59 protein-coding genes and 1 pseudogene (1 of these 60 cut by a window edge) are annotated in these 54,633 nt (G+C 70.7%); 24 read left to right on the top strand and 36 right to left on the bottom strand.

All coding sequences use genetic code 11. The features are described 5' to 3' along the window. On the bottom strand, positions 1-260 hold the 5' portion of the coding sequence (locus OV079_RS36590) for a hypothetical protein (RefSeq protein ID WP_267774173.1). The gene continues 160 nt to the left of window position 1, outside the view; 260 of the gene's 420 nt are visible here — the first part of the coding sequence; the start codon lies at positions 258-260; its stop codon lies off the left edge, out of view. A gap of 131 nt (positions 261-391) precedes the next feature. On the opposite strand from OV079_RS36590, the gene OV079_RS36585 reads away from it, so the two are divergent. Next, the gene (locus OV079_RS36585) at positions 392-1,234 is read left to right on the top strand and encodes a 2,3,4,5-tetrahydropyridine-2,6-dicarboxylate N-succinyltransferase (protein ID WP_267774172.1); all 843 of its coding nucleotides are present in this window, start codon (positions 392-394) and stop codon (positions 1,232-1,234) included. A gap of 68 nt (positions 1,235-1,302) precedes the next feature. Here OV079_RS36585 and OV079_RS36580 read toward each other — a convergent pair whose 3' ends face one another. Both OV079_RS36580 and OV079_RS36575 read right to left on the bottom strand, forming a co-directional pair. Further along, positions 1,303-2,010: a roadblock/LC7 domain-containing protein gene (locus OV079_RS36580; RefSeq protein ID WP_267774170.1), complete on the bottom strand. Its 708-nt coding sequence runs from the start codon at positions 2,008-2,010 to the stop codon at positions 1,303-1,305. Next, a complete protein-coding gene (locus OV079_RS36575; protein ID WP_267774168.1) occupies positions 2,007-3,797 on the bottom strand; it encodes a response regulator in 1,791 nt (596 codons plus the stop codon). Before OV079_RS36575 ends, OV079_RS36580 begins: the two co-directional genes overlap by 4 nt. A 375-nt stretch (positions 3,798-4,172) precedes the next feature. Between OV079_RS36575 and OV079_RS36570 the strand changes: the two genes are divergently transcribed. After that, positions 4,173-4,391, top strand: coding sequence for a helix-turn-helix domain-containing protein (locus OV079_RS36570; protein WP_267706689.1), 219 nt, complete (start codon positions 4,173-4,175; stop codon positions 4,389-4,391). Positions 4,392-4,950: 559 nt separating this feature from the next. Here OV079_RS36570 and OV079_RS36565 read toward each other — a convergent pair. Then, positions 4,951-5,175: a hypothetical protein gene (locus tag OV079_RS36565; RefSeq protein ID WP_267706691.1), complete on the bottom strand. Its 225-nt coding sequence runs from the start codon at positions 5,173-5,175 to the stop codon at positions 4,951-4,953. A 111-nt stretch (positions 5,176-5,286) separates the two neighbouring features. On the opposite strand from OV079_RS36565, the gene epsC reads away from it, so the two are divergent. Beyond that, positions 5,287-6,291: a serine O-acetyltransferase EpsC gene (gene epsC, locus OV079_RS56530; RefSeq protein ID WP_267774167.1), complete on the top strand. Its 1,005-nt coding sequence runs from the start codon at positions 5,287-5,289 to the stop codon at positions 6,289-6,291. A 212-nt stretch (positions 6,292-6,503) separates the two neighbouring features. Here epsC and OV079_RS36555 read toward each other — a convergent pair whose 3' ends face one another. The 7 genes and pseudogenes from OV079_RS36555 to OV079_RS36525 all read right to left on the bottom strand — a co-directional run bounded on the left by OV079_RS36555 (position 6,504) and on the right by OV079_RS36525 (position 11,901). Then, the gene (locus OV079_RS36555) at positions 6,504-7,349 is read right to left on the bottom strand and encodes a 3'-5' exonuclease (protein ID WP_267774165.1); all 846 of its coding nucleotides are present in this window, start codon (positions 7,347-7,349) and stop codon (positions 6,504-6,506) included. Between the two features lie 113 nt (positions 7,350-7,462). Continuing rightward, a complete protein-coding gene (locus OV079_RS59205) occupies positions 7,463-7,609 on the bottom strand; it encodes a zinc-binding dehydrogenase (RefSeq protein WP_267778738.1) in 147 nt (48 codons plus the stop codon). Positions 7,610-7,701: 92 nt separating this feature from the next. Continuing rightward, a pseudogene (locus tag OV079_RS59200) lies at positions 7,702-8,478 on the bottom strand (alcohol dehydrogenase catalytic domain-containing protein); the annotation flags it as partial. Continuing rightward, on the bottom strand, positions 8,475-9,503 hold the full coding sequence (locus OV079_RS36540; RefSeq protein ID WP_267774164.1) for a HEAT repeat domain-containing protein: 1,029 nt from the start codon (positions 9,501-9,503) through the stop codon (positions 8,475-8,477). The pseudogene OV079_RS59200 and the gene OV079_RS36540, both read right to left, overlap by 4 nt. Positions 9,504-10,253: 750 nt before the next feature. After that, positions 10,254-11,264, bottom strand: a complete 1,011-nt coding sequence (locus OV079_RS36535) for a threonine aldolase family protein (protein ID WP_267774163.1) — start codon at positions 11,262-11,264, stop codon at positions 10,254-10,256. A gap of 8 nt (positions 11,265-11,272) precedes the next feature. Further along, positions 11,273-11,497 carry a hypothetical protein gene (locus OV079_RS36530; protein WP_267774162.1) on the bottom strand — a complete coding sequence of 75 codons (225 nt, stop codon included), beginning with the start codon at positions 11,495-11,497 and terminating at the stop codon, positions 11,273-11,275. After that, positions 11,494-11,901 carry a hypothetical protein gene (locus tag OV079_RS36525; RefSeq protein WP_267774160.1) on the bottom strand — a complete coding sequence of 136 codons (408 nt, stop codon included), beginning with the start codon at positions 11,899-11,901 and terminating at the stop codon, positions 11,494-11,496. The genes OV079_RS36530 and OV079_RS36525 overlap by 4 nt, the downstream gene beginning before the upstream one ends. Before the next feature lie 86 nt (positions 11,902-11,987). Between OV079_RS36525 and OV079_RS36520 the strand changes: the two genes are divergently transcribed. Continuing rightward, positions 11,988-12,335, top strand: a complete 348-nt coding sequence (locus tag OV079_RS36520) for a hypothetical protein (protein WP_267774159.1) — start codon at positions 11,988-11,990, stop codon at positions 12,333-12,335. A gap of 325 nt (positions 12,336-12,660) precedes the next feature. Here the strand turns inward: OV079_RS36520 and OV079_RS36515 are convergent, their stop codons facing one another. Both OV079_RS36515 and OV079_RS36510 read right to left on the bottom strand, forming a co-directional pair. Then, on the bottom strand, positions 12,661-13,233 hold the full coding sequence (locus OV079_RS36515; protein WP_267774158.1) for a HEAT repeat domain-containing protein: 573 nt from the start codon (positions 13,231-13,233) through the stop codon (positions 12,661-12,663). A gap of 16 nt (positions 13,234-13,249) precedes the next feature. Further along, positions 13,250-14,260 carry a hypothetical protein gene (locus OV079_RS36510; RefSeq protein WP_267774156.1) on the bottom strand — a complete coding sequence of 337 codons (1,011 nt, stop codon included), beginning with the start codon at positions 14,258-14,260 and terminating at the stop codon, positions 13,250-13,252. 558 nt (positions 14,261-14,818) lie between these two features. Here OV079_RS36510 and OV079_RS36505 point away from each other — a divergent pair. Beyond that, positions 14,819-15,253, top strand: a complete 435-nt coding sequence (locus tag OV079_RS36505) for a hypothetical protein (RefSeq protein WP_267774154.1) — start codon at positions 14,819-14,821, stop codon at positions 15,251-15,253. A 289-nt stretch (positions 15,254-15,542) separates the two neighbouring features. Here OV079_RS36505 and OV079_RS36500 read toward each other — a convergent pair whose 3' ends face one another. From OV079_RS36500 to OV079_RS60665, 3 genes are all read right to left on the bottom strand, one after another. Next, positions 15,543-16,214: an alpha/beta hydrolase gene (locus OV079_RS36500; protein ID WP_267774152.1), complete on the bottom strand. Its 672-nt coding sequence runs from the start codon at positions 16,212-16,214 to the stop codon at positions 15,543-15,545. A 12-nt stretch (positions 16,215-16,226) separates the two neighbouring features. Then, entirely contained in the window at positions 16,227-17,288 is a 1,062-nt protein-coding gene (locus OV079_RS36495) for a hypothetical protein (protein WP_267774150.1), read from the bottom strand. 394 nt (positions 17,289-17,682) lie between these two features. Beyond that, the gene (locus OV079_RS60665; protein ID WP_267774148.1) at positions 17,683-18,156 is read right to left on the bottom strand and encodes a hypothetical protein; all 474 of its coding nucleotides are present in this window, start codon (positions 18,154-18,156) and stop codon (positions 17,683-17,685) included. Positions 18,157-18,651: 495 nt separating this feature from the next. Between OV079_RS60665 and OV079_RS36485 the strand changes: the two genes are divergently transcribed. Then, on the top strand, positions 18,652-18,837 hold the full coding sequence (locus tag OV079_RS36485) for a hypothetical protein (RefSeq protein WP_267774146.1): 186 nt from the start codon (positions 18,652-18,654) through the stop codon (positions 18,835-18,837). A 178-nt stretch (positions 18,838-19,015) separates the two neighbouring features. Here the strand turns inward: OV079_RS36485 and OV079_RS36480 are convergent, their stop codons facing one another. Together OV079_RS36480 and OV079_RS36475 are read right to left on the bottom strand one after the other, a co-directional pair. After that, entirely contained in the window at positions 19,016-19,516 is a 501-nt protein-coding gene (locus tag OV079_RS36480; protein WP_267774144.1) for a hypothetical protein, read from the bottom strand. A 449-nt stretch (positions 19,517-19,965) separates the two neighbouring features. Next, positions 19,966-20,130, bottom strand: coding sequence for a hypothetical protein (locus tag OV079_RS36475; RefSeq protein WP_267774143.1), 165 nt, complete (start codon positions 20,128-20,130; stop codon positions 19,966-19,968). A 68-nt stretch (positions 20,131-20,198) separates the two neighbouring features. Here OV079_RS36475 and OV079_RS36470 point away from each other — a divergent pair, with 68 nt between their 5' ends. Then, entirely contained in the window at positions 20,199-20,573 is a 375-nt protein-coding gene (locus OV079_RS36470) for a hypothetical protein (RefSeq protein ID WP_267774141.1), read from the top strand. Positions 20,574-20,628: 55 nt separating this feature from the next. Here OV079_RS36470 and OV079_RS36465 read toward each other — a convergent pair whose 3' ends face one another. Then, a complete protein-coding gene (locus OV079_RS36465) occupies positions 20,629-22,365 on the bottom strand; it encodes a collagen-like domain-containing protein (protein ID WP_267774139.1) in 1,737 nt (578 codons plus the stop codon). Continuing rightward, positions 22,362-22,862: a hypothetical protein gene (locus OV079_RS36460; RefSeq protein WP_267774138.1), complete on the bottom strand. Its 501-nt coding sequence runs from the start codon at positions 22,860-22,862 to the stop codon at positions 22,362-22,364. The genes OV079_RS36465 and OV079_RS36460 overlap by 4 nt, the downstream gene beginning before the upstream one ends. A gap of 434 nt (positions 22,863-23,296) precedes the next feature. Here OV079_RS36460 and OV079_RS36455 point away from each other — a divergent pair, with 434 nt between their 5' ends. After that, positions 23,297-23,893, top strand: a complete 597-nt coding sequence (locus tag OV079_RS36455; RefSeq protein ID WP_267774137.1) for a tetratricopeptide repeat protein — start codon at positions 23,297-23,299, stop codon at positions 23,891-23,893. A gap of 608 nt (positions 23,894-24,501) precedes the next feature. Here OV079_RS36455 and OV079_RS56525 read toward each other — a convergent pair. Beyond that, complete coding sequence (locus OV079_RS56525) at positions 24,502-25,830, bottom strand: RsmB/NOP family class I SAM-dependent RNA methyltransferase (RefSeq protein ID WP_267774136.1); 1,329 nt, start codon at positions 25,828-25,830, stop codon at positions 24,502-24,504. A 43-nt stretch (positions 25,831-25,873) separates the two neighbouring features. On the opposite strand from OV079_RS56525, the gene OV079_RS36445 reads away from it, so the two are divergent. The 4 genes from OV079_RS36445 to OV079_RS36430 all read left to right on the top strand — a co-directional run bounded on the left by OV079_RS36445 (position 25,874) and on the right by OV079_RS36430 (position 28,889). Continuing rightward, positions 25,874-26,374 carry a hypothetical protein gene (locus OV079_RS36445; RefSeq protein ID WP_267774134.1) on the top strand — a complete coding sequence of 167 codons (501 nt, stop codon included), beginning with the start codon at positions 25,874-25,876 and terminating at the stop codon, positions 26,372-26,374. Positions 26,375-26,567: 193 nt separating this feature from the next. Beyond that, positions 26,568-26,813, top strand: coding sequence for a hypothetical protein (locus OV079_RS36440; protein WP_267774133.1), 246 nt, complete (start codon positions 26,568-26,570; stop codon positions 26,811-26,813). Between the two features lie 484 nt (positions 26,814-27,297). Next, positions 27,298-28,731 (top strand): hypothetical protein, encoded by a 1,434-nt coding sequence (locus tag OV079_RS36435; protein ID WP_267774131.1) that lies wholly within the window; start codon positions 27,298-27,300, stop codon positions 28,729-28,731. Further along, positions 28,683-28,889, top strand: a complete 207-nt coding sequence (locus tag OV079_RS36430; RefSeq protein WP_267774129.1) for a hypothetical protein — start codon at positions 28,683-28,685, stop codon at positions 28,887-28,889. The genes OV079_RS36435 and OV079_RS36430 overlap by 49 nt, the downstream gene beginning before the upstream one ends. A 75-nt stretch (positions 28,890-28,964) precedes the next feature. Here OV079_RS36430 and ettA read toward each other — a convergent pair whose 3' ends face one another. Continuing rightward, positions 28,965-30,644 (bottom strand): energy-dependent translational throttle protein EttA, encoded by a 1,680-nt coding sequence (gene ettA, locus OV079_RS36425; protein WP_267774127.1) that lies wholly within the window; start codon positions 30,642-30,644, stop codon positions 28,965-28,967. 472 nt (positions 30,645-31,116) lie between these two features. Beyond that, complete coding sequence (locus tag OV079_RS36420; RefSeq protein ID WP_267774125.1) at positions 31,117-32,487, bottom strand: ATP-binding protein; 1,371 nt, start codon at positions 32,485-32,487, stop codon at positions 31,117-31,119. A gap of 141 nt (positions 32,488-32,628) precedes the next feature. Here OV079_RS36420 and speA point away from each other — a divergent pair, with 141 nt between their 5' ends. Next, positions 32,629-34,635, top strand: coding sequence for a biosynthetic arginine decarboxylase (gene speA, locus OV079_RS36415; RefSeq protein ID WP_267774123.1), 2,007 nt, complete (start codon positions 32,629-32,631; stop codon positions 34,633-34,635). 294 nt (positions 34,636-34,929) lie between these two features. Next, entirely contained in the window at positions 34,930-35,247 is a 318-nt protein-coding gene (locus tag OV079_RS36410; RefSeq protein ID WP_267774122.1) for a hypothetical protein, read from the top strand. Positions 35,248-35,303: 56 nt separating this feature from the next. On the opposite strand, the gene OV079_RS36405 is transcribed toward OV079_RS36410, so the two are convergent. Both OV079_RS36405 and OV079_RS36400 read right to left on the bottom strand, forming a co-directional pair. Further along, positions 35,304-35,942: a hypothetical protein gene (locus OV079_RS36405; protein ID WP_267774120.1), complete on the bottom strand. Its 639-nt coding sequence runs from the start codon at positions 35,940-35,942 to the stop codon at positions 35,304-35,306. A gap of 38 nt (positions 35,943-35,980) precedes the next feature. Further along, positions 35,981-36,316, bottom strand: a complete 336-nt coding sequence (locus OV079_RS36400; RefSeq protein WP_267774118.1) for a M35 family metalloendopeptidase — start codon at positions 36,314-36,316, stop codon at positions 35,981-35,983. On the opposite strand from OV079_RS36400, the gene OV079_RS36395 reads away from it, so the two are divergent. From OV079_RS36395 to OV079_RS36385, 3 genes are read left to right on the top strand one after another with little or no spacing between them, the layout of a single operon-like run. Continuing rightward, complete coding sequence (locus tag OV079_RS36395) at positions 36,315-36,785, top strand: YceI family protein (protein ID WP_267774117.1); 471 nt, start codon at positions 36,315-36,317, stop codon at positions 36,783-36,785. The two genes, OV079_RS36400 and OV079_RS36395, sit on opposite strands and share 2 nt — an antisense overlap. 52 nt (positions 36,786-36,837) lie before the next feature. After that, positions 36,838-37,188 carry an OsmC family protein gene (locus OV079_RS36390; RefSeq protein ID WP_267774115.1) on the top strand — a complete coding sequence of 117 codons (351 nt, stop codon included), beginning with the start codon at positions 36,838-36,840 and terminating at the stop codon, positions 37,186-37,188. Positions 37,189-37,244: 56 nt separating this feature from the next. Further along, positions 37,245-38,153: a pirin family protein gene (locus tag OV079_RS36385; protein WP_267774113.1), complete on the top strand. Its 909-nt coding sequence runs from the start codon at positions 37,245-37,247 to the stop codon at positions 38,151-38,153. A 236-nt stretch (positions 38,154-38,389) separates the two neighbouring features. On the opposite strand, the gene OV079_RS36380 is transcribed toward OV079_RS36385, so the two are convergent. The 4 genes from OV079_RS36380 to OV079_RS36365 form a co-directional block, all read right to left on the bottom strand. Continuing rightward, complete coding sequence (locus tag OV079_RS36380) at positions 38,390-39,142, bottom strand: hypothetical protein (protein ID WP_267774112.1); 753 nt, start codon at positions 39,140-39,142, stop codon at positions 38,390-38,392. 896 nt (positions 39,143-40,038) lie between these two features. Then, positions 40,039-40,419 (bottom strand): RidA family protein, encoded by a 381-nt coding sequence (locus OV079_RS36375; protein WP_267774111.1) that lies wholly within the window; start codon positions 40,417-40,419, stop codon positions 40,039-40,041. A 38-nt stretch (positions 40,420-40,457) separates the two neighbouring features. Next, positions 40,458-41,843: an amidohydrolase family protein gene (locus OV079_RS36370; protein WP_267774109.1), complete on the bottom strand. Its 1,386-nt coding sequence runs from the start codon at positions 41,841-41,843 to the stop codon at positions 40,458-40,460. A gap of 17 nt (positions 41,844-41,860) precedes the next feature. Next, positions 41,861-43,375: an amidohydrolase gene (locus OV079_RS36365; protein WP_267774108.1), complete on the bottom strand. Its 1,515-nt coding sequence runs from the start codon at positions 43,373-43,375 to the stop codon at positions 41,861-41,863. 123 nt (positions 43,376-43,498) lie between these two features. On the opposite strand from OV079_RS36365, the gene OV079_RS36360 reads away from it, so the two are divergent. Genes OV079_RS36360 through OV079_RS36350 form a run of 3 tightly spaced genes read left to right on the top strand, consistent with a single transcriptional unit; the run spans position 43,499 to position 46,272 of the window. Further along, positions 43,499-44,662: a thioredoxin domain-containing protein gene (locus OV079_RS36360; RefSeq protein ID WP_267774107.1), complete on the top strand. Its 1,164-nt coding sequence runs from the start codon at positions 43,499-43,501 to the stop codon at positions 44,660-44,662. 3 nt (positions 44,663-44,665) lie between these two features. Further along, positions 44,666-45,619, top strand: a complete 954-nt coding sequence (locus OV079_RS36355; RefSeq protein ID WP_267774106.1) for a prenyltransferase — start codon at positions 44,666-44,668, stop codon at positions 45,617-45,619. Next, positions 45,616-46,272, top strand: a complete 657-nt coding sequence (locus OV079_RS36350; protein ID WP_267774104.1) for a ferrochelatase — start codon at positions 45,616-45,618, stop codon at positions 46,270-46,272. The genes OV079_RS36355 and OV079_RS36350 overlap by 4 nt, the downstream gene beginning before the upstream one ends. A 90-nt stretch (positions 46,273-46,362) precedes the next feature. On the opposite strand, the gene OV079_RS36345 is transcribed toward OV079_RS36350, so the two are convergent. Further along, complete coding sequence (locus tag OV079_RS36345; RefSeq protein WP_267774102.1) at positions 46,363-46,986, bottom strand: hypothetical protein; 624 nt, start codon at positions 46,984-46,986, stop codon at positions 46,363-46,365. A 26-nt stretch (positions 46,987-47,012) separates the two neighbouring features. Between OV079_RS36345 and OV079_RS36340 the strand changes: the two genes are divergently transcribed. The 3 genes from OV079_RS36340 to OV079_RS36330 are packed head-to-tail and all read left to right on the top strand — an operon-like array spanning position 47,013 to position 47,989. Beyond that, complete coding sequence (locus tag OV079_RS36340; RefSeq protein ID WP_267774101.1) at positions 47,013-47,693, top strand: pseudouridine synthase; 681 nt, start codon at positions 47,013-47,015, stop codon at positions 47,691-47,693. Positions 47,694-47,700: 7 nt separating this feature from the next. Then, complete coding sequence (locus OV079_RS36335; RefSeq protein WP_267774100.1) at positions 47,701-47,823, top strand: hypothetical protein; 123 nt, start codon at positions 47,701-47,703, stop codon at positions 47,821-47,823. Between the two features lie 4 nt (positions 47,824-47,827). After that, positions 47,828-47,989 (top strand): hypothetical protein, encoded by a 162-nt coding sequence (locus OV079_RS36330; protein WP_267774099.1) that lies wholly within the window; start codon positions 47,828-47,830, stop codon positions 47,987-47,989. Between the two features lie 409 nt (positions 47,990-48,398). Here OV079_RS36330 and OV079_RS36325 read toward each other — a convergent pair whose 3' ends face one another. From OV079_RS36325 to OV079_RS36310, 4 genes are all read right to left on the bottom strand, one after another. Further along, on the bottom strand, positions 48,399-48,836 hold the full coding sequence (locus OV079_RS36325; RefSeq protein WP_267774098.1) for a hypothetical protein: 438 nt from the start codon (positions 48,834-48,836) through the stop codon (positions 48,399-48,401). 141 nt (positions 48,837-48,977) lie between these two features. Further along, positions 48,978-49,955, bottom strand: coding sequence for a hypothetical protein (locus OV079_RS36320; RefSeq protein WP_267774097.1), 978 nt, complete (start codon positions 49,953-49,955; stop codon positions 48,978-48,980). A gap of 1,400 nt (positions 49,956-51,355) precedes the next feature. Beyond that, entirely contained in the window at positions 51,356-51,946 is a 591-nt protein-coding gene (locus tag OV079_RS36315; protein ID WP_267774095.1) for a hypothetical protein, read from the bottom strand. A gap of 143 nt (positions 51,947-52,089) precedes the next feature. Next, positions 52,090-52,413: a hypothetical protein gene (locus tag OV079_RS36310; RefSeq protein WP_267774093.1), complete on the bottom strand. Its 324-nt coding sequence runs from the start codon at positions 52,411-52,413 to the stop codon at positions 52,090-52,092. On the opposite strand from OV079_RS36310, the gene OV079_RS36305 reads away from it, so the two are divergent. Next, positions 52,394-53,080, top strand: a complete 687-nt coding sequence (locus OV079_RS36305; protein WP_267774092.1) for a hypothetical protein — start codon at positions 52,394-52,396, stop codon at positions 53,078-53,080. The genes OV079_RS36310 and OV079_RS36305 overlap by 20 nt on opposite strands. A gap of 105 nt (positions 53,081-53,185) precedes the next feature. Here OV079_RS36305 and OV079_RS36300 read toward each other — a convergent pair whose 3' ends face one another. Next, positions 53,186-53,689, bottom strand: coding sequence for a hypothetical protein (locus OV079_RS36300; protein ID WP_267774091.1), 504 nt, complete (start codon positions 53,687-53,689; stop codon positions 53,186-53,188). Between the two features lie 221 nt (positions 53,690-53,910). Beyond that, positions 53,911-54,462, bottom strand: a complete 552-nt coding sequence (locus OV079_RS36295) for a hypothetical protein (RefSeq protein WP_267774090.1) — start codon at positions 54,460-54,462, stop codon at positions 53,911-53,913. Positions 54,463-54,633 lie beyond the last annotated feature (171 nt).

Genomic DNA, 54,633 nt, shown 5'->3' with positions numbered 1-54,633 from the left:
AGGTAGCGGAGGGTGCTGTCGGGGCAGAAGTGGCCGAGCATCGTGCCGCAGAACTGGCTCTGGCCGGCGTCGCTGCTCTGGCACTTGCACTTCGCCGGATCGTTGAAGCAGCCCTCGCGGGCGAACTTGACGCCGGCGGGCTTCTCCTTGGCCGGTAGCGCGGTGGCCCGCTCGTTCTTGTAGAGCGCCTCTTCTTCGGCGGGAGAGACGGTCTGCGGCTCGCCGGCATGGGCGAGCGGGGCGAGCGCGAGGGACAACACGAGCGCGAGGGGGACGCGGCGGAGGCAGGACATCATGGACACCTCGGCGCCGAGGGTACCACGGGCGCCGGCCGGGCGGGCGCCCGCGAGAGCGCTTGCGCCCCGGCGCCGGGCCGTGCGATGCCCCGGGCATGCACCACTCGTCCCACGACCACGCGGACCTCCAGGCCCGGATCGGCGAGGCGTTCGCCGATCGAACCTTGCTCAAAGACCAGGTGTACCGCGACGCGGTGGTGGCGACGATCGCCGAGCTCGACCGCGGCCAGCTGCGGGTCGCCACCCCGGGGGCGGCCGGCGAGCCGTGGACCGTCCACGCATGGGTCAAGCAGGCGATCCTCCTCTACTTCGCGGTCTGCGAGATGAAGACGATCGAGGTCGGGCCCTACGAGTATTTCGACAAGATGCCGCTCAAGCGCGACTGGGCGCGCGCGGGGGTGCGGGTGGTGCCGCCGGCGACCGCCCGCCACGGCAGCTTCATCGAGTCGGGCGCGGTGCTGATGCCGAGCTACGTCAACATCGGCGCGTACGTCGGCAGCGGGACGATGGTCGACACCTGGGCGACCGTCGGCAGCTGCGCGCAGATCGGTCGCAACGTCCACCTGTCGGGCGGCGTCGGCATCGGCGGAGTGCTGGAGCCGCCGGGCGCGACCCCGGTGATCGTCGAGGACGGCTGCTTCCTCGGCTCCCGCGCGATCGTCGTCGAGGGCGTCCACCTCGAGCGCGAGGTGGTGCTCGGCGCCAACGTCACGTTGACCGCGTCGACGCCGATCCTCGACGTCACCGGCCCCGAGCCCGTCACCTACAAGGGCCGCGTCCCCGCCCGCTCCGTCGTGGTGCCCGGCACCCGCCCGAAGCGCTTCCCCGCCGGCGAATTCCAGCTCGCCTGCGCCCTGATCATCGGCCGCCGCAAGGAGAGCACCGACGAGCGCACCAGCCTGAACCAGGCGCTGCGCGAGTTCGACGTGCCGGTTTGATGTTCAAGGACATGTCCTTCGGAGCATTCTCCGGAGGACATGTCCCGAGGTTCATCCGCCCGCGTCGCTCAGCGGACGTTCTTCTTCGGCCACAGCCGCGAGTTCCGCATCGCCTGCTGCACGTCGATCTTGAACGTCTCGCGCTCGTCGCGGCTGGTCAGCTGGACCAGCGCGTCGACCAGCACGGGGAACGTGTAGGGCGACGGGTTGACCATCAGCAGCCACTCGCGGATCTGCTCGCGCATCATCACGCCGGCCTCGCCGGCCGTCTTGCCGCCGCGGATGAGGTACGAGGTGAACACGTTCTGCACCTCGCGGAGGACCGGGCCGAGCTCGCCGAGCATCAGGCGGTCGACCTCGTCCTCGGGCTCGGGCATCGGCGCGGAGCCGGCCGACATGCTGCTCTCGGCCGACGAGCTGCCGATCGACGAGCGCAGCCCGGCGAGCCTGGTCTTCAGGACAGCTCGCACCGAGGGCTGGGCCGAGTCGCGCTCGAGCATGATGGTGAGCGTCGCCTCCTCGCGGACGGGGACGATCATCATGCGGGCGGTGTGGAAGGTGATCAGCAGCTCCTCGATGGGCGAGCCGACGGTGGCCGAGGCGACGACCATGCGCCGGACCGTCTTGGCGATGTCGGTCGCGGTGGCGGCGTCGAAGTTGCTCTCGCTGGCGGTGTAACCGCCGTCGACGGTCGCCACCAGCGAGCCGCGGACGCCGGGGAGCCGGTCGAGTTCCTCGAGGAGGCTGACTAGCTGGCGATTCGGCTCGGCGCTCATCGTTTGGTATCGACTCCCATAATCGCGTCGCGGATGGCCTCCGGGTCATGTCCCGGCGCGATGGACAGCACCGCCGAGGTCGCCCCCATGCCGACCATGATCATCTGTTGACCGCTGGCCGAGCGGGCGATCACGCCGTCGAACACGTGATAGCCGAGGGTGCGGGCGATGCGGGCGGCGCCACGCATGTAGAAGCCGGCGAGCGTGACGACGGTGCTGTTGTTGCGCATGTCCTCGGCGATCACCTTGCCGGTGCTCGAGATGATCGCCACGCCGTTGACGCCCTCGAACTGCCAGAACTGGCCGAGCATCAGCTCGCGCGTCTCCGGATCTTCGAGCAGGTCGACGGTGTTGGCCTTCTTGATCGGCCGGGCGTCGCTCCGCGCCGGCTGAGCCGCGGGACCGCGGGCCGCGGCGGAATTCTGGCCCGGCGGGATCGTCGTGGTGCGCACGGCCGGGATCGAGGTCGGGGTGTGGCGCGCCGGCACCGCGGGGATCGAGGCCGGAGTGGCGCGCACCGGTACCGAGGCCGGGGTGGCGCGCAGGGCCGGCACCGAGGTCGGGGTGCCGCGAGCGGGCGTCGGCGACACGGGCTGCGCCACGCGGCGCTCGAGCGTCTGCACGCGGCGGCGCAGCACCGGCACGCCGTCGTTCGACGGCTCGGGCGACCGCTCGCCGGAGCGCTCGGACGACCGCTCGGGGAGCCGCTCGCCGGAGCGCTCGGACGACCGCTCCGGCGCGCGCGGCGGCGGGGCCTTGGGGCTGCGCGCCTCCATCTCGTCGTCGTCCTGCGGCAGCGTCAGATCGTCGATGCGGGCGATCGCCGAGTCGGCCACGCTCGCCATGTCGATGTCGTCGGGCCGCACGTCGGAGGCCCGACGCAGACCGCTGCCGCCGTGCGACGGGCTCGGCTGCGACGGCGGCGGGGCCGAGCGCGGGGGCGAGGTCGCCGGCTTCGGCATCGGCGCGCGCGTCGGCCTCGCCTCGGCGACGGGGCGCGGCGGCGGCGTCGGCTCCGGTTCGGGCGGCGGAGGAGCGGCGCGCGGCTTCTCGTCCTCGCGCTCCTCGACCGTCTCGTCGGTCTGACCGAGGATGCCCTCGTCGGCCTGGCGCGCGGCCTCCATGAGCAAGTGCATGCTCGAGCGGACGATCGTGCGAGCGGGCGGCGAGCGGAACAAGTTCTCGCGGAAGCTGCCGCGGCCGACCGACAGCATCTTGTAGAACGCCTGCTCGCCGCGGATCTCGCCCCACTGCGCGTGCACGATGTCGCCGTGCTCGATCCACAGGTAGCCGGTGCCCGCGTGCGTCGTCAGCACCACGGCCTTGTCGCGGCCCGAGCCGGCGACCATCTGCACGTAGTCGAAGAACTCGACCTCGATCTGGTTGCCGTAGAAGCCCTTGCGGACCCCGCAGGCCTCGATCGCCTTGACGAGCTTGTCGAGGTCGATCGGCTTCTCGACGATCCGCACCGAGCCGCCGCCCTCGTACTGCCCGCGGAACTCCGGAGAGAGCGCCTCGACGATCAGCACCACCGGGATCGACGGGAAGTAGCTGCCGAGCCACTGCAGCAGCTCGGCGCCGTCGCCCGAGGTCGTGTGCAGGTCGCACAGCACGACGTCGAACAGCTCGCGGCGCAGGCGATCGATCGCCTCGCGCGAGCCGCTCGCCGAGGCCGCGACGTGTCCCTCGTGCTTCAGCCGACGCTCGATCGCCGCCTGCAAGAGCATGTCGTCGACCACGACGAGGGTGTGGATGGCGGACGACTTCGGCTTGGCGTTCTGCGGCACGCGGCTCCCTATCTTACTCTGCGCGCCCTTGCGACAGGGCTTTTATGCAACCTAGGACCGGCCTCGGGCCCCGTGCGCTCGGGCCATGGTGAATCCACCATGTTCTCGCGGCTCCGATCCGGCAAACTGGATCGGTTTTGAACTCTTCAAGGCCGTCCGAGGAGCCAGCAAGTGTAGCTCCGCCCGACGGCAAGGGGTGTGAACCGCCCCACGAAGTGGACTGGCGTTCGGTGCAACCGGGGGCGTGATCGCGCGCAAACGATGTTATCTTCCGCATAATACAAAACGATGTTCAGTTTCGGCGACTGTTCTTTTTGGATGCCGCCTTACAAAAACGTCCTTCCCTGTCCCCAAGCCTTGGCCTATCCTGCCGCCATGCGCCTCATCCTCGAAGATCTGAATCTGAATGCCGCCGAACGTATGCTGTGCGTGGAAGCGCTCAACGCCGCCGGTAGCATCGTCGAAGCCGCTCAGCTGCTTGGAATCACCCGCCACGCCCTCAAGCGTCGCATTATCAAGCACCGCATCGAGTGGCCCCGCCCGAACAGCACCGTGGCGAGCGATTCCGCGGCGGTAAGCGCCTCGGCTAGCTGACCTCCCGGGCCTCGGAGCCTCCTCACCTCCGAAGCCCCAGCCAGCGCGTGACCCCCGGTCACGCGCTGTTTCGTTCAGCGGGCTGTTCGGCGCGAAGTGCCCCGATTCCGCGTCCTGCGCACGTTTTTGGCGTGGCGCGATCGGCAGGTCGGAGCCCGGCGGACGGCTTTGCGGGCGCTCCGGAGATCTCACGGGGATCTCGCCAAGTTTTTCCGGATCCCAGAGTGCAGGTGTCGTTTCGCCATTCTGGCCGGTCCGGCGGGCGGACAGCGGGAGAGCCATGTTCGCCAGAATGGGCGAACGCGCGCGGCGGCGGACGACGTTTGGAAGTTTTGTTCGAGCTCCGCGACTGCGCGAAGAAGCGCGTCAGCGGTTCAGTGTGAAGTGAAAAGGCAGTTTTACTTCACTGCAATTGAGGTGAGCTTGAACAACAGTTCGGCTCGCTGGCGAAGGGCCGAAAGCCGGCGTACCCACGGGTCGAACCGCGCATCCCGCCACCCGAACCCCACGAACCAGCGCTCAGACACGCGCTGGCTGATTCACCAGCTCCCCGACGACCTCAGAGGTCCGGGTCGTCGTCGTCGCTCAAGATCTCCGCTTGTGCGCGCTCGATCTGCTCCGCGAGCGAACGCAACGCCTCCTGCACCTCCGGCGCGGCGTCGGGCACGCAGAGCTCAGGACGTCGCAACAACTCGAGGACACTCGTCCAGCCGGACAAGAAAGCCGCGAGCTGCGGCCCGCTCAGCCCCTCCGTGCGACCGAGGAGCAACTGTTGGACGAGCATGTGGAGCGGTAACGCGGGCAAACCTGCACCAGCTTAAACCCGGTCCGCGTGCGACGCCAAAAAACCACATGCCGCGTGGAGTCGGCCCCCGCTTCGACTATGGTTCTCGCCGTGAACGACCACGAACGCCGGCTCGCGAGCGTCGTCGAGGGGGTCCTCGAGTCGTACCGCGACCACGGGAACATCAACCACATCGACGGCAACAACCTGCCCGCCCGCAGCGAGGTCTCCGAGCTGCTCGACGACGTGCTGTCGATCGTGTTCCCGGGCTACTTCAACTACGAGCCGCTCGACGACCTCACCGTCCGGTACTTCGTGGGAGCCCGCTGCGCCCGGATCTTGCGCCGCCTCGAGCAGGTCGTCACCCGCTCGCTCGCCGTCGATTGCACGGGCCGCCGGCCGGTCGACGAGATCGCCCGGGCCGCCCACGAGCACGCGCTCGAGCTGCTGCAGGCGATCCCGTCGATCCGCGCCGCCCTCGCCGCCGACGTCCAGGCCGCCCTCGCCGGCGACCCGGCCGCCTGCAGCGACGCCGAGATCATCATGAGCTACCCCGGCGTCACGGCGATCGCGGGCCACCGGATCGCCCATCACCTCTACCAGCGGCGCGTGCCGCTGCTGCCCCGCATGATCGCGGAGATCTTGCACAGCCGCACGGGCATCGACATCCACCCCGGGGCGACCATCGGCCGCAGCTTCTTCATCGACCACGGCACCGGGGTGGTGATCGGCGAGACTTCCGTGATCGGCAACCGCGTGAAGCTCTACCAGGGCGTCACCCTCGGCGCGCTCTCGGTCAAGTCGCGCGAGGCCGGCCGCAAGGTCCAGCGCCACCCGACGATCGAAGACGATGTCACCGTGTACGCCGGCGCCACGATCCTCGGCGGCGATACGGTGATCGGTCGCGGCTCCACCATCGGCGGCAACGTGTGGCTCACCCGCAGCGTCCCCCCAGGCACCACCGTGGTCCTCGATACGCCCACGCTCCGCTTCTTCGCCCTCAACGGCGAGAAGAACGGGCTGGAGAAGAGCGCGCTGGAGAAGAGCGCGATGGAGAAGAGCGCGCTCGAGAAGAGCGCGCTCGAGAAGCACGGTGACAAGTCCGGAGCGCCCTGAACACCCGCCGCGGTGAGCGCACGATCGACCGGGCCTGCGCGGCCCGCCTACGCCGGTTCGGAATGCAGACTGGCAATAAAGCGGGTGATGGCGGTGCCGAACGCCCCGCTGTCACCAACCGGCACGGCTCGTCGCCGTGAGGCGGCCTTGATTTGCTTCTGTCTCGAAGGACATGTCCGGAGCGACATGTCCTCTCGAGAAGGTCGCTCCGGTCAGCTCTCGGTCTCGCGCGGGCGCAAGCGGATCCGGCCGGTCAGGGCGTCGCGGACGATGCCCTTGGTGTCTTCGTCGAAGTTGCCGGTGACGATCGAGCGCATGTAGGCGCGCTCGGTCGGCTCGCTGGCGGCCCAGCGCAGCGACTTGCCCTTGAGGCGGCCGAAGTTGAAGACCGGCTCGTTGTCGCGCCAGATGAAGCGGCGGGCGCCGTCGACGTAGCCGGCGCTGGTGATGTTGGAGACCTCGTGCAGGGCCTCGATCTCGAGGCCGAGCTCGCCGTAGCGCTCGAGCTGGCCGGCGAACACCTCGAGCGTGGCGATCGTGTCGGCCTCGGCGCCGTGGGCGTCGACGAACTCTTTCTCGCAGTAGAAGCGCATCGCCGCGGTGAGGTTGCGCGGCTCCTTCTGGTGGTAGATGACCTGGGCATCGATGACGCGCACGCCGGACAGGTCGAAGGCCTTGCCGACGCGGGCGCACTCGGTCTGCATCACCCGGACGTCGAAGCGGCCGACGTTGAAGCCGGCGAGGTCGCAGCCGCGGAGGTAGCTGAGCAGCTCCTCGGCGATCTGGCCGAAGGTCGGCTTGTCGGCGACGTCGTCGTTGGTGATGCCGTGGATCTCGCTGGCCTCGATCGGGATCCGCACGCCGGGGTTGATCCGCCAGGTGCGCGGCGGCTCGACCCCGCGCTCGGCGCTGAGGCGGATCATCGAGATCTCGACCACTCGATCGAGCGCAGGGTCGGTGCCCGTGGTCTCGGTGTCGAAGAAGATGAGCGGCCGCTTGAGTCCGCGGAGAAACTCGGCGAAGCGCGGACCGAGCTGTTCCACCGTCGGGATGGGCATGCGTGGACTGAGCATGGCGACGCGTGGGGTTATACCCGGAACTTCCGGCGGCGGGAGGTGGGCTTCGATCTGGCTCAGACCAAGTCGCCGGCGCGCGGCGCACTCGCGCGGCGCTAGGGGACGACCTCCAGCACGGTCTTGCCGACCGAGCGCCCCGACTCGAGCAGGCGGTGGGCGGCCTGAACCTGGTCCCAGGGCAGGGTGGTGGTGCGCGTGCCCAGCAAGACCCCCTGGTCGAGGAGGTCGGCGACCCGCGCCAGGATCGCTCCCTGGCGCGACGGGGCGGCCGCGAAGAGGGGCGGGTGAACATGTACTCGAAGGAGAGGTGACCGCGCTTGCGGAACAGCGGACCGAGGTCGAGCGGACCGCTCGGGGCGACGATCCCGCAGACGTGGCCGAACGGCCGCACGACCTCGAGCACCTGCGGCAGGTTCTGCGTCGGCTGGACGGTGTTGAGCACGAAGTCGACGCCGTCGTCGCCGACCTCCCGGAGCTGGGCGAGGAGCGGCTTCGTGTGGTCGATCACCGCGTCGGCGCCCAGCCTGCGGCACCACGCGGCGCTCTCCTCCCGCGAGGCGGTGGCGACCACGCGGAGGCCGCACACCTGGCGCGCGATCTGGATGGCCATCGAGCCCACGCCTCCGGCGCCGCCGACGACCAGCAAGGTGCGCGCGTGCTCGCTGCTGCGATCGGTGGGGGTGATCCCCATGTTCTCGACCAGCGCCTCCCAGGCGGTGAGGGCGGTCAGCGGGATCGCGGCGGCGTCGCGGTGCGACAGGGTCTTGGGGCGATGCGCGACGATCCGCTCGTCGACGGCGACGTACTCGGCGTACGAGCCGGGGCGGGCGACGTTGCCGGCGAAGTAGACCTCGTCACCGACGCGGAAGTGCTCGACGTCGCCGCCGACCGCGGTGACGACGCCGCTGGCGTCCCAGCCGAGGATCAGCGGCGGCGACGGGACGGGGCTGCCCGGCGAGCTGCCGCGCCGGACCTTGGTGTCGACCGGGTTGGTGGCGGTGGCGTGGACGCGCACGACGAGGTCGCGCGGGCCCGGCTCCGGCTCGGGGACGTCGACGAAGGCCTGCAGGACCTCGGGGCCGCCGAAGATGGTCTGACCGATCGCTCTCATGGGTGCGTCGCCGAGGGGTCGAGCTTGATCGCGCCGCTCGCAGCGCCGCCGCCGCCACCGGCGGGCTTCGGCTCGGGCGAGGTCGGCCGCGCGGCGTTGGTGATCGGGCGCCCGGCCTTTTTCGCGGCCTTCTCGGCGGCCCGTCGCTTGCGCAGCATGAGCTCGGCCTTGCGAGCGATCCGGTGGCTCTTGCGATCCTTGGCGAGGGACTCGAGCTCGGGCAGCCAGATGATGCCCTCCGGATCGATCTGCTCGAGCGCGAGGAAGGCCTGCAGCCGGACCTCGCGCTCGTCGTCGCTGAGCGCCTTGACCAGGACGTCGCGCGACTTGGGCAGGCGCAGCATGCCGAGCGCCTGGACGGCGGCGGCGCGCAGGTCCCAGTCGGCGTCGAAGGTGCTCGAGTAGAGCTCAGGGAACAGCTCCTCGCCGTTGCGCGCGAACCCGGCGGTGCGCGCGGCGGCGATGTTGACCTCGGAGTCCTCGTCCTTGAAGCCGCGCCGCAGACCGTCGACGTTGTAGGGCGCGCCGGCGTAGCGCATGACCTGGACCAGTTGCTTGCGCACCTTCGGCGAGGCGTCGAGCGCGACCAATGCGGCGGCGCCCTCCTGCCAGTCGCCGCCGGTCAGCGGCAGCGCCTCGACGAGGGCGCAGCGGACCTTGACCGGATCCTGGCTCTGCAAGAGCCTGCGCAAAAGGACAGGCGCGACCTTGGGGTCCTGCAGCTCGCCGGGCGAGAAGAACACGGCGTCCTCGACCTTGCGGTCGGGCTGCAGCTGCTCGAGGCGAGCGAGCCGGGCCGGGTCGGCGCTCTGCATGGCGGCGACGCCGATGGCGACGCGGTCGCGCCAGTCGACCTGCAGCTCGGCGGTGCCGGCGGTAGTGGCTGGCCCTGAGGACAGGTTCTTCGAAGCCGCCGGCGCACCCGGCGAGGCGGGCGCGGCAGTCGTCGCGGTGCGCACAGGTCCGGGCGCGACGGGCGCAGCGAACGCGAGGGCGGCGACGGTGAAGGCGAGGATGATGGCCATCGCCCCCCAGCGTGAAGAAGCGTGCCGAGGCGTGCAAGCGCGCAGCGACCTGGCCGGCTTTCCGCCCCAGATCGGGGCTGCGTGAGAATACCGGCTCTAGCCCTCAAGGCGTCCGCCGCGCTTGTCTCTAGGCCTCAGGCGAGGGCGAAAAGCCGCACACGAGCGACTTTGACCTGTTTTTAAGACATGTCGAAGGGGGCATGTCCCGAGGTGCGGCGGTCAAGTGTCCGGCGCTGGATCCCGCGACGCGACGAGAGTCGCTCGGGCAGAGAGTGCCGGAGCGAGCCTTCGGGCGGACGCGGAGATCGACGTTGATGCTCCCTCTCGCGGTTAGTCGCGAGCGCTCGCGGGCCGAGAGCGTGGAACATCTCGCGTTAGCGAGGATGCGAGAGCGCTTGGAACGTCTCGCTTTGCGAGGATGCGAGAGCGCTTGGAACATCTCGCGTTGCGGGGAGGCGAGAGCGCTTGAACATCTCGCGTTTGCGAGGAGGCGAGAGCGCTTGAACATCTCGCGTTTGCGAGGAGGCGAGAGCGCTTGAAACATCTCGCGTTAGTGAGGATGCGAGAGCACTTGGAACATCTCGCGTTTGCGAGGACGCGAGAGCGCTTGAACATCTCGCGTTTGCGAGGACGCGAGAGAGACGCGTCGCGGGCGCTCGAGTCGGGGGTGCCGCTCTCGGCTCGCTCAGGGCGGCGGGATGTCGGCGAGGAAGGCGTCGATGTCGGCGGGGGTGGTGGCGAAGCTGCACATCAGGCGAGCGCGCGCGCCGACGGGGTGGCGAACGGGTAGTAGGCGTGGCCGCGGTTGCGCAGGCGGCGGTCGACGGCCGGGGGCAGGTCGACGAACACCGCGTTGGACTCGCGCGGGAAGGCGGGCACAAGGCCGCGGATCCGCAGGCCCGCGGCCAGGCGCTCGGCCATCGTCGCCGCGACGGTCGCGTGGCGGACCCACGCGCCGTGGGCGAGCACGCGGTTGAACTGGCCCGAGACGTAGCGGTGCTTGCTCAGCAGGTGGCCGGTCGACTTGCGAAGGAACGGCAGGCGCTCGGCGGCCCGGGCCGCGGCGGGCGACGGGCCGGTGAACAGCACCACCGCCTCGCCGATCGCCAGGCCGGCCTTGGTGCCGCCGAACGAGAGCGCGTCGACGCCGGCGTCGACGGTGAGCGCGCGGCAGGCTGCCTCTTCGGACAGGTCGTGCGCGCGCATGACGTGGGCCACGGCCTGGCTGAAGCGCGCGCCGTCGACGTGGACGCGGAAGCCGTGCTCGTGGGCGAGGCGGCACAGCGCCGCCAGCTCGGCCGGGGCGTAGACGGTGCCGAGCTCGGTCGGGTTCGACAGGGTGAGCACGCCGGGCGCGGGCTCGTGGACGTCGCCGCGGCGACCGACGAGGTGCGGCAGGAGGTCTTCGGGGGCGAGGCGGGTCGGGTCCGCGCCGGGCTCGATCGGCGTCGTGCGGCACATCGTGATGCGCTCGGGCGCGGTCGACTCGTCCTCGTTGTAGTGGCTGTAGCGGTGGCACAGGACCCGCTGCCACGGCTCCGTCATCGCGGCGATCGCCAGGGTGTTGGCGGCCGTGCCGGTGGCGACGAAGAACACCGCCGCGCGGGCCTCGGCGCCGAACAGGCCGGCGACCCGCGTCGCGGACTTGCTGGTGACGTCGTCGCCCCCGTAGGCCACCGCGTCGCCTTGCGCCGCCTCGACCAACGCCGCCAGCGCCTCCGGGACCAGGCCTGCGTTGTTGTCGGAGCGGAAGTTCGCCATGCTGTCCTTCAGGTCATGTCCTGGCGAGCAGGAGCGCGAGAGATGTTCTTGCTGTCCTTGGGGACATAAAGCGCGGCGGCCGGGGGAGTCGGCGCCACCGCGACGATGGGCAGGCTGTCCTCCAGGGCATGTCGCGGCGGCCAGGTCTGCGGTTCGCCGCGGCGCACGGCCGGGACGGCGCGGACCAGGTCGACGACGGGGAACGGGCGGGGTTTCGTCGTGCTGCGGGTCATGTCGAGGCAACCAGGTAGGTCAACCAGATCTCCTGGTTCTGCTCGTGGGCGATCTCGCGGTATTCGGTCGTGCCGTCCTCTTCGTCGGTGTACTCCCAGAACACCCGCGGCGCGGCGAAGCCCGCCTCCTCGAGGAGGTCGCGCAGCTCGGGCACCGTCCACACGCGCCAGCGGTAAGCGAACGCCGGCTCGATGCGCGAGCCGTCGGGGAAGGCGAAGCTGATCGAGCAGCGCGCGGTGTGGTCGAGCGGGTTGAACTCGCTGTGGTCCCACAGGTACGAGAAGCCGTCGTACTCGCGGCGCTCGTGGTAGTCGGCCACGGCCTCGGTGCCGCCGATGCAGTCGAGCACGAACAGGCCGCGCGGGCGCAGCGAGCGGCGGACGTTGCGGAAGTAGGCGAGCAACTGCTGGCGCGAGGGCAGCAGGAAGTAGCTGAAGTTGAGGGCGCAGACGACGTCGGCGCGGTGCTCGAGGGGGCGAGGACGTCGGCGTGGACCAGCTCGATGCGGCTGGCGATGGTGGGGCCGGCGGGGCCGAGGTTGTGGCGGCGGGCCCAGGCGAGCGCCTCGGCGTCGAGGTCGACGCCGATCGACCGGCGCTGGGGGCCGCGCTTGGCCCACTCGGTGGCCAGCAGCGCGGTGCCGCAGAAGTCCTCCTTGAGCACCTTGGGCTTGACGCCGCGCATCTCGTTGTAGACGCGCTCGATGAATTCGATGTTGTCGACGGGGGCGTTGACTGCCTCTTGATAGAGGGCGAAGCGGTCGGCCTGTTCGGCGAGGGTTTGCTTGCGGGCGGTGGAGCGGCTGGCCATGAGGCTTTGAGGAGCGCGGGAAGCTAGCACACCCGCGGGTCCGACCGCTACGCCGCCGCCGAGCCGTGCGGGCGCTCCGTGCTGCGGGTCGCTTCACGCGTCGCATCTTCATGCTCGCGGACGAGTCGTCGTCGCGTGGCCGCTGCGCGCGGAGGGCTCGTCGTGTTGGCCTCGTGCGGAGGCTCCGTCGACGCGGCTCGCCGACGGCGTCGCGTCCGTGCGGAGGCTCCGTCGGGCCCGCTTCGTGCGCAGGCTTTCGCGCGACGACGTCGGAGCGGCTCGTCCGCTGTCGGTGCTCGCGCATCGCGGACGGCCCGGACCGGACCTCCGGCCGCACGACCGTCCGCAAAGGTCAGCCCTGCTCGTCCGCGGCCTGGTCCTCGATGCGCTCGACCGCCCAGGCCAGCCGGTCGCGCGTCCGGTCGTCCTGCTCGGCGTCGAGGGCCGCCTGCAGCGCCGGCAGGTCGGCCGGCCCGCCGAGCTTGCCGAGGCCCTCGGCGGCCAGCAGGCGCACGCGCGGGTCGTCGTGCCGAACTGCCTCGAGGAACAGGTCGTGAAGGACAGGGCTCGAAGACCATGACCGAAGAGACCGGCGGCAGATCGCCCGGACCTGGTCGTCGGGGTCGCGCAGGCCCTGGGCGATGAAGGGGACGTGGTCGGGGAAGCGGGCGCTGAGGGCGTGGGCGGCGGTCCGACGGGCGTCGAGGTCGCCGCTCATCCACTTGGCGAGGACGGCGGGGGTGGCGACGGTGCGGACGGCCTCGCGGTAGGCGACCGCGTCGGGGCCCTCCATGAAGTCGTTCATGGCGTCGACGAGGGCCGCGAAGGCGCGGTCGTCGTGCTCGGCGGCGAGGGCCTTGGCGGCGGCGGGCGAGGGGTTGTCGGCGAACGCCTGGACTCGGCTGGCGAAGTCGGGGGTGGACATGGTCGGCTCCGTGAAGTCAGGCGCGGCGGCCGAGGTCGGCGACGTGGCTCGGGCCCCGGGCGTCGTCGCCGGGGTTGTCGGGGTTGACCGCGTGGAGGGATTGCAAGATCTGCGAGAACGTGCGCCGCTGCAGCAGCTCGTCGAGCAGCTTCAGCATGGTGTCGCCGATCATGCTCCAATAGGTGACGCGGCGGGTGCCGATCAGGTCGAGGCCGCCGGCGTTGGCCTTCGGGTTGAGCTTGCGCAGGTTGTAAAAATAATCGTTGGTGCGGCAGCCGTTGAACAGCCACAGCCGGTAGCGCTTGTCGAACGCCTGCTTCGACATGCGGCGGATGTTGGGGTCGGTCTTGAGCTGATCGACCATGACGTGCGCGCCGAACTCGGCGGTGTGATAGTTGCGCAGGTTGATGACGAGGTTGCCGGAGTTGACGCGGCGGATCTGCAGGCGGCCCCGGGCGACCAGGGCGCGGTACTCGACCAGCGGCGAGCGCTTGCTCGTCCGCCCGCGCTCGACCAGGAACTCCTCGAGGTCCTTGTACTCGCTGAAGCTGGCCTCGATCGCGCCCTTGTCGTCGACGAGGTCGGCGGTGAAGTTGTAGTCGAAGTCGGGGCCGGTGCCGTAGCGGCCGTGGCCGCCGTACATCGCCACGTCGCAGCGACCGAGGCCGTCGAGGAAGGCGGAGGCCGCGTCGCCGCCGGCGCTGCCGTCGCCCGCGCGCACGAGGGTGACGACGACGTCGACCGGGCGGCCGGCGGCGTCGGTGGCGGCGGCTCCGGCGATCCAGTGCTCGGCGGGTCGCTGGGGGACGACGCGCTTGCCGGCGGCGATCCGCGCGAGCGCGCCGGCGTCGTCGCGCGAGAAGCCGCGCGCGACCAGGCCGGTCTCGAGCAGCTGGTCTTGCGAGCGGTTGGCGCCGTACTCGTCGAAGCCGCAGGCGATCACGACGGTGCAGAGCTGGTCGGCGAACAGTCGCTCGTACCAGGGAGAGCCGGGCGGGGCGAGGGTTCCGTTGATGCGCAGCGCCATGCAGGCTGGAGCATAACCGAGTCGGCGCGAGCCTCGCACGCGCGCGACTTCGCGGCGCGAATGTGCGAGGATGCGCCCGCCATGAGGTCCATGCGCTCGCGAGCGATCTGCGTGACGGTGTCGCTGACGTTGACCCCGTCGCTCGTGTACGCGGCGCCGATGAACGTCGCACCTGCAACAATCCGGCGAGAACTCGGTTCGGGCGGCGCGTCGACGAGGTTCGAGGGATCGATCCTTCCTGGCGCGACGACGGCGACGGGGGTGGCGACGTCCGCGGGACCGAAAGCCGCGATGAAGGTGGCTCCGTTTGCGCCGGGGTCGACGAGTCCGGGCGCGACGACCCCGACGGAGACGAGCGCGACGACGGCGACGACGACGGCGCCTGCGGAGGCGACTGCGCCGGCAGAGTCGACGACGAAGACGAGTGCGCCGGCAGAGTCGACGACGGGACCGACTGCACCGGCCAGCTCGCCCGCGCGCGCCGAGGGGACGAAACCGGCAGCGCCGCCGGAGAGCGCCGAGGCGCCGCCGACGACGGCTCCGGGCGGATCTGTGGCCGTGGAGACGCCGCCGGAGCCGGGGCGCTCGAAACCGCGGACGTGGCAGATCTACCAGCGGCCGTTGCCCGGGGCGGAGCACAGCTGGGGGCCGCCGAACGGGCAGATGCCGGCGGTGGTGGAGGTGTCCGAGGCGCCGATCGATCCGGACAAGACCCCGCCCAACGGGACCCCGCGCATGATCATCGGCGCGGCGCTCGGCACGATCGGGCTGGTGGTGTTCGGCCTCGGGATCGCGGCGCGCACGACCGACGTGTTCGGCGAAGACCGTCGCGCAGGGGTGCCGCTGATCGGCGGCGGCCTGGTGGCCGCAGCGATCGGCTGGGGCCTGTTCACCCACGGGGTGCTGCGCCGCAAGGCGTTCCTCCGCTGGCAAGAAGGCCGGGCGACGGTGGCCCCGACGATCGGCGGAGCCACGCTGCTGCTGCGCTTCTGATCTCTCGCCGCTCTTGGCGGGGGCAGTTCACGTGCCGTGGGCAGCGACGTCGATGGATTCGCGGAGGACGTGGTGCTGTCTATTTAAAAATGAAGCTGTCGTCACTCTTGGCGAGGGCAAGTCACGCGTCGTGGACGGCGACGCGGATGGGTTCGCGGAGGACGGGGTGCTGTCCGAAAGGACATGTGATTGGCGAACCGCCTCGGCGTGCAGCTCGCGGCCGCGACGTCTCACATGCCTCGAGGGACATGTTCATGAAGACATGCACCGCTTCTCGGCAGAGAGGGCTTCAGCGCGGGAGGCGTTCGTGAAGCCAGCCGGACACGAGCTCGAGCTCGGCGGTCGAGACCTCGTGCTGGATCGGGTAGTCGTGCCAGCGGACGTCGCGGCCGGGGCGGAGGGCGGCGTCGTGGGCGGCGCGGCCGGCGAACATCGGCACCAGCGGGTCGTGGCGGCCGTGGCAGAACAGGGCGGGGGTGTCGAAGTTGGCGCGGGTCAGCTCCTCGCGCTTGTCGGCCAGGAGCTCGTAGGCGCTGAGGACGAGCAGGCCGGCGAGGGTCTCGGGGTGACGCGAGCCGGTGTAGAGGGCCATGGCGCCGCCCTGGCTGAAGCCGCCGAGGACGATGCGCTCGCTGGCGATCCCACGGGCGTTCTCGCGGGCGATGAGGCGGTTGATGGCGGCGGCGCTGGCCCGGATGTGGGCCTCGTCTTCGCGCGGGCCGGCGTGCGGGTCGAAGCCGAGGCTGCGGATGTCGTACCAGGCGGGCATGACGTAGCCGCCGTTGATCGTGATCGGCATCGCGGGGGCGTGCGGGAGGATGAAGCGCGCCCACGGCAGGCCGAACAGCGGTACGGCCGGCTCGAAGTCGTGGCCGTCGGCGCCGAGGCCGTGGAGGAAGATGACGCTGGCGGTGGCGGGGACCTTGGCGTCGACCTCGACGCAGGGGAGCATTTCGTTCATGACTGCACGCGCTCACTCGGCGGCGGCGCCGAAGAAGATTTCGCTGACCTTGCCGCGCTCGGCGTCGAAGGTGAAGATGACGCCGCTATAGACCGAACCGGCGACGAAGGACAGCTCGTCCTGCTCCTCCTCGGGGTCGCGGTCGGCGAGATAGGCGGTCTCGACGGACTTGTAGCTGTCGCCGAGGCCGATCCCGCGAGCCGTGCGCAGGGCGCAAGGAGCGAACGCGCGGATGGCGGCGAGCGCGTAAGGGCCGCGCTTGTCGGCGGCCTCGAGGGTGAGCTCGAGGCCCTTGTCCGGCCAGCTCCACTGCTGGACGTAGCTGCCGGTCGCCTCGGACAGCTGGGCCGGGCCCCGGCGCCCGCGATCGCCGAGCAGCCGGGGAAGCTCGGCGGCGGGCAAGCCGATCTTGAGCTCGCCGAGCCGCTCGCGGCCGAGGATCGACGGCAGCTCCTCGGTCGGCTCGCCGTCACCGGCGCCGGCGTCGGGCGGACCGGGCAGCAGGCAGGCGCCAAAGCTGACCCAAGCGCCAGGTCGATCGCTCGGCTTCCACTGCTCGCGCCCGCCGAGGAGGTCGCCCGGGTGCTCGGCGACGATCTCGCGGCAGACGTGCGTCAGGGAGCGGGGGACGATCGCGCTGCTGCCGGCGCCACGCGCCTTGCGCTCGAGGCCCTTGCAGTCGGCCTCGGCCTTGCGACAGGCCGTGGCAGGGGTCGGGCCGACGCGCGAGTAACAGGCGCACCACCAGCGGGCCTGCGCGTCGGCGGGAGGTGGGCTGGCCGCGGGGACAGGTGATGTTTGGCTGTCCGTGGGGACAGGCGTTGCTTGGCTGTCCGTGGGGACAGGTGATGATTGTCTGTCCGTGGGGACAGGTAGGGGCGATCTGGTCTTCGGGGCAGGGATCGGAGACGAGGTGTCCTCAGAGACAGGTGCATGGGGCGAGCTGTCCGCGGGGAGGGGCGAGGCCGCGTGGGGCTCGGGGGCGCTCGCAGGGGCGCCGCAGGCCGCCGACAGGAAGGCGAGCGCCGCGGCGCTCGGGCGCACGAGCAGGAGACGGCGCGAGGGAAGGAGCACGACCCGTGGTCGCAGACGGCCAGGGAACGGTCAAGCGCGGCGGCGGGCGAGGACGCGCGACGAGCGGGCTCGACGGTTGCGATTCATTCTCGAGTTGCCCGGCGAGTCGAGCGCGTTGGGCGACGAAACGATGTTCGTCTCCGGGCAAACCAGACAGCAGGCCGCGCTCTTGCGGGTGCGATCACTGCAGTCGCGCTCGAGCGAGCGCGAGTCGTCGAGGTCGGCTTGCTCGAGCGCTGCGGGTAGCAGTCGCGCTCGAGCGAGCGCGAGTCGTCGAGGTCGGCTTGCTCGATCGCCGCAGTTAGCAGCCGCGCTCGAGCGAGCGCGAGTCGTCGAGGTCGGCTTGCTCGAGCGCTGCGGGCAGCAGTCGCGCTCGCGCGCGTGCGAGTCGGCGTCAGTACTTCATCCACTGCAGGCAGCAGTAGCGGGCGCCGAAGGCCGAGCCGAAGTTCTCGTCCTCGTCGAAGTTGGCGCAGTTGGTGTCGTTGACGCGGATGCCCCGGTCGTCGTCGACGCGGTCGCCCATCCAGGTGTTGAGCTGCAGCGTCATGCCCGTGGCGCAAGCGCGGCGGACTTGCTCGTAGGTGCAGAGATACGCGCCGCCGTAGGCGGTGCGGCAGCGATCGGCGCTCTGGTACCAGTTCTGATTGCCGCCGGCGGTGTCGTAATAGAGGCACAGCAGCGAGGTGGCCGTGTTGACCTGGAAGGTCGAGAAGGCGGGGTAGTTCGGGCAGGCGGCCACGCTGGTGGGGCCGGGGACGCCTTGCGGGCCCTGCGGGCCGGTGTCGCCCTTGGGGCCTTGAGGGCCTTGAGGGCCCGTGGCGCCGGTGGGACCGGTCGGGCCCTCGGGTCCCGCGGGGCCTTGCACGCCCTGGGGACCTTGCGCGCCCATCGGGCCCATCGGACCGGTGGCGCCCATCGGGCCTTGCGGGCCCTGAGGACCGGCGGGGCCCGGCTCGCCCATCGGTCCCTGTGCTCCTGTGGGCCGGCAGGGCCGGCGGGACCGGCTGGGCCATCGGCACCCGCGGGGCCGGCAGGGCCTTCGGGGCCGGCAGGACCGGCAGGGCCCGCGGGACCGGCGGGACCCTCGGCGCCGGCGGGACCTGCAGGACCTTCGGCGCCGGCAGGACCGGCAGGGCCGGCGGGGCCGGCGGGACCTTCGGCGCCGGCAGGACCCGCGGGGCCCTCGGAACCGGCAGGACCGGCGGGCCCGGGCGGACCCGCGGGGCCGATCAGGCCGGAAGGATCGCCGACCCACTGGCCGCTCTCGTTGATGACCTGGCCGAAGCCCTGAATGTTGACGCTGGTGGGGTTGATCTCGCCGCGGACGTCACCGGCGAACATGGCGTAGGGGACGCTGACGATGGCGGCGCGCGGGGTCATCTCCGGGTCGGAGCCGACAGTGATGCCGAGCCAGCGGGTGCTGCCGTCGAAGACGACCTCGTCGAGGACGAGCTGTTCGCCGAGGCGGACGGAGAAGAAACCCTCATCGAAGGTGACGCTGATGGTCTCGGCCCAGATCTCGTTGCCCGCGACCTCGGCGTCGTAGATGGCGAAGGTGATGTCCTGGGTGCCGTCGACGGGGACGCCGCCGGCGTCGAAGAGGCGGCCCTGGTGAGTGACGAGGGCCGGGACGGCGAGGGCGCTGGCGTCGAGCGGGAGGAGCCAGGCTGTGGCGAGGAGGGCACCGAGCCACCACTTCTTCATCGGGTTGGGTCGCGAGGATTTCATGGCGGGTTCCCGTTGGCGCCGATGAGGCCGCCCTGGAGGCGAAAGTTGTCGGAGGTGTAGACAGCCTGATTCTGGGTGGGCTGACCCAGGGTGAAGACCATGCGGAAGTTGGGACTGGAGGCGACGGTGCCGCTGTTGACGGTCTGGGTGACGGAGCGGCCGACGAGGGGATCGCCGGTGGTGGCGTCGGTGTCGGTGACGGAGGTCGTCGTGGAGGTCGTGGTCGTCGAGTCGGTGTCGGTCGTCGTCGTCGTCGAGTCGGTAGTGGTGGGGGCGACCGTGGTGGTCGGTGACTCGGTGGTGGTGGAATCGGTGGTGGTCACCGGATTGGTGGTGGTCGGGGCGTCGGTGGTGACGGGGGACGTCGGCGAATCGGTGGACGTCGGCGCGTCGGTGGTGGTGGCCGTCGAGCCCTCGGTACCACTAATGGAGAGCGTGCCGGCGGTGGTGTCGTCGGCACAGCCAGCCGCGAACGCGGCGACGCATATCAGCCCCAATCCAGCCTCACACCGGCGCTTACGCGCGGTTCGGCGCATGCTCCACCCCCCGTCCAGGATCGCCGCGACGTCGTGACGCGGCGATTTTGCGGACGCTATCACGAATGTCCGCAGGCCAACAAGACGGCAGTTTCGCGCAGGCGGGTGCGTCGGCGGCTTCACAGCGGCGATTGCATGCTGCCTGAAAGGACAGCTCGATCGCGGCCGTCGCCGAGCGGCTCGCCGGCCCGGGCGCGAGGCCGGACACGATCGGTCACGCGCGGCGCCACGATGCCGTCCTGGCGATGGTGCACCGGCGAGTTTTTAAAACTATGATGTGTCCCTCAAGACAGGTCACGTCTTGGCGAGGGCGACCACGCCGTGAGCGCCGAGGGTGCTTCTGCCGGGCCGATTTTGGGAGTGATTCCCGCCGGACTTTTAAATGACGTGTGCTTCGGGACAGGTCGGGGTCACGGCGGGGCGACCACGCCACGGACGCTGAGCTCGACGCCTGGGGGAGGGATCGACATGGCGAAGGGCTGCGACTGGAGGCACTCGCGGACGCCGGCAGGGTCGCCGTGGGCGACGAACTGGTGCTCGAGCAGCTTGCCGTCGGGGCCGAAGGTCGCGGCCACGAAGATCCCGCGGGGGTCCTTGCCGCCGCAAGCGCGCAGGAGCGCGCTGCCGCGGTCGTCGAGGGTTTTTGAAGTTCGGCGCTGGCGAGCTCGCGGGCGGTCTGGAGGCGGGTCTGCGCGTCCGTGTCGACCTCGACGCGAGGGCCGGGATCGGCGAGCCAGGCGCGGCGGTCGTCGGACAACTTGTCCTCGGGGACAGGTTCGATCGGCGGCGGGGCGGCGGCGAAGTGGTCGGGGCGCGGGTCGAAGTCGGGGAGCTGGCGGCGCGCCGAATCGACGTCGGCCGCCGCCACGCCGAGGGCGACGGCGGGTTCTTGCTCGGGGGCGGGCGGCGGAGCGAGCGGTTCGCCGCCGGACAGCGCGTACCAGCTGCCGAGCAGGAGCACGCCGCTGCCGGCGAGGGCGGCGGCGATCCGTCGACCGCTGCGCGCGAAGGTGTCTGAACTTCGGGTCATGTACGATGATTGCGAGCACCCGGCCGCGGGGCCGGGGCGAGGCTCAGTACTTGGGCCATTCGGAGCAGCAGTACTTGCCGGCCTTGCTGTTGCCGACCGGGTCCTGGCCGTCGAAGTTGCCGCAGTCGGCGATGTTGACGTACATGGCGTCGTCGTCGTCGATACGTTCGGCGATCCAGGAATTGATGATGGGCGTGAATCCGCCGGCGAGGCAGGCGCGACGGACTTCCTCGTGGCGGCACAGATGCGCGCCGCCGTAGTAGGTGTAACAGTCGCTCGAGGCCTTGTTCCAGTCGCCGGCGAAGCCCTCGTGGTACACGCAGAGCAGCGAGCGGGTCGTGTTCACCGCGGCGAGCTGATCGGCGAAGCCCACCGCGGGGCAGGCGGGCATGCTGGTCGGGCCGGGGACGCCTTGCGGGCCCTGCGGGCCGGTGGCGCCTTGCGGGCCTTGAGGGCCGGTGGCGCCGGTGGGGCCGGCCGGGCCGGCGGGGCCGGCAGGGCCTTGCGGACCGATGGGGCCGACCGGGCCGGCGGGGCCCATTGGGCCGATTGCGCCCTGGGGACCCGGAGGGCCGGCCGGACCCTGGGCACCGGCGGGGCCGGCGGGGCCGGCGGGCCCGGTCGGACCGGCAGGGCCAGCGGGGCCCGGGTCGCCCTGGACGCCTTGCGGCCCGGCAGGACCGGCGGGGCCAGCGGGACCGGCAGGCCCAGCGGGGCCGGGGTCGCCTTGCGGGCCCTGGGCGCCGGCCGGGCCGGGTTCGCCCTGGAGGCCCTGGGGACCGGCAGGGCCCGGATCGCCTTGCGGACCCTGCGGACCGGCCGGGCCGGGTTCGCCTTGGGTGCCCTGAGGGCCGGCAGGGCCCGGTTCGCCTTGCGGACCCTGGGGACCGGCGGGGCCGATGTCGCCCTGAGGGCCTTGGGGACCGGCGGGGCCGATGTCGCCCTGAGGGCCTTGGGGACCGGCGGGGCCGATGTCGCCCTGAAGCCCTTGAGGGCCCTGGGGGCCTTCGGGACCGGCGGGACCTGCGGGACCGGCAGGGCCGGCGGGACCGGGTTGGCCATCGGCGCCGGCGGGGCCGGCAGGGCCTTCGGGGCCGGCAGGACCGGCAGGGCCCGCGGGACCGGCGGGACCCTCGGCGCCGGCGGGACCTGCAGGACCTTCGGCGCCGGCAGGACCGGCAGGACCGGCGGGGCCGGCGGGACCTTCGGCGCCGGCAGGACCCGCGGGGCCCTCGGAACCGGCAGGACCGGCGGGCCCGGGCGGGCCCGCGGGGCCGATCAGGCCGGAAGGATCGCCGACCCACTGGCCGCTCTCGTTGATGACCTGGCCGAAGCCCTGAATGTTGACGCTGGTGGGGTTGATCTCGCCGCGGACGTCACCGGCGAACATGGCGTAGGGGACGCTGACGATGGCGGCACGCGGGGTCATCTCCGGGTCGCTGCCGACGGTGATGCCGAGCCAGCGGGTGCTGCCGTCGAAGACGACCTCGTCGAGGACGAGCTGCTCGCCGAGGCGGACGGAGAAGAAACCCTCATCGAAGGTGACGCTGATGGTCTCGGCCCAGATCTCGTTGCCGGCGACCTCGGCGTCGTAGATGGCGAAGGTGATGTCCTGGGTGCCGTCGACGGGGACGCCGCCGGCGTCGAAGAGGCGGCCCTGGTGGGTGACGAGGGCCGGGACGGCGAGGGCGCTGGCGTCGAGGGGGAGGAGCCAGGCGGAGGCGAGGAGGGCACCGAGCCACCACTTCTTCGTCATCGTCGAGCTGCGTAGCGATTTCATGGCGGGTTCCCGTTGGCGCCGATGAGGCCGCCCTGGAGGCGAAAGTTGTCGGAGGTGTAGACAGCCTGGTTCTGGGTGGGCTGACCCAGGGTGAAGACCATGCGGAAGTTGGGACTGGAGGCGACGGTGCCGCTGTTGACGGTCTGGGTGACGGAGCGGCCGACGAGGGGATCGCCGGTGGTGGCGTCGGTGTCGGTGACGGAGGTCGTCGTGGAAGTCGTCGTCGAGTCGGTGTCGGTCGTGGTGGTGGTGGTCGAGTCGGTGGTGGTGGGGTCGACCGTGGTGGTCGGTGACTCGGTGGTGGTGGAATCGGTGGTGGTCACCGGATTGGTGGTGGTCGGGGCGTCGGTGGTGACGGGGGACGTCGGCGAATCGGTGGACGTCGGGGCGTCGGTGGTGGTCGCCGTCGAGCCCTCGGTACCACTAATGGAGAGCGTGCCGGCGGTGGTGTCGTCGGCACAGCCGGCCGCGAGCGCGGCGACGCATATCAGCCCCAATCCAGCCTCACACCGGCGCTTACGCGCGGTTCGGCGCATGCTCACCCCCAGTCCCAAGAGCGACGTCTACAACGAGAGACGCGGCGTCGACCCACGTCGAAAGCGCCACGATCGCCCGGCAAGCTATCATGATTGCCGGCGTGTTCACAAGCGACACTTTCGCGCGAGGCGAGTGCGTCGCCGGCTGCACGGTGAAGCCTTGTGGATGTCCCAAGGGACATGCTGCCGCGCCGCGGACGGGGCGGGGACGTCTCACGTGATATGGCCCAAGGGACAGGTGTCGGGCGGCGTCGCGCGGCGCGAGGTGGGACACGGGCGCGGCGGCAGGCGCGCCGACGCGCGTCGGGGACGGCGATCGCCGACGCCCGACGGCCGGTTAATGCTATGACTGCGAGGCCTCCGAGGTCCTGATGTTGCCGTGCCTGCGCCGTGTCGTGCTGCTCCCGCTCCTGCTCGCGTTGCCAGTGGCCTGCGACGGCTCGACGCCCGCCGCCCCGCCCGACCGGCCGAGCGCCGAGACCCCGGCCGCCGAGCCGGCCGCGTCGCCCGAGGCCGAGAAGCAGCTCCGCGAGGCGCTCGAGCTCGAGGCGGCAGGGCGCCACGAGGAGGCCCGGCTCGCGGTGGAGCAGGCGATCGCCGCGGGGGCCGGCCGCGACGCCAAGCTGCTCGCCGCCAAGCTGGCGATCCTCCGCGAAGACCTCGACGAGGCGACGCGCCTGCTCGAGCCGCTCGCCAGCGACGGCGGCGACGCGCTGGTCCTCTACAACCTCGGCCTCGTGGCGCAGAAGCGCGGCAAGTACAACAACGCCCGCAGCCGCTACCTGGCGGCCCTCAAGGCCGACCCGAACTACAACCCGGCCCGCTTCAACCTGGCGGTGCTCACGTGGGAGGCAGGGGTCAAGGACGAGGCCCAGCACCACGCCCGCAAGTTCATCGACGCCGTCCCCAGCGACGACCCCAACGCGGCCAAGCTGCAGCAGATGATCGGCGGAGTCCCGCCGGCCCCGGCGTCGCCCGGCGCGGCGCCCTGAACTCGCCGCGGATCGACCGCAGCGCGGACTCGCGGGCGAGGGCGGAGGCGCCATCCCCCATGCGAGCAGGTCTGTCTGCGAAGGAGGGATGACGCTCGGGTCGTCATCACGGCGAACCTATCCTGTCCTTGGAGACAGCCATCGTGTGGTGCAGAAGTGCTCGCGCGGTGGGAGAGGTGTCGCTGGCCCCGTTCAGGATGGCGAGACGATCTACCTTGGGAGACGGCTCGAAGATCCAGCTCGAGCGCAGCGGAGCGGCTGCCCGCAGCGGGGCGGGAGAGGTCGCGGATCGTCTTGGCTCGCGCTGTCCTTGAAGACAGATCGGAAACACGGCTCCGGCGCAGGGGGACAGGTCGTCGGGCGACATGTCCAGAGGGACATGTCGCATCGATCGGGTCGGACGAGGCGAGCCAGATGCAATACGGCTCCGGCGCAGGGGACAGGTCGTCGTGCTCGCCCGCCCGGCGATTCGACATGTCCCTCGGGACATGTGTATCGCTCAGGCCGGGCGGAGGCGGGCCAGATGCAACACGGCTCCGGCGCAGGGAGACAGGTCGTCGTGCTCGCTCGCCGGCGATGCGACATGTCCCGCGGGACATGTGTTTCGCTCAGGCCGGGCGGAGGCGGGCCAGATAGAAGCCGTCGGTGTGGTGGGCCTCGGGCGTCCAGGTCTCCTCGTGCTCGAGGGTGAAGCCGCCGGCGTCGCAGGTGGCGCGGACCAGGCGCGGGCCCTCCTCGGGCTCGAGGCTGCAGACGGCATAGACCAGGCGGCCGCCGGGCTTCACGCGGGCGCGGCAGCGGTCGAGCAGGCGGCGCTGCAGGTCGGCGCAGGCGGCGATGTCGTCGAACTGCACCGTGGCGCGCAGCTCGGGGTGGCGGGCCAGGTTGCCGAGGCCGGTGCAGGGGGCGTCGAGGAGGACGGCGTCGTAGGTCGTGTCGTCGACCCCGGGCTGCGGCTCGGGGGCGGCGAGGTCGGCGACCACGGTGGTGAAGGTGAATTCGGGGCCGTCGAGCTCGCCGCGGCGGCGCAGGCCGGCGTGCTCGCCGAGGCGGACCTCGCTGGCGTCGGCGGCGACCAGGCGGCCGCGGCGGCGCATCAGCTCGGCGAGCTGCAGCGACTTGGTGCCCATGCCGGCGCAGGCGTCCAGGACATGTTCTTCAGGACATGGCGCGAGGGCCAGGGCCGCCCGCTGCGCGCCGAGGGCCTGGATCGAGAACAGGCCGCGCTCGTGCAGCGGGTGGCGGACCAACTCGCCGCCGCCGCGCACGCGCAGGGCCTGCGGCTGGTCGGGGAGCTGCTCGACGAAGGCCTTGGGGTCGGCCTCGCGCAGGGCGGCGGCGACGTCCTCGGCTGTCGTTCGGGACAGGTCGACGCGGAGCTCGACCGCGGGCGGCTCGGCGAGGGCGCGGGCGCGGGCGAGGGCGAGGTCGGGGCCGAGATGGGCGAGCCAGCGGCCGGCGAGCCAGCGGGGGATCGACCAGCGATTGGCGAGGACGTCGAGCGGCTTGCCGGTGGCGAGGCGGGCGTCGAAAGCGGCGCCCTCGCGGTCGATGGCGGCGAGGATCGCGTGCAGCGGGCGGGCCAGGCCGCCGCTGGGGTCGAGGGCGGTGGCGAGGCCGAGGGCCTGGGAGATCGCCGCGTGCGGCGGGTGCTGCAGCTCGCGCAGCTCGAACACCGCGACGCGGGCGATCTCTCGCGCGCGGGCGCTGAGGGCCTTGGGGCGCGCGGCGGCGGCGTCGATCAGGGCGTCGAGGCGGCCGCGGTGGCGCAGCACGCCGTACACGAGGGTGGTGGTGAGGCCGCGCTCGCGCCGCTCGAGGTCGGGGTGGCGCTCGAAGTGCTCGGCCAGGATCCGGTTGCTGAAGCCGCGGCGTTGATCGATCTGCCGGAGGGTCTGGACGGCGAGCGCGCGGGCGGTGATGGGGTTTCTCGGCACGGGGGCGCGGATCGTAGCCGCAAAGGGTGTTATGGTGTCGGCGATGTCGACGCGCCGACGCGCCGCGATCGCCGCCCTGGCCGCCCTGGTGCCGGGAGTCGTCCCCGCGGGCTGTGAGGAGCCGCTGCAGCCGGTGTCCGAGCCGCCGACCCTGCTGGCCGAGGCCGGCGATTACACGATGTGGGCCCGGCCGAAGAACCGCGCGGAGCGTCAGCCGGTGGTCGCGCCCCACGGCGGGTTCGTCGACATCTACATCAACGACGTGGTGGTCGCCGACCAGGCGATGGTGCTGCCCGAGGGGCTGCCCGCGTGGTCCGACGAGGCGATGGTGGTCCTGGCCGGCTACGACGCGATGGAGGGCGGGTCGCTGGTGCAGGTGGCGGTGATGCAGAAGCAGGCCGGGGTGTGGGCCTGGGAGCAGTACGACGGCTCCAGCGAGGAGCCCCGCTTCTCCGGGCGGCCCGACGTGTGCGTCGGCTGTCACAGCGCCGGCGAGGACTTCATCAGGTCGTTCCGCCTGCCGGACCCGCCGCCCGAGGAGTGAGGCGAGGGCGGCGCGCGGCCGAGTCGATGCGGGGCCGGATGCCGGGCAGGCGGGACCGCGAGTCCTCCGCCCGCGTGAGCGAGCGCGGCAGAGGAGCGCGCCGACGCGGCTGTGTGGCGCCGGCGAGCGAGGGGCGCGACGCGCGAGGCGCATGCGCTTGCTCGCGGGCGGGCGAGGGGCTATGCCCCCGGCGATGCTGCACAACGCACTCGTCCGCGTGCCCACCGAGGACCTCAAGCGGCTGCTGGCGCTGCTCCACCGCGGCGAGCTGCAGTGCCCGCTGACGCCGGTGGAGGTGACGCGGTGCGGCTTCCAGATCCACATGGACGCGCTGCTCGGCCACATGCGCGGGCTCGAGGTGTCGGGGGTGCGGGCGGTGCTGACGGCGGTGCTGCTCGAGCGACAGGCGGCGCAGGAGCGGATGCCTCGGCTGGTCTGAAGGGCATGTCCCTTCGGACAGAAAACGAATCTGGTCGGAAGGGCATGTCCCTTCGGACAGCAATGGATTCGACGGGCGCCCGAGGGGTCGGGGCGCCAGGACCTGGGGCCTCGGTCGGGCCTTTCGAGTAGTCCGCTCGCCGAGAGCGTGCGGCCCCAGTCGTGGTCGGCGACGGACACGAGCTCGCTCGCGCCCGTCGCGGGACGGTCTCGCGACGTAGTTGCGGCGACCTGTAACTTTGCCGGGCGAGCGGGCACTGTGCCCGCGCGTGGGTTCTCCGCTCCGTCTGCTGCGCGCTCCGGCGCGCTCCGATGCGCTGGCCGGGCTGTGGTTAGTCGACGACCGCGGAGCGCGGTCGCACGACCGGCCGCGCTCGCTCGCGCGCGGATCGGCAGGTGACCGAGCCGAGGCCGCCCTCGTGACGACCGATCGATCAAGAAACAGGGGAATCTCGTTCATGACAAGACTTCTTACGCTCGCTCTCTTGCCTGCCCTCTCGCTGCTCGCCTGCGACGCGACGGGCACCGAGGCGGAGAGCGACTCGACGGACACCGCGCTGGAGAGTGACTCGACGGGCGCCGAGCTCGGGCGCCACGACTCACGACCGACCCTCGCGATCGGCGAGGCGGAGCCGACCGCCGCGACCCCGCTGCGGGCGAAGGCGCTGGGGCGCATGCGCAACGCGGCGAAGTACTTCCACGACAACGTTGCCCGCCACGGCGGGTATGCGTGGCACCAAAACGCCACCAACCTGAGCGAGCGCTGGGGCGACATCCAGCTCGACGACGATCAGATCATGATCCAGTCACCGGGCACTGCGGACGTGACGATCGCGTTCGTGGAGGCCGCGCTCGCCGACCCGGCGACCCCGGCGCTCAAGACCTACGCGCAGGACGCGGCGATGGCGTTGCGGCACGGGCAGGTCAAGTCGGGCGGCTGGCGCCTGTACGCGGACTTCAAGCCGACGCCGGTGCTCAAGGCCTGCTACCTCAACACCACGGCGAACTGTAGCTGCGGCGGCTGCAAGTTCACGGTCTACGACGACCAGGTCACCCAGCTCGCGCTGATCGCGATGATGCGCACCGACCAGCTCCTCGGCTTCGCGGACGCGGCGATCTCCGGCTCCTCCGCCTACGCCCGCGCGCGGGTCGAGACCTCGCAGTACCCGACGAACGGCGGCTTCCCGCAGGGGTTCGCCGGTCCCGTCGCCGCCCGGCCGGCGCTGCAGGCCAGCTATCCGCCCTCGATCGGGACCTCGTGCGGCCTCGCCAATTGCTACGCCAACTCGTACACCACCGAGTACTGGGACGACCCGACGCTGAACGACAACCTCGCGTCGGCCTTCGTGGAGATGCTGTACTGGGCGAGGGAGGTCTATCCGGCGCAGGCGTCGACCTACCAGAGCATGCTGACCGCCTACGGCGACTTCCTTCGCCGCGCGCAGATGCCTCAGCCGCAGCCCGCGTGGGCGCAGCAGTACGACCTCCAGATGCAGCCGCGGTGGGCGCGGAGCTGGGAGACTCCGGCCATCGCGGGCCAGGAGAGCCAGGACACCATGTGGGCGCTCCTTCGCCTCTACCAGCTCGACCCGAGCGTGCCGGCCAACCGCGCCGCGGTCGGCACGGCGCTCGCGTACCTCGAGACCGTGGACTACGCGAACGACACGCTGATCCACCGCTACATCGAGCTCGACGACACCTCGCCGTCGAACGTCGGCTTCTACACGGTCAACCCCGGCGGGTATCCGGTCCAGTTCTCTTCGGCGCCGCCGACCTACCAGAACTACGGCTGGGAGGTCCCGTCGCAGCTGGCCGCGATCCACGCCGAGTACGACCGGCTGGCGAGCGACACGACGGTGATGAAGCGTTCGTGCCAGAGCTGCGCGCCGACACGGCGCAGGCCGTCGACACGGCGGTGAACAACGAGCGGTGGATCACGACGTACAGCCCGGGCGGCCCGCGCAGCGGCGCCACCCCCGGCGACTATCTCGACACCCGGACGTTCGTCACGAACATGCGCACGCTGGCCGAATTCGTCGTGCGCACGACGACCGACTGCGTCGCGTGGAACTACTGATCGGTCCGGTCGCGCGGCCCCAAAAAAACGTGCCCGCGAGGACATGTCCTCGCGGGCATGTCTTTCAGGGCATGCTCAGTGGGTCAGCTTCTTGTAGCGGATCCGGTGCGGCTGGAGGGCGTCGTCGCCGAGGCGCTTCTTCTTGTCGGCCTCGTAGTCGGCGAAGTTGCCCTCGAACCAGGTGACCTTGGAGTCGCCCTCGAAGGTGAGGATGTTGGTGGCGATGCGGTCGAGGAACCAGCGGTCGTGGCTGATGACGACGGCGCAGCCGGGGAAGGCCAAGAGCGCCTCCTCGAGGTGGCGGAGGGTGTCGACGTCGAGGTCGTTGGTCGGCTCGTCGAGCAGCAGCAGGTTGCCGCCGCGCTTGAGCAGCTTGGCCAGGTGGACGCGGTTGCGCTCGCCGCCCGACAGCACGCCGACCTTCTTCTGCTGGTCGGCGCCGTTGAAGTTGAACTTGCTGACGTAGGCGCGCGAGTTGACGTCGCGGCCGGCGATGCTGAGGACCTCCTGGCCGCCGGAGATCTCCTGCCACACGGTCTTGTTGGGGTCGAGGGCGTCGCGCGACTGGTCGACGTAGGCGACGTCGACGGTCTCGCCGACCTTGATGTTGCCGCCGTCCGGCTTCTCCTGGCCGGTGATCATGCGGAACAGGGTGGTCTTGCCGGCGCCGTTGGGGCCGATGACGCCGACGATGCCGCCGCGCGGGAGGGTGAAGGTCAGGTCCTCGAACAGCAGGTGGTCGCCGTAGGCCTTGCTGATGCCCTTGCACTCGACCACGGTGGTGCCGAGGCGCTTGGTGAAGGGGATGACGAGGTCGGTGGTGTCGACCTTCTTGTCGCTCGCCTGCGCCAGCAGCTCCTCGTACGCCTTGACGCGGGCCTTGCTCTTGGCCTGGCGGGCGCGCGGGCTCATCTGCACCCACTCGAGCTCGCGCTGCAGGGTGCGCTGGCGGTTGGACTCGGCCTTCTCCTCCTGGGCCAGGCGCTTCTTCTTCTGGTCGAGCCAGGACGAGTAGTTGCCCTTCCACGGGATGCCGGAGCCGCGGTCGAGCTCCAAGATCCAGCCGGCCACGTTGTCGAGGAAGTAGCGGTCGTGGGTGACCGCGACGACGGTGCCCGGGTAGTCCTGCAGGTGGCGCTCGAGCCAGGCGACGCTCTCGGCGTCGAGATGGTTGGTGGGCTCGTCGAGCAGCAGGAGGTCGGGGCGCTGCAAGAGCAGGCGGCACAGGGCGACCCGGCGCTTCTCGCCGCCCGACAGCTTGGTGACGTCGGCGTCGCCGGGCGGGCAGCGCAGCGCGTCCATGGCGATCTCGAGGGTGCGGTCGAGCTCCCAGCCGTTGCCGGCGTCGATCTTGTCCTGCAGCTCGGCCTGCTCGGCCAGCAGCCGGTTCATCTCGTCGTCGCTCATCGGCTCGCCGAGCTTGTTGCTGACCTCCTCGAAGCGGGCCAGCGTCGTCTTCATGCCGATGACGGCCTCCTCGATGTTGGCCTTGACGTCCTTCTTGGGGTCGAGCGCGGGCTCCTGCGGCAGATAGCCGACCGAGACGCCCTCGGCGCTCCACGCCTCGCCGATGAACTCCTTGTCGACGCCGGCCATGATCTTGAGGAGGGTCGACTTGCCGGAGCCGTTGAGGCCGAGCACGCCGATCTTCGCGCCGGGGAGGAAGCTGAGCCAGATGCCCTTCAACACCTCCTTGCCGCCGGGGTAGACCTTGCGCAGGTCCTTCATGGTGTAGATGTACTGATACGAGGCCATGGCGTGACGACTCCTGGGGCGCCCTGCGGGCGCGGGGCGGGAGGATAGCAGAGGCGCGGGCATGCCCCCGGCGGGGAGGGCGCCATAAACAGGGAGAAATCGTGGAGAATTGGGGTCGAAAAATAAATACAATTCCAGCACTTAGATCTTCGCCCCCCAAAACATTGGGGCTGAATGGGGACCAGAAATCGCGCCCCGCTCCGCTTGGTGGACTTCGTGCCGAATTTATTGGAGTCGCTTTGGGGCCGGGTGCCAGCGCGCTCCGCGCCCAGCACCATGGAGGACGATATCGCCTCGATCCCTGAGCTCCGAGACGAGCGTCTTCACTTGCTCTCGAGTCAAGGCCGGGAGCACTTGGAGGAGCTCTTCCATCGGGCTCCCCTGTTCGTCGGCGCGCCGAATGTGGTCGAGCAGCAGCGCCTTGTTCGTCTCCCGATCGAGGCCGCGCCTCCGCGTGTACTCGCTCTGGTCGTCAGAGTCGGCATAGAAACGGGCCCCGAGGATGTACTGGTTCCGGGGACGCTTCTCGATCGCTCCGAGATCCGTGAGCAGCCGCGCTCTCTCTCAGCGCAGGTGCAACGGGTTGTCCACGGTCGACCGCGTCTAGGACCAGGAGGTCCTCAAGGCCGAGCGGCCGACCGCTCTCGTTGGCGAGGCGCTCGATGAAGCGGACGAACGCGGGGCGGCGGACCTGTCCGTACAGGTCCAGCGCCACGTGGTATGCGTCCGAAGTCGAATAGTCGGGCAAGAGTTTGCCTTCACGAAGTGACGCAGCGAACATGCGATCTGCGCCTTGCCCGGAGCGTTCGACGAGGCCGCAGTGTTGGAGAGCGGTGGCCAGACGACGATTGCGTGGGCTCTGACGATACAGCAGGTTCTCCGCAGAGATCCCCTCCGGGAAGCCGCCAGGGCTCGTGATGCTGAGGCGGTCCGGAAACTGTTTGATGAAGACCGAGCCCCCGTTGCGATAGTCACGGTGGCTAACGGCGTTGAGCAGCGCCTCACGAACAGCGCTCTCGTTGAACGCTCGAACCGAGCGCCGAAACAGGCCGTCCTGGTACTGATGCTCAGTGTTCCACAGGTTGATGAGCGCCCAGATGTCATCCATCACCGCGAGAAAACCACGGGTGATGTCCCTTCGCTCTGCGTACTCGATAGCGGCTTCGTCGTTGCGGTACTCGAAGATGATCTCCGCGTTGCCCAGGTGTCGCTTCAAGCCGCGTTCGTTGGCGAGCAGGATCAGGGCTGCGAATGTAACTCTCCCGTCCACGAGCAGTTCAGCATCCTCGAGGAGTTGGCGATCGGATTCGGACAACTGCAGCCCGGGACGATGACGCCGCCGTTCCGAGCGGAACCGCTGAATAGCGACCGGATCGAGATCCGAGAGCTCCGCCGGGCCACATATCTCGGCAGAGAAGTCGAGAGTGAGGTCGAGCAGCTTGCGGAGCTGCTCGTCGGTCATGGCGACCAGGCTCTCACCCGAGCGCATCCAATACCGACCGCGACAGCTCAACGCATGGCCCCGCAGGCGTGGGGGCGCCGTGAAGACAAGGACGCGACCATCAGGGTGTTCGATCTCCTCGACGTCGATGCGGATCCCGATGAGCTGAAGGAGCTCGTGCTTGACCTGTTGGAGCGTGCCGTCGAAGGCGGTGGTGCCCACGACTCGACGCGGCGCCTTGTCGGAGACGCCCAGGAGGAGACGCCCGCCCCCCTCGTTGTAGCGGGCGGAGCAGTAGTCTCCCACCTTGTCTCTGTTGAAGCCGCCGTGCGCTGCCTTGAACTCGAGGTGTTCATGCTCCGAGGGCGTCGAGAGCAGGCGGTCAAGGTCCTCAGGGGTCATGGCCAAGCGAACATAGCAGGTGCCCGGGTTCGCGGCCGCTGCGCCAGTGTCAAGAGGCGCCCGGAACGGAACGGGTACTCTGCCCTGGGCCGAGAAAGGGCTTGCGGCCGGGGCCGATGCGCACCCATCATCCCCGGCGAGATGAGCCAGACGACGGAAGCAGAAGTGGTCAAGCCGGCGGCGCCGGTGGCGGTCGAGGTGCCGGGGGGCGTCGAGCCCGACGCGAGCAAGCGCTCGGCGCAGGCGCAGGCGCTCGCGGTCGAGACGTCGTTCAAGCGCTACGGCATCAACCGCTGGGGCAGCGCGTTCATCCGCGCCAGCAACGAGGGCCACCTGGTGTTCGCGGCGCCCAACTCGCCGGCGGTCGACCTCTACGCGCTGTCGCAAGAGCTGGCCCGCCGCGGCATCCGCACGCCCTACGTGGTGCGCTTCCCGACGATGATCGAGAACCAGATGGGCACGCTGAAGGACGGCTTCGCCAAGGCGATCGCCGACAACAGCTACCAGGGCAAGCACATCGGCGTGTACCCGCTCAAGGTCAACCAGCGCCGCAGCGTGGTCGACACGGTGGTCAAGGCGCGCGAGAAGTTCAACTACGGGCTCGAGGCCGGCTCGAAGCCGGAGCTGCTGCTGGCGATGGCCCAGCCGCCGCTCAAGGGCTCGCTGCTGGTCTGCAACGGCTACAAGGACCGCGAGTTCATGCGCATGGCCTTCCACGCGGCCGAGCTCGGGCACCACGTGATCATCGTGCTCGAGTCGACCCGCGAGGTCCGCCGCTACCTCGACGTCTACCAGGAGCAGGACTGGACGGCGAAGCCCGAGGTCGGCATGCGCGCCAAGCTGTACAGCCGCGGCAGCGGCCGCTGGCAGAGCTCCGGCGGCGAGAGCAGCAAGTTCGGCCTGACGACCAACGAGCTGCTGGCGGTGGTGCGCGAGCTGACGAACGCGGGGATGGTCGAGCAGCTGTCGCTCTTGCACTTCCACATCGGCTCGCAGATCACCCAGATCAAGCGCATCAAGACGGCCGTCCGCGAGGGCGCCCGCATCTACGCCGAGCTGCAGCAGCTGGCGCCGCAGCTGCGCTACCTCGACCTCGGCGGCGGCATCGGCGTCGACTACGACGGCTCGCGCACGTCGTACCCGTCGTCGGCCAACTACTCGCTCGAGGAGTACGCGTCGCAGGTGGTGTTCGAGGTGATCGAGGCCTGCCGCGAGGTGGGCGCGCGCCAGCCGACGCTGCTCACCGAGTCGGGCCGCGTGGTGGTGGCCAACCACGCGGTGACGATCGCCGACCTCCGCGAGGTCCAGGGCGAGCTGATGCCGGTGCCCGAGCCCAGCGAGGAGGAGCACCGCCTGGTCCACGAGCTGCGCAGCACGCTCGAGAGCCTCAACATCAAGAACGTCGAGGAGTACTTCCACGACGCGATCGACTACCGCGACGAGTGCCTGCAGCTGTTCTCGCGCGGCTACCTGAGCCTGCAGGACCGCGCCAGCGCCGAGGGCCTGTTCGGACGGATCCGCAACAAGGTCAAGCAGATCGTCGAGTCGATGCCGCACCCGCCCGAGGAGATCGTCGACTTCCTCGGCAAGGCCCACCAGAAGTACCTGGTGAACTTCTCGATCTTCCAGAGCATCCCCGACGCGTGGAGCATCGACCAGGTGTTCCCCGCGGCGCCGCTGTCCCGCCACGGCGAGAAGCCGACCATCAACGCGCAGATCGTCGACATCACCTGCGACTCCGACGGCTGCGTCGAGACGTTCGCCCACCCCGACGAGAACATGCCGTACCTGCCGCTGCACGAGCGCCGCACGGCGGACGAGAAGTATTATCTCGGGTTCTTCATGACGGGCGCGTATCAGGACAGCCTGGCGAACGTACACAACCTGTTCGCCCGCTGCCACGAGGTGATCCTCCGCAACCCGGACGACGACATGGTGCTGCCGGGCAGCGAGCGCGTCGAGCTCGGCGAGAACTTGACGTTCGAGATCAAGATGGGCCTTACCTGCGAGGACGTGCTGTCGGCGATGGACTTCGACGTCGAACGCATGATCCGCTGGCTCCGCGACCGCCACCTCGCGGTCGAGACGACGCTCGGCGAGTCGTGGCTGCTCGGGGTGCTGCAGAGCTACCCGTACCTGTCGCGCTGAGGCTCCTTTTGTAAAAAAACGATCGCCGCGCTCGCGAGGCGCGGCGATCGTCGCGACGGGATGAAAATGAACGCGCCACGCGTCGAGTCGGACGCCCGGCGCGTTCCGATGTTACCGTCCCGGGCGCGAGGGATGATGCATCAGCACAGCGGACGGCGGCGACGGGTGCGAGGCGGGTGCGTGGCGATGATCGCCGCAGGGGCGATCGGATGCGCCGCGGCCCCCGACGAGGAGCATGCCGCGCGCGCTTCGGCGGCGTCCGTGAGCGCTCGGCAGGGCGAGGACGCAGGGCCGGTGGCGCGAGCCGAGGAGGACAGCGAGAAGGTCGCGGGGGCGAGGGTCGAGGTGCCTTCGGGGACGGGCCGCGACGAGTACGACTCGCTCTCGATCGGCTGCGAGCGCGCGATCGCGTCGCGGCAGGAGGACGGGCGGACGATCGTGTACATCACGCCGACGGAGAAGGGCAGCGCGAAGCCTGGCCAGTGGGTGCACTGCGCGGGTAAAGATCGGCCGCCGTCGACGGCGTGCGAGGTCCTCGGCATCGTCGACGGGGGGATGCTCGAGGCGAGCTGCGGCGAGGTGAAGCCCGGCTCTGCGCGCCCGGCCAAGTGAACGCGAGAGGTCTGTCGAGAGCGGACACTCGAGCTGCGCTGGAGCTCGTTCGCGGGCTACTGCGGGGGTCCTGGCAGCGTGAGGCGGTCGCACGTCAGGCGCCCGACGGTCCGTCGACCGTCGTGCCGCGCGTCGTCGTGGACCACCTCGACGCCGCTCGCGGTCGCGGTCAACACTGGCGCGGCGTGGACCGGACCGATGTTGGTGGCGCCGACGGTTCTGCCGGATCCAGCGATGAACGCGACGAACCCCTGCGGATCGCGTGTCGTACCGTGGCGCGCGATCGGAGAGAGGACCCAGCTCACCGCCGTACCTCCGGGCCACCACGCGAGATGTGCGTGCCAGATCGCCCACGTGTTCGGCTCCGGGTAATGGACGACGGCGTTCGGGGGGCCGACCTGGCGGAGCTGGGCGTCGAAGCGGACGAGCGACAGGCGCGTGCCGTCGAGGTCCTCTGCGACGTACAGGGCGATGTAGCCGTCGTCGGTGCGCCTGCTCGCCTTCCACCGGCCTGCCTCTGCGAGGTCGCGGGGCAAGCCTCCGCCTTCGGAGGGGCCGACGAGCGGTGCGTCGTCCTCGAAGTGGCGGAGCGGCGTGTAGTTCGGGCAGCCGTGGCCCTGCGGGAGCGGGGGCGCGGGAGCGGGCGGGGGCGGCGTACAGGCGGCGACGAGGCTCATGGCGAAGGCCGCACGCATGCGCGGCCCGCTGGCGTGCGAGCGTCGGTCCGCGAGCGTCACTTGAACTCGAGGACAAAGTACCCAAAATTGTCCGCGTTCTTCAATGCCCGGTCGGGGTTGTCCACCGCCAGTTGCTTGGACTTGGCGGTCCCGTAGAGCTTGCCGGCGGTCCGGGGGCGCTTGCGTGCATCCGTCAGCTCGGCGCGGGCACCCGCGCCGAGAAGCCCCGCGGGATTGTTCGCCCGAGAGCAACAATCGGTTCGCCGGGCGAGGGCTAGTTGAGGGCGCGGTCGGGGGTCATCGTTGGGCTCCATGACGACTGCGACGAATACCCCGACCCGCTGGACCATCGACACCTCGCACTCGAGCGTCGGCTTCAGCGTGCGCCACATGATGATTACCAACGTCCGCGGCGAGTTCAAGAAGTTCGCCGGCGAGGTCGTGCTCGACCCGCAGAACCCCGGCGCCTCGGGCGTGCAGGCGACCGTCGAGATCGGGTCGATCCACACCCGCGAGGAGCAGCGCGACGCGCACCTGCGCGGCCCCGACTTCTTCGACGCCGAGAAGTACCCGACGATGACGTTCCAGTCGAAGCGCGTGGCTCGCACGGACGACGGCTACGACGTCGTCGGCGACCTGACGATCCGCGACCAGACGCGCGAGGTGGTGCTCAAGGTCGAGGACGTGACCGGCGAGACGGCCGACCCGTGGGGCAACACCCGCATCGGCGCATCTGCGAAGACCAAGATCCGCCGCTCGGAGTTCGGGATCACCTGGAACGCGCTGCTCGAGCTGGGCGGGGCGATGGTCGGCGACGAGGTGACGATCAACATCGAGGTCTCTCTGGTAAAACAGAAGTAGGTCCCATGACGATCCGCTCGACGAACGAGAGCCCCCGCAATTCCGCCAGGTCGTGACGATCGACGCGCACACGCTCCACGCCGACGTGAGCAGCGCGCTCGGCGGCGCGGCCTCGGCGCCCGGCCCGCACGAACTGTTCGACGCCTCGCTGGCCACGTGCAAGGCGCTCACCGCCTGCGTGTTCGCCAAGTCCCGCGGCATCGCCCTCGAGCGCGTGACGGTCGAGGTCGAACGCGACGACTCGCAGGAGCGCCAGGGCACGTACGTGCTCAGCGTCAAGCTCGCCTTCGAGGGCGCGCTGTCCGACGCCGACAAGCACAAGCTGCACGAGACCGTGCTGCGCTGCCCGATCCACAAGCTGATGACGACCTCGACGGTGGAGATCCGTCAGTCGCTCGCCTGACCCTTGGGTCACCCGCTATTCTTCTTAAAAGAATCACACCGCCAGGGAGCACAGCCATGCAAACAGACGATTCAGAGGAGACGGCGGTCGAGCTCGAGATCGCGGCGCGGCCGCGCCGGCTCGACGCGTTCGAGGTCGGCCGCGTGCTGCCGGCGCCGGCCCGGCGCATGGTCGGCCCGTTCGCGTTCTTCGATCACATGGGCCCGGCGCACCTCGAAGCGGGGCTGGGGATGGACGTGCGGCCGCACCCGCACATCGGCCTGGCGACGGTGACGTACCTGTTCGAGGGCGAGATCCTCCACCGCGACAGCCTGGGCTCGCTGCAGCCGATCCGCCCCGGCGCGATCAACTGGATGACCGCGGGCCGCGGGATCGTCCACTCGGAGCGCACGCCGGCGGAGACGCGCGCGCAGGGGCCGAGGCTGCACGGGCTGCAGCTGTGGGTCGCGCTGCCGCGCGAGGCGGAGGAGTCCGAGCCGGCCTTTTCGCACCACCCGACCGAGACGATCCCCGAACTGTCGAGCCCAGGCGTGCGCGTGCGCGTGCTCGCGGGCTCGGCCTACGGGGTGACGGCGCCGACGCCGATCGCGTCGCCGCTGGTCTACGTCGAGGCCCACCTCGAGGCGGGCGCGACGTTCGAGCCGCCGCTGGCGACCGAGCGGGCGGTCTACGTGATCGAGGGCGAGCTGCGCAGCGGCGGACGGACGGTGCCGCCGCGCACGATGGCGGTGCTGCGCAGCGGCAAGGCCGGGGCGCTGACGGCGACTGCGCCGACGCGGATGGTGCTGATCGGCGGCGAGCCGCTCGGCGAGCCGCGCTACATCTGGTGGAACTTCGTGTCGAGCTCGCAGGAGCGGATCGTCCAGGCCGCCCACGAGTGGAAGGAGCAGCGCTTCCCGCGGGTCCCCGGCGACGAGAAGGAGTGGATCCCCCTCGTCGACGAGCCGAAGTTCGCGCACCCTTGAGACCTGGCCTTCGGGGCATGCTCTTCGGAGCATGTGCTGAAGGCCAGGTTCAATCAAAGACGAGGCGGCGGACTGCGGCTGGCGCCGCGGGTCGGCTCGACCTGACTCCGCGGGGATCGAGCTCCGACGGCCGGCCGTTGCGGGCGGCGAACGGCGAGTACGAGACTGTCGCCGGAGCGACATGGCGCCTGGAGCATGTTTTTAAAACATGTCCCGATAGCCGTCTCGATCGGGCATCACTCGAGGATGCAGACCCCGACGTCTTCGAGCCCGGAGGGGGCCTCGCCCTCGCCGTACCACGAGACGCACACCATGCCGTACTGCACGCAGGGGTCGGCGAGGTCGGTGTCGCAGTACGCCGTGCAGCAGGCCTGGCCGTTGCAGTTGGCCACGTACTCGCCGCTGAGGCAGGCGTTGCCCGGGTCGCAGCCGTTGGCGTAAATGCAACCGTCGCCGACCTTGCCGGTGTTGCCAGAGGCGTCCGGGACGCAGGCGAACTCGTTCTCCACGCCGACGCACTCGTAGTCCGCGCCGCAGAAGGCCTGGTTCAGCGGGTCGCACTTGGCGACGCATTGCCCGATGTCGTCGATGACGACGCACACCTGGTTGGCGGCGCATCCGTCGCACGGATCTTCGGGCGGCCGGATGAAGGTGCCGCCGTCGTCGCCGGAGTCCGAGGTGATGAAGCTGGCGCTGTCGGTCTCGGTGTCGCTGCTCGGCCAGTCCGAGGTCGAGGGACCGGTGGTGCGGTCGACGCCGGTGGTGGTGCTCGTCGTCGTCGTGCTCTCGTCGCCGGTCGTGCCGGGATTCGTGCTGTTCGTGCTGTTCGTCGTCGGGTTCGTCGCCGCAGTGGTGATGTCGCCGGTGGTGCCCGCGGTGGGGTCGGCGTCGCCCGTGCTCGACGTGTCGCCGTCGTCGTCGTCGGGTTGGCTGCTGTTGCCCTGGGTGTTGTTGTTACCGCCCGGTTGACACGTGTCGACGAAGCACATGAGCCCCGGCAGACACTGACCCTCGATACAGGGGCCGGTGACCTGACCTGGCATTGACCCGGCCGTAAGCGGGCTCTCGGAGTCGCTACAGGCGACCAATAAAAATGCGGCGAGTGAGAACGAATACGCGCGAAATGTCGGCATGCGGCGGACGTTATACGAGCCGCCGGCGAAAGGTCAATGCATGGACGTACGATTCCGAATGGATGCAATGGACGCTGAAGATGTCGCAAATCCGCGTTGGGTGCCCGGGCCGCGGGGCCGCGCGGAGGCGGGTGAGTCGAAGGAATGGTGTGAGCGCAGGGCGAACTACATCGAGGCGAACGGATGGCGCGAGCCGTGGGATGCGGCGATCTTGCTGCGCATGGAACGTTGATTCCGAGGCGATTTGCTGTCGCGCTCGCTCCCGGGGCGGGATGCCGGGAATCTCGGCGCGGGTCGGTCGTGGGACTGCCTCGCGGGGAGTCGGGGTTTTAAATAGCTCCGCGGAGAGCTCCACCCTGGCTGCTCGAGCGCGGCCTCTCGGTCGGCGACCGCGAGGGAAAAACTCGAAGGGTCGGTACGGCGCGAGCATGCGGCGTCGCTCAGGGACGCGCGGGCGTGGGCGAGGACCGAGCGGCGCGACGTCGGTGGTCGGCCGCGGCTGGACTCGGCGGTCGGAGGGGCTCCGCGACTCTTCGGTCGGTCGGCTCGTGAGCCCGGACGCTCACGCCGCGCTCGACAGGACGAGGGCGGCCGCGGCTGCACTCGGAGGCCAGCGGGGCTCTGCGTCTCTTGGGTCGGTCGGCTCGTTCCCGACGCTCACGCCGGGCTCGACAGGACGAGGGCGACCGCGAGCGCGCATCCTGTGTCGTCACCGGCACGGCTCTCACGCGGCAGCGAGAGCTCGGCCGCGCTCAGAGGTGGGCGATGGCTTCGATCTCGACCTTGAAGTTGAAGGGCAGGCGCGCCACTTCGATGCAGGTGCGAGCGGGGATCTGGGGGCCCGGGAAGAACTTGCCGTAGACCTTGTTGAAGGCGGCGAACTGGCCCATGTCGGTGATGAAGGCGGTGATCTTCAGCACCTTGTCGAGGCCGGAGCCGGCCTTCTCGAGCGTGCGACGGAGGTTGGTGAGGGTGGCGTGGGTCTCGGCCACCAGGTCACCGAGAGTGATGCCCAGAGTCTCGACGTCGACGGCGGCGTGCCCGGAGGTGAAGATGAAGCCGTTGTGGTCGCGGTGCCACGAGAAGATCGGGCCGTGCTCGAGCTGGTGGGGGCTTCGGTGGTGACTCGTCATTGGGTCCAGCGATCTATACCGCGACGTGGGCGGGGGCGTCACTTTTGCGGGGGTGCCGCGGTGGTCGCAGCGGCGCCGGTGTCGGGGCGAGGACGCGCGTCGGTCGACTTCGTGGACTTGCCGCCGCCGAACTTGTCGAGGCTGCGATAGCGGTCGCGCAAGAGGGTCTGGCGCGAGACCATCGGGATCGCGCGGCCGCGGACGAGCACGTCGGTGGGACGACTGCTGAGCTCGAGCGGGTCGCCGCTCCAGACGACGAGGTTGGCGACCTTGCCGACGGCGACGCTGCCGTGCGTCGCGCCCTGGCCGTAGGCGAGGGCCGGCTCGAGGGTGATCGCGCGCAGCGCAGTGGCCCACGGCAGACCGTTGGCGACCGCGATGCCGGCCTCCTGTGTGATGTTGCGGAGGTTGTGCGAGTCGTCGAGCCAGGCGATGACGACGGGCACGCCGGCGGCGGCCAGCAGGGCGGCGTTGTCGAGGCGCGCGCCGAGGGTGTCGAAGCTGCTCGGCAAGTTGCGCGAGGGCTGCACGATCACCGGCACCTTGGCGGCCGCCAGCTCCGGCGCGACCTTCCACGCCTCGGAGCCGCCGACGATCACGAGCCGCAGCTTGTACTCCTTCGCCAGGTCGAGCGCGGCGAGGATGTCGCTCGCGCGGTCGGCCGACAGGGTCAGCGGGATCTGGCCGGCCAGCGTCGGCTGCAGCGCCTGCAGGTCGAGCGCGTGGGCGGCGAACGGCCGGGTCTGGGCCCGCTCGTAGGCGTCCTTGCGCCCGCGGAACACCTGCGCGTCGCTGAGGACCTCGTGCAGCTTGGCCAGCGCGGCCGCGCGCGAGCCCCCGAAGCTGTGGCCGAGGTTGCCGTCGAGCGCCACGCCGGCCTTGGCGAGGGCGCCGCGGTGATCGCCGTGGACGAGGTCGACCCACGCGACCTGTCCCGAGAGCAAGCCGCCCGCGGGGGCGACCGCGGCCGTGGTGACGCCGCCGATCGCCTGCACCTGGATCAGGCTCGACTCGGCGTGAAAGGCCCGGCTGGCGTCGTAGGCGGCGCGGACCGGGTGGTCGCCGGCGCGGGCGTCGTCGTGCGTGCTGCCCTCGAGATCGATCTCGACGAGGCCGAGCTGGTTGTCGCAGGCGACGAGGCCCGGCGTGACGACCTTGCCGGCGGCGTCGATGCGCAGCGCGTCGGCCGGGGCGCTCGCGGCCAGCTCGGGGCCGCCGACGCCGGCGAACTTGCCGTCGCGGACGACGACGGTGGCGTTCTTGACGACGGTGCCGTCGCCGACGTGGAGGTCGCCGCCGCTGACGACCACGACAGGCGAAGCGGGGCGGGTCGGCGCGGTCGCGGGGCGGGCCGGTGCGGTCGCGGAGCGGGCCGCCGGGGCCGGGGCGAGCAGGGTGAGCGCGACGAAGAGGATGTGGCTCATGGGACAGGTCCTCTCGGTCAGTTCGCAGGGGACATGTTGGAAGGGGCAGGTGAGACCGGGGCCGGCGGGGCGGCGCCCGGGTTGTAGCCGAGCTCGAAGTCGGTGCCGGGCTCGAGCTGGCCGCGGAGGTAGACCGGCTCGCCGTCGATGTAGACCTGCTCGGCGCGGGTGTAGACGCTGAACGGGTTGCCGGACCAGACGACGAGGTCGGCGCGCTTGCCGGGGGTGAGGGTGCCGACCTCGTGGTCGATGCCGAGGGCCCACGCGGCGTTGGCGGTGAACCACCGCAGGGCGTCGTTCTCGCTGATGTCGATGCCGATCCGGCGGCCGGCGTGCATCGCCTTGGCGGCCTCCTGGTTGAGGCGCTGGATGCCGGTGGGGCTGTCGGAGTGGATGATCGAGCGGCCGCCGGCGGCGTGCAGCAGGGCGGCGTTCTCGAGGATGCCGTCGAAGGCCTCGGCCTTGAAGCCCCACCAGTCGGCCCAGATCGAGGCGGCGGTGTCGGCGGCGGCCAGGCGGTCGGCGATCTTGTAGGCCTCGACCGCGTGGTGGAAGCTGCGGATCTTGAAGCCGTAGGTCTTCGCCAGGTCGAGCATCTGCGACATCTCGTCGGCCCGGTAGCAGTGGTTGTGGACCAGGATCTCGCCCTTCAACACGAGGCCGAGGGTCTCGAGGCCGAAGTCGCGGGTCGGCGGCTGCGGCTCGTCCGGCGGCTTGCCGGGCTGGCCGTCCTTGCCGGCGGGCTGCGGCTTGTCCTTGTTCTTCTCCCAGTCGGCGTGGTCCTTGTGGTACTTCGCCAGGGTCCGCTCGTACTCCTTGGCCTTCTGGAAGGCGTCGCGGAAGCCGGCGATGTTGCCCATGCGCGTCTTGGGCCCGGCCTTGTCGCCGTAGACGCGTTTGGGGTTCTCGCCGCAGGCCATCTTGAGGCCGTAGGGCGCGCCGGGGAACTTGACGTCGTCGACGCTGCGCGCGTCGGGCAAGAACCGCACGGTCACGCTGCGCCCGCCGATCAGGTTGGCCGAGCCGGGCAGGATCTGCGCCGTCGTCACCCCGCCCGCGCGGGCCCGATCGATCTGCGGGTCCTGCGGCCAGTAGCCGTCCTCCGCGCGCACGTGGGCGGTGTTGGGCGCGCTGGCCTCGTTGCCGTCGCTGTGACCGTTGAGGCCGGGCGCCGCGTAGACGCCGAGGTGCGAGTGGGTGTCGATGACGCCGGGGGTGATGGTCTTGCCGGTGGCGTCGACGACGACGGCGCCGTCGGGGGCCTCGAGTCCGGGGCCGACGGCGGAGATCCGGCCGCCGACGACGAGGAGGTCGGCGCGCTCGAAGATGTCGCCGGCGGCGGTCATGATGCGGGCGTTGCGGAACAGGCGCGGCGGGCCGTCGCTGACGATCGCGGGCGCCGCGGTGCGACCTGCGACGTCGGGTGCGGGTGCGGCGACGTCGCTCGGCGGCTGCGGCGGAGCGCCGCGGTTGCACGCGAGGAACAGGACGAAGCCCGAGATGGCAGGCGAGCGAGGGCGACGCGAGCTCACGCGCCGAACCTACGCCGGACGCGGCAGACCGGGCAATCGCCGTGCCGCGGCCCGGACGTGTGTTTGAGCCCGGTCCACGGCGGTGGCGGCGCGAGCCGGCCGCGGATATCCTTCGCGCCGCTCATGCATGTTCGCACCCTGATCGGTGCCGCGGCGCTCGTGTTCGCGGCTGGTTGTCTGTCCGAGCGCGGCAAGCCGCCCGCCAACAAGCAGGTCGCCGCGGCGGGCGCCCCGGCTTCCACCACGACGACGAAGGCGCCGTCGGGCCCGCCGGCGATGCGCGCCGCGGCCGCTCCCGGCTCGTCGCTGTGCGAGCAGGCCTCGCTCAAGCTGGCCCCCGGCTCGGTGGTCGCGCAGGTCAACGGCGTCGACGTCAAGCTCGAGGACCTCGGCGAGCAGCTCACGCAGGCCGAGAACAAGGCGCTGCGGACGTACTGCAGCGAGGTCGCACGCGTGCGCGAGGCCGCGCTCGAGAACCTCGTGCAGCAGAAGGTGCTCACCGCCGCGGCCGAGAAGGCGGGCAAGCCGATCAACGAGTTCGTGCAGGAGCGCATGGAGGCGGCGGTGCCGACCCCGAGCGACGCCGACATCGAGGCGTTCTACAACTCGCGCAAGTCGCCCGACGCGCCGCCGCTCGACCAGGTCCGCGACCAGGTGGTCCAGGCGATCAAGGCCGAGAAGTCGGAAGAGGTGTTCATGACGATGTTGAACGAGCTGCGGGCGACCGCCTCGATCGACAAGCGTTTGCCCGACGTGCGCCCGCCGGCGCTCGAGCTGGCGGCGACCCACTCGCCGTGGATCGGCAGCAGCGAGGCGAAGGTGCAGGTGGTCGAGTTCTCCGACTTCGAGTGCCCGTACTGCTCGCGCGCGGCCGAGACGCTCAAGCAGCTGAAGGACAAGTACGCCGACAAGCCGGTGCAGTTCGTGTTCCGCCACTTCCCGCTGAGCTTCCACCCGAACGCCCGCCCGGCGGCCGAGTACGCCCAGTGCGCGCAGGAGCAGGAGAAGTTCTGGCCGCTGCACGACGAGATCTTCGCGGCCCAGCGCGAGCTGTCGACCGACAAGCTCAAGGAGCTGGCGACCAAGGTCGGGCTCGACCAGGGCAAGCTCGACGAGTGCCTGACCCGCGTCGGCGCGCTCGTCGAGGCCGACATGAAGGTCGCCGGCGAGGCGGGGGTCGGCGGCACGCCGAGCTTCTACATCAACGGCCAGACCTTCGAAGGCAACCCCTCGGTCGCCGGCCTGTCGGAGGCGATCGACGCCGAGCTGGCCCGCGCGCAGGGCTGACGGATGCACCCGGCCTTCGCCTCGCCGCTGCGCCGGTGGCTCCACGCGTTCAAGCCGGCCAGCTGGCCGAAGGTGCTGGCGCCCGCGCTCTTGGGACAGGTCCTCGGGGTCATGTCCTCGGGGACATTCAGCGTCGGCGCCGCGGTCGTCGGCCTGGCGTTCGCGGTGTTCGCCACGATCTACGTGGTGCTGCTCAACGACTGGTTCGACGCCGACGTCGACGCGCTGAAGCGGCGCATGTTCCCCGAGGCGGGCTCGCCGAAGACGATCCCCGACGCCATCCTGCCGGCCGAGAGCGTGCTCTTGGCCGGCGCGGGCTTCGGAGTGATGGCGCTGGCGGTGGCGATGTGCGGCGAGCTGTTCCTGCCCGGGCGGCCGGGGCTGATGCTCGGCGCGGTCATCGGGCTCGGGCTGCTGTTGGTCTACTCGGCGCCGCCGCTGCGGCTCAACGACCGCGGGGCGGGCGAGTTCGTCGAGGCGCTCGGGGTCGGGGTGCTCGTGCCGTGGTGGAGCGCGTACGCCCAGAGCGGGCAGCTCACCTCGCCGTGGTACGTGTGGGCGCTGCCGGGGCTGGCGCTGCTGGCGTTCGCGTCGGCGGCGGCGAGCGGGCTGTCCGACGAGGAGAGCGACCGCCGCGGCCGCAAGGCGACGCTGACGACGATGTACGGCAACCGGGCCGCGCGCCGGGCCGCCGAGTACTCGGCGTTCGCCGGGCTCATCGCCTGGATGTTCGCCGTGCGCGCCAGCGGCGGCGCGTTCCCGCTGATCCCGGTGCAGATCGCCGTGCTCGCGGCGGCGCTGCCGTGGCGCGCGCTGACCCGCGAGAGCCCGCACGCGCTGACCAACTGCTTCAAGGCCCAGGGCCGCTACAAGACCGCGCTGCACCGCCTGATCTGGGGCTCGTCCCTGGCGCTGGCGCTGGCGCTGGTGGTGCTGCGCGCGGTGGGGTGGGCATGAGCTGGCCCGGGCGGTCGCTGGCGCCGGGGCGCGGCCGCAGCCGCAGCGTGGAGGAGGTCGTGGCCCACGTGGCCGGGGGCTCGCCCGCAGCGGCCGAGCTGACGGCGGCGCTGCGGGAGATCGAGGCGGCGGCCGCCGCCGCGTTCCCGGGCAACATCTACTGGGACACCGAGCTGCTGGCGGCCGAGCTGCTGCGCGCGGGCCCGGGCGCGCTCGCGGCCCTGGGGCGCCAGATCGCCGGGTTGCAGGCGCTCTACGGCCACAACACGGTGATCCGCTTCCGCTACGTCCACGACTTCCTGTACGGCTACGACTGGGCCAAGTGGGTCCAGCGCGAGCCGGAGGAGCGCGCGGGGGTCGGGCCGTTCGCGCCGGCCTTCATCGACCACCAGGAGCGCCGCGCCCGCGAGCTCGAGCAGCTGATCGCCGACGACGACGCGGTCTATCCCAGCTTGCCCGAAGGACAGGTGCGCAACCCGTTCCCGTTCTCGCGCGAGCCCGAGGCCGAGGCGCTGCTGCTGGCCGAGCTGGCCGCCGCGGGGCTCTTGCCGGTCGAGGCCTGGGACGCGGCCGCTTCGCCGCTGTGGGACCGGCCCTACGCCGACCTGCGCGTCGAGCGAGCGGCGGCGCTGGGGCTCCTGCTGCCCGAGTGACGATGGCTGACTGTTCGGACATGCACGAAGGGGCATGCTCGCGAGCATGCCCCTTCGGACCTGTCACACGGGACAGGCTGCTCAGGACGGTCACAGGCCGGACTGGCGCTGCTTCTCCTTGAGGCGGGCGACCTTCTGCTCGAGCTCCTCGACGAGCTGCTTCTGGTCGGTGTAGTTCTTCTCGACGACGACGCCGCGGCGCTCGGCGAGCTCGATCTGCTCGGAGGTGCGGGCGTTCTCCTTCACCTTCTTCATCCGCTCGAGGAAGATCGTGCGCTGGGCCAGGTCCTTGCGCGCGATGTCGAGTTTCTTCTCCCAGTAGGCGATCTCGGCGCCGGCGCTGGCGAAGCTGGTCGGCTCGGGCTTGGGCTTCTTCGGCGGGGCCAGCGAGTCGGACTTGGGCCCGACCGGGAGGATGGACGGGTTGATGCGGGCCTTGCCGTTGCCGCGGTTGGGGTCGTAGTCGCGGGCGCCGACGCCGAGGGCCTGCGACTCCGGGCCGCCGCCGCTCTGGGCGAGGCTGGCCTGCTGGCCGGCGCTGCCCTTGCTCTTGCCGGCCCCGGCCGCGCCCGAGGCGGCGTCACCCCCGGGCCAGAAGATGAGGAGCGCGGCGACCACGAGGATCGCGCCGCCCACGATCAGCGCCCACAGCGCGCCACCCTGGGCAGGCTCGGGCTGGGTCGCGGTCGTCGGCTTGGGACCAGGTTCGGACATACGCGGGCGAGAATAGCATGTCCGCGGTGAGCGAGCCCCCGGAGGAGTTCATCGAGATCCCGCTGGTCGTGGACCCGGCCCGCGACGGCTTTCGCCTCGACCGCTTCCTCTCGAGCCGGATCGCCCGGCTGTCGCGCACCCGCGTGCAGACGATCGTCGACAACGGCCAGGTCCGGCGCGCAGACACCGGTGAGGTGCTGCTGCGCGCGTCCCAGCGCGTGCGCGCCGGCGAGGCGCTGGTGATCCGCAGGCCCGCGCCGCGTGAGCCGGAGGTGGTGCTCGATTACCGGGAGATCTACAGGGACGAGGCGCTGCTGGTCATCGACAAGCCGGCCGGTCTGCCGGTGCATCCGTCGGCCAGCTATCACCGCCACACGCTGACCCAGGTGCTGCGCGACCGCCTCGGGCCCGGCCACGGCTGGGACATGGCCCACCGCCTCGACCGCGAGACGTCCGGGGTGATGGTGTTCGGCCGCCGCGCCGGCTCGGCGACCGCGCTCAAGAAGGCGTTCCTCGGCCGCGAGGTGCGCAAGAGGTACCTGGCGCTGGTCCACGGCTGTCTTGAGGAACATGTCCGCATCGACATGTCACTCGGGTTCGCGATCGGCTCGAAGATCCGGATCAAGATGGGGCCGGTGCCGGTGGCCGACGGCGGGCTGCCGGCGGTGACGACGGTGCGTCCGCTGCGGCACGGCGAATTGCAATAAGGGGCCGGTGACGCTGGTGGAGGCGCTGCCCGAGACGGGGCGGCAGCACCAGATCCGCGTCCACCTGGCGGAGATCGGCCACGCGGTGGTCGGCGACAAGCTGTACGGGCTGCCCGAAGAAGAACTTTAAAGTGGTGGAGGGCGGGCGGAAGCTGCACGAGCTCGGGGCCCAGCTCGGGCTGCAACGCCACGCGCTGCACGCTGCGGCGCTGACGCTGCCGCACCCGAAGACGGGCGCGGAGGTGCAGTTCACGGCGCCGTGGCCGGCCGAGCTCGCTGCGATCCTGGCGCCGTGAGCGGGGCGCCGCCCGAGGCCGGGCGCGGAGGTGCAGTTCACGGCGCCGTGGCCGGCCGAGCTCGCTGCGATCCTGGCGCCGTGAGCGGGGCGCCGCCGGGCTGGGTGGAGGCTCGGGCGACGCCGAGCGGGTGTGTCTCGAAGGACATGCGACGTCCGGGGCAAGGGGGACGTTGCCAGCACATGTCTCGGAGGACATGTGGTGCGCGGAGCACGGGCGACGCTGCGAGCACGTGTCTCGGAGGACATGTGGCGCCCGGGGCATGCCGCGAGCATATGTCTCGGAGGACATGTGGTGCGCAGGCGTGGGCGACGCTGCGAGCACGTGTCTCGGAGGACATGTGGCGCCCGGGGCACGCCGCGAGCATATGTCTCGAGGGACATGTGGCTGCGCGGAGCGGGCGAGATTCTCAGGGCTTCAGGAGCGGCGAGGCGCCGGGGTGCAAGAGCTCCACGATCTCGCCGGACACCGGCTCGATCGCGGTGGTCTTGCCGTCCTCCACCACGACCTTGAACTGAGCCATGTCGGAGCCGTCCTTGAGCTTCAGGGTGCGGTCGGGCAGCTCGATGGTGTCGACGCCGGGCGGCTCGCGGGTGAGGCCGAGGCGCGCCTTGCCTTGCGACCAGGCGAGCACGCGCGGGCGCTCGGAGGTGTCGGTGCCGGCGGGGAGCTCGAACTGGCGCAGGGCCGTGGGCTCGGCGCCGCGGCGGGCCCAGCGGTACCAGGCGAACATGGTGCCGACGACGAGCACGGCGAGGCAGGCGATCAGGACGCGGCGGATGCGCCGGGCGGCCGCGTAACCGGCGAATCGGCCGAGATGGTGCTCGCCGGGCGGCGGGTTGCGCATGAGCTCGTCGTCGCGGTCGCTGGCGGGGGAGCCTCGACCGGGCGCCACTCGCTGGCCACTTCGGAGGACGGCGGGTCGAGGTCGTCGCGGGTCATGCCCGGAGGATAGCGCGGGTCGGCGAGGGTCGCGCTCGCGCGGAGCTCACTGACAGACCGAGCCGATCAGGAGGCCCATGTCGAGGTCGACCAGCGGGTCGCTGCACTTCTGGTTGACCGGGCAGTCGGCGTCGCTGTTGCACTGGCCGCAGATGCCGAGCTTCAGCAGGCCCATGATGTTGGCCTCGCCGCAGAAGCCCGAGGCGCACGCCTGGTTGCCCGTGCCGTCGAAGTCGCAGCCGGCGTTCTGCGGCAGCGAGTCGGCGGGCTCGCACTTCTTCTGGCCGCTGAAGTCGGGGATGTCGTAGTCGGGCGTGCAGTGGGGCGCCTGCGGGGGGCAGTCGAGGTCGGTCTTGCACTCGCCGCAGGTGGCGACGGTGATGATGCCGGGGACCTCGAGCACGGGGCTGCAGTCCGATGCGGTGGGGTCGGTGCACGCGGCGTCGCTCTCGCAGCCGTCGCCGGCCTTGCCGAGGTTGCACTTCGAGCCGACGCCGGCGACCGGGTTGATGACGGTGCAGCCGCCGTCGGGGCAGTCGTCGTCGCCGAGGCACTCGCCGCAGAAGCCGCCGAGGGCGGGGACGACGAAGCACTTGCCGGACTCGCAGCCGCAGCCGCTGGCGTCGGTGCAGGAGGAGTTCTGCGGCTGGGCGGGGGGGTCGTTGCAGAAGATGCCGGTGGTGAAGTCGGTGGTCTCGGGGATGAGCGAGGTCGAGATGACGTCGGTGGTGACGGTGCTCGAGTGCGTGTCGCTGGGGTCGGTGATGGAGCCCTCGGTGACCGGGACGAGGGTGGTGCCGTCACTGGTGGGGAAGGTGGTGACGGTCTGACCGACAGTGGTGGTGAGGGGCTCGCTCGGGCTGGCCGAGGTCTGGCTGTGCCCCATGGTGACGGAGGCTTCGCCGGTCGAACCTTGGGTGGCGCCCGCCGTCTCGGTGCCGGTCTGCGAGTCGGTGTCGCCGGGCTCGGACTTGGGGCTGCAAGCGACGATGAACAATAGAGCGGACCACAAGCGATACTTCATGCGGGGAGTATACGATTGGTACGGTCGGCGGGGGATGTCTTTTGGGACATGGGCGGCGGCGCGCGGGCTTGTGGACCCCAATGCGCTCGAATTGCGCTGGAGCAGGGGGGCTTGCGCGGCAGGGCGGACGGCGCCGGGTCGTGCGAAGAGCCGGGTCGGATGACTGTGGTCCGCAAGTGTGCTTGGCACGAGTGGTTGTTTCGCTGGGCTCGGCGCGGCTGGTCGCTTGGCTCGGTGTGGCTGGTCGTCGCTTCGCATATTGCCGACTGCGCCTCGCGGGGGGTCCGGGGAAGGTCCGGCCGCGAGTTAACCGGCAGGATGCGCGCTCGTTCCTCGCACCCATCCTGCCTCTAATTCGCGGCCGGCCCTTCCCCGGACCCCTGGCACGGCTGCAGCCGTGAGAGGCCGCCTCGCCGTCGTGGGCTTCGATGGCGGATATCCCCGGGGACAGGTCATGGCGCGGCTGTTCGACGGCCAGGTCTGGCCGCCGAACAGCCGCCGTCTCGCTTCAATAACGGCGTGGCTCTCTCCGCGACGAGCGCTCGAGCGCGAGAGGGATGGGCGTGAGATCGCCGGACGATCACTGCCATCGCTCGTCGAGCGCGGTGATCGTTTCATGCCAGGCAGAGGGAACACTCGGCGAGCGAGTGAAGCCCGTGCGCGACTGTACGCAGAGCACCTAAAACGATTCGTAGAGGCCGCTGGAGGGGCCCGAGGGTTCAGTGCGCTGCCTGGTGATCAGGGGCGAAAATCCGCCGGCGCTACCCTCTCGGTGAATGGGCACCGGCCCAAGGCCCAGCCCGGAAGGAATTCGCCTGTGAACCCAAAGGACTTCCACCCATCGTCGTGCCCGCCGTTCCGGCTCCGCAGCGAGCTCGAGACGTTCAGCCCACCACGATCGTGTTGGTTTCACCGCCAATGTCCCCGAAGACGATGCCGGCGGCGGCCGTCTGGCTGATCCTCGTCATCGCTGCAGCCGGATCGATCACAGGACGGCAGGGACGTGCTCCGTGCAGATAGGTCGGTGACGACGGTGAGCTCTCGCGGCATCTCCTCGTTCGCGGTCGGGGCGAGGGCTGCGGGTCAGGGGCAGCGCGAGCGAGAGGTCGGGGCGAGGGCTGCGGGTCAGGGCAGTTCGAGCGGGAGGCCGGGGCGTGGGCTGCGGGTCCGGGCAGCGCGAGCGAGAGGTTGAGGCGAAGCTGCGGGTCCGGGCAGCTCGAGCGAGAGGTCGGGCATCGCCGCCTCCGTACAAGCGCTCGACCGCGACGCGACCCACCTGCGAGTCCGGCTCCGGAGCGAGAAACGCCTGTTGGATCACCTGGCGCTTGAGCCAGATCCCCGCTCCGACCACGCCCGCCGCGGCGAGCCCGCCAACAACCATGCGCTTCACCGTCCACCCCCTACTTGAAGTCCTCGTCCACCTGCACGACCGTGTGCGCGTCGATCGCTCCGTCGTCGTCGTCGCCCTGGGCTTCGTCCGGCCCCCGCTCCGATGTCGCCGACACCGCGGCGAGGCTCAGCACGAGTCCCGCCGCGAAGCCGCGATGCAGCGCCGTGATCGGATCCATCGAGACCGTATGTGTGTCGGCGATGCCGGCCCACCGCGCCTGCGGGTGCAGCGTCGCCGTGAGCGTCCAGGGCTGGACGGTCACGACGAAGATGTTCTCGACCGTGCCGGCCATGCGCAGGAGCTCGTCCATCGCGGCGCGGACATCCGAGACGTACTCGAGCACGCACGCCGCGTAGACCACCGCCGAGTCGCTGGCGATCCGATCGACTCGACCACGTTCGAGCTCCACCGACGACACCACCGGAATCCGCCGCATGTGGAAGACCTCGGGGTAGTGGCGGCCCATCTCGTAGACGCGCAGCGCCCTGGTGATCGAGCTCTCCCGCTCGGGCAGCACGACCACGAACCTGCGCCGCTCGACACGAGCGCGCTCGGCCGCCGCCGCGAACACAGGGCCCGCCGCCGCTCCCATCGCGCCCATGCGGCCATGGACTCGGCAAGCACCACACCGCCGAGGCCGAGCCGAGCGAGCGTCCGTGTGTTGCTACTCGCCATCGCTCACCTTCCTTTCGGACGGGAGCGGCAGCACCCCAGCTCGCCGGCCCTGGACCGGAGAGCCGTCTCTCAGGCGCGATGCGGCGTGGGAGCGATGGTGCCCTGCTGGTGGCAGGGCTGTGTCAAGATGCTCGCCATGAAGTACGGGCGCACGATATCGAGCCTTTTCATCCTGGCGGCGGCTTGCGGAGACGACGGGTCGATGACGCAGACCTCGGCCACCACACCCACAACTGCACCGACGACGAACCCAGCGACCACGAATAACCCGCCGACCTCCGACACCGAGGACGACACCAGCTCGAGCGAGACCTCGACGGACGCGACCAGCTCGACGCCGACGACCGGCACGACACCCGTCGAGGGAGCGCCGATGTTCCTCAGCTTCGGCACGAACGTCGCCACGCTCACGCAGGACGAGTCGGTCACGTTCAACGCCATCCTGACCGACCCTGACGGCGTCGCGGACATCGTCGGCGGGACCCTCCGCAGCGCCGACGAGTCGCTCGAGTTCGGGGTCTTCGTCGCCGCGGGACAGCCGGGTGCCTACTCGCTCTCGCTGTCCTGGGCGCAGCTCCATCAGACGCAGCCGATCGAGTTCGACGGCGGCGAGAGCCCGCGAGGGTTCCGCGCGGTGTTCTTCGATCAGGGCGGGCTCACGGCGACCGACGATCTCACGCTCGAACTGGTCTGCGCGGGTGGTGCTGCCTGTGCCGGCACTTGCACTGACCTGGCCCTCGATGGCCTCAACTGCGGTTTCTGCGGCCGTACGTGCGATTCTGGGCAGGACGCATGCGAGGCCGGAGGATGCGGGCCGGCGCTTAGCCGATGCATCAACTTCGATGAAGGCCTGGACACCTGCACCGCTGCTTGTCAATCGTTTGGCGAGACGTGCGCCGAGAACGCTTGCGGGGCCGGAATCACGACTCGAACTTTCAATAATCTCATGTGGTGCGAGGACGACCTTAACGGTGTCAACAAGATCATGGCGTGCGACGAACCCCAGATGTGGAACGTTGGCGCTAGGGCGATCAAGTGCTGTTGCACCGACACGAAGTGAGCGCGTCGCGCTGCTCATGCCCCACCCGAGCGCCCTGGTGTTCGCCATGCTGTCGAGACCGAGCCGAGCGAGTGCCCGTGTGTTATTGCTGGCCATCGTGCGGCCTCACTTCCACGTGGGTGTCAGGCCCTTCATGCCCTCGACCACGGCCTTGAGGCCGGGCCAGCGTGATGCGTCCGGCGGAGGGAGGTCGGTGATCTTGAGGCCCAGCTCGGCGAGGTCCTCGTCCATGCGGCCCTTCACCGCCTGAAACAGCTTGCCCCCGGGGTCTTTCTTCAGCTCGTTGGGGCTCGCCCATCCGAGGCGCACGCGGTAGTTGTCCTCGGGCGTCGGAGTGCCGCCCGCAAACGCCGTCGGGTAGTAGATCACGATCCGCTGGTAGTACTTCGCGGCGCAGATCGCCGCGACGATCGGGTCCTCGATGATCGTGTAGTCCTCGTCGAGGTACGGCATGAAGTCCTCGTCGAGGCCCGTGCACGCGACGTAGGGGGCGAGCGCACCGAACAGTCCGCCGGAGCCCGCGCCCGCGATGGAGGTGGCGAACTTCGGCGTCGGGTTCTTGCGACCGGGACCGGCCGCGATCGCTGCCGCGGACGCTGCGGTCTCCACCTTGTCCTGGTTGCGGGCCTTGCGGTTCCCACTCCCTCACGGTTGGCGACGACCGAGAGGTAGAGACGCCGCGGCATGCGCGAGACCCCTTCGATCTTCGTGAGCACCGATCGGAACTCAGCGCCCCGCGACGTCGGGCCCCAGAAGTTCGGATCCGAGTTGCCCTGCGTGGGCTGCGGGTCAGGGCAGCTCGAGCGAGAGGTCGAGGCGTGGGCTGCGGGTCAGGGCAGCTCGAGCGGGACGCCGGTGCAGATCGACATGTCCGAAGGGACAGAGGTGTCCTGGCGCAGGAGCTCGCCGCCGGCGGCCGCGTAGACGCCGGCGGCGCGGACGAGGGCGGGCGGGGGCTCCTCGACCCCGGCTCCGGGCAGGCGCGGGGTGGGGAGGAGGACGAGGGAGCGGCCGCACAGGCGCGGGGCGAGGGCCCAGGGAGGGCCCTGAAGCGTGCTGTCCCCAAAGCCAGATTGGCCGAACCACAAGGAGGTGAACACCACGGGGGCGGGCTCGAGGTCGATGCGCGGGTCGGGCGGCATGCCGGCGCCGAGCCAGGCCTCGGCGGCCAGCTCGCTGTCGGGGGACGGGCGCACCGCGAGCAAGATGGGTCCCGCAGGGGTGACCACGCCCGACCAGCGACACGGGCGGCACCCGGCCGGCGGGACGACGGGCACCGGAGCGCGCACGTGCGGCGGCGCGGCCTCTCCGCGGCCGAGCGGGCGCACCGCGAGCTCGCCGTCCTTTTCGAAGAGTACCCAGGGACATGTCTGGGCGGGCATGTCCGAACGGGCAGATGATTCGCGGGCGGCCGCGCCGAGAGCGGTCGCTTCGGTGCGCGGTGAACCAGTCGACGACGATCGAGCGGTCGCGTCGGGGGGCGTCGACGGTGATTGTGCGGTCGCGACGACGCGCGTCGGCGACGGGGCAGTCGCGACGGGGCGCGTCGGCGA

Source organism: Nannocystis pusilla, assembly GCF_026626665.1.
In the GTDB taxonomy this organism is placed as follows: domain Bacteria; phylum Myxococcota_A; class Polyangia; order Nannocystales; family Nannocystaceae; genus Nannocystis; species Nannocystis pusilla.
This window is presented reverse-complemented; position numbering and strand designations above follow the sequence as displayed.

What these genes read in the sequence shown, in the direction of transcription:
- OV079_RS36295 (WP_267774090.1), bottom strand. Translation starts at nt 54,462, where the DNA reads ATGCCCGCCCAGACATGTCCCTGGGTACTCTTCGAAAAGGACGGCGAG.
- OV079_RS36535 (WP_267774163.1), bottom strand. Translation starts at nt 11,264, where the DNA reads ATGGCGAACTTCCGCTCCGACAACAACGCAGGCCTGGTCCCGGAGGCG.
- OV079_RS36380 (WP_267774112.1), bottom strand. Translation starts at nt 39,142, where the DNA reads ATGTGCTTCGTCGACACGTGTCAACCGGGCGGTAACAACAACACCCAG.
- OV079_RS36445 (WP_267774134.1), top strand. Translation starts at nt 25,874, where the DNA reads ATGTCGACGCGCCGACGCGCCGCGATCGCCGCCCTGGCCGCCCTGGTG.
- OV079_RS36360 (WP_267774107.1), top strand. Translation starts at nt 43,499, where the DNA reads ATGCATGTTCGCACCCTGATCGGTGCCGCGGCGCTCGTGTTCGCGGCT.
- OV079_RS36500 (WP_267774152.1), bottom strand. Translation starts at nt 16,214, where the DNA reads ATGAACGAAATGCTCCCCTGCGTCGAGGTCGACGCCAAGGTCCCCGCC.
- OV079_RS36385 (WP_267774113.1), top strand. Translation starts at nt 37,245, where the DNA reads ATGCAAACAGACGATTCAGAGGAGACGGCGGTCGAGCTCGAGATCGCG.
- OV079_RS36515 (WP_267774158.1), bottom strand. Translation starts at nt 13,233, where the DNA reads ATGTCCACCCCCGACTTCGCCAGCCGAGTCCAGGCGTTCGCCGACAAC.
- OV079_RS36540 (WP_267774164.1), bottom strand. Translation starts at nt 9,503, where the DNA reads ATGGCCATCATCCTCGCCTTCACCGTCGCCGCCCTCGCGTTCGCTGCG.
- OV079_RS36345 (WP_267774102.1), bottom strand. Translation starts at nt 46,986, where the DNA reads ATGTCCGAACCTGGTCCCAAGCCGACGACCGCGACCCAGCCCGAGCCT.
- OV079_RS36530 (WP_267774162.1), bottom strand. Translation starts at nt 11,497, where the DNA reads ATGACCCGCAGCACGACGAAACCCCGCCCGTTCCCCGTCGTCGACCTG.
- OV079_RS36585 (WP_267774172.1), top strand. Translation starts at nt 392, where the DNA reads ATGCACCACTCGTCCCACGACCACGCGGACCTCCAGGCCCGGATCGGC.
- OV079_RS36320 (WP_267774097.1), bottom strand. Translation starts at nt 49,955, where the DNA reads ATGAAGTATCGCTTGTGGTCCGCTCTATTGTTCATCGTCGCTTGCAGC.
- OV079_RS36375 (WP_267774111.1), bottom strand. Translation starts at nt 40,419, where the DNA reads ATGACGAGTCACCACCGAAGCCCCCACCAGCTCGAGCACGGCCCGATC.
- OV079_RS36305 (WP_267774092.1), top strand. Translation starts at nt 52,394, where the DNA reads ATGTTCCTCAGCTTCGGCACGAACGTCGCCACGCTCACGCAGGACGAG.
- OV079_RS36570 (WP_267706689.1), top strand. Translation starts at nt 4,173, where the DNA reads ATGCGCCTCATCCTCGAAGATCTGAATCTGAATGCCGCCGAACGTATG.
- OV079_RS36485 (WP_267774146.1), top strand. Translation starts at nt 18,652, where the DNA reads ATGGCGGCGCGCGGGGTCATCTCCGGGTCGGAGCCGACAGTGATGCCG.
- OV079_RS36580 (WP_267774170.1), bottom strand. Translation starts at nt 2,010, where the DNA reads ATGAGCGCCGAGCCGAATCGCCAGCTAGTCAGCCTCCTCGAGGAACTC.
- OV079_RS36355 (WP_267774106.1), top strand. Translation starts at nt 44,666, where the DNA reads ATGCACCCGGCCTTCGCCTCGCCGCTGCGCCGGTGGCTCCACGCGTTC.
- OV079_RS36565 (WP_267706691.1), bottom strand. Translation starts at nt 5,175, where the DNA reads ATGCTCGTCCAACAGTTGCTCCTCGGTCGCACGGAGGGGCTGAGCGGG.
- OV079_RS36325 (WP_267774098.1), bottom strand. Translation starts at nt 48,836, where the DNA reads ATGCGCAACCCGCCGCCCGGCGAGCACCATCTCGGCCGATTCGCCGGT.
- OV079_RS36395 (WP_267774117.1), top strand. Translation starts at nt 36,315, where the DNA reads ATGATGATTACCAACGTCCGCGGCGAGTTCAAGAAGTTCGCCGGCGAG.
- OV079_RS36510 (WP_267774156.1), bottom strand. Translation starts at nt 14,260, where the DNA reads ATGGCGCTGCGCATCAACGGAACCCTCGCCCCGCCCGGCTCTCCCTGG.
- OV079_RS36465 (WP_267774139.1), bottom strand. Translation starts at nt 22,365, where the DNA reads ATGAAATCGCTACGCAGCTCGACGATGACGAAGAAGTGGTGGCTCGGT.
- OV079_RS36315 (WP_267774095.1), bottom strand. Translation starts at nt 51,946, where the DNA reads ATGGGCGCGATGGGAGCGGCGGCGGGCCCTGTGTTCGCGGCGGCGGCC.
- OV079_RS36420 (WP_267774125.1), bottom strand. Translation starts at nt 32,487, where the DNA reads ATGACCCCTGAGGACCTTGACCGCCTGCTCTCGACGCCCTCGGAGCAT.
- OV079_RS36400 (WP_267774118.1), bottom strand. Translation starts at nt 36,316, where the DNA reads ATGTGGCGCACGCTGAAGCCGACGCTCGAGTGCGAGGTGTCGATGGTC.
- OV079_RS36350 (WP_267774104.1), top strand. Translation starts at nt 45,616, where the DNA reads ATGAGCTGGCCCGGGCGGTCGCTGGCGCCGGGGCGCGGCCGCAGCCGC.
- OV079_RS36555 (WP_267774165.1), bottom strand. Translation starts at nt 7,349, where the DNA reads ATGCCCATCCCGACGGTGGAACAGCTCGGTCCGCGCTTCGCCGAGTTT.
- OV079_RS36440 (WP_267774133.1), top strand. Translation starts at nt 26,568, where the DNA reads ATGCTGCACAACGCACTCGTCCGCGTGCCCACCGAGGACCTCAAGCGG.
- speA (WP_267774123.1), top strand. Translation starts at nt 32,629, where the DNA reads ATGAGCCAGACGACGGAAGCAGAAGTGGTCAAGCCGGCGGCGCCGGTG.
- ettA (WP_267774127.1), bottom strand. Translation starts at nt 30,644, where the DNA reads ATGGCCTCGTATCAGTACATCTACACCATGAAGGACCTGCGCAAGGTC.
- OV079_RS36370 (WP_267774109.1), bottom strand. Translation starts at nt 41,843, where the DNA reads ATGAGCCACATCCTCTTCGTCGCGCTCACCCTGCTCGCCCCGGCCCCG.
- OV079_RS36405 (WP_267774120.1), bottom strand. Translation starts at nt 35,942, where the DNA reads ATGCGTGCGGCCTTCGCCATGAGCCTCGTCGCCGCCTGTACGCCGCCC.